Source organism: Nocardia amikacinitolerans NBRC 108937 (assembly GCF_001612615.1).
Classification (GTDB): Bacteria; Actinomycetota; Actinomycetes; order Mycobacteriales; family Mycobacteriaceae; genus Nocardia; species Nocardia amikacinitolerans.
Genome location: NZ_BDAU01000032.1, coordinates 57,672 through 115,342, shown reverse-complemented (window position 1 = coordinate 115,342; position 57,671 = coordinate 57,672). Strand labels below are relative to the sequence as shown.

The following is a 57,671-nucleotide window of genomic DNA, read 5'->3' as shown; positions in this document are numbered from 1 at the left end:
AACGGCTCGGACACGCTCAGCAGCGCCCACACCGCGTGCGGAATCACGGTGGCCGTCGCGGCGGGGACGGTGTTCTTGTCGAGCAGCAGCTGCGTGGCTCGGCGCAGATCGTCGACGGCCGCGCGCCGGTCCGCGGCCTGCTCGACGGCGAGCAGCTGCCCGATCACGTACCCGTGCCAGCCCGCGAGCGGGCTCTCGGATCCGTCCTGCACCGCGTGATGGGTCAGGGCCGCCGCGACATGGCTCGGATCGGGTTCCTCGCCGCGCAGGTAGGCGGCCAGTCCGGCGGCCGTCATCGCCTGCGCGGCGTCCGGTGTGTCGAGCAGGCCGTGCTCGGCGGCGAGGGCAAGCGCCCGCCCGGCTCGATCGCGCATCGCGGCGGTGGCCTCACGCCCGCAGGCGATGAAGGTCAGGCGGGTCAGCGCGCGCAGCGCGAGCCGCGGGTGGCCCGTGTGCAGCGCCAGGGCGAGCCCGCGGGACAGCGCCTCCTCACCTCGGCCGAGTCGTCCGCCGACCACCAGCGCGGTGGCCGACTGAATCGCCAGGTAGCAGTCGATGTCGGGGTTGCCGGTCGGCGGCACGGCGGTGACGGCGAGGTCACCCGAGACGGTTCCGGTCGCGGCCGCCGCGTCCACCGTCGTGGCCACGGTGAGCGCGTCGATCCAGTGCGCGGGTACGAGCGAAGGGCGGCCCGCGCGCGAATTGGCGACGTCGAGGTAGGCCTGTGCGTCGGCGGCGGTGCCGTGGAACAGCGCGTCCAGCACGCGGAGCAGCCAGACGAAGGGATCGTCCAGCAGGCTCGGCCGCGCGCGCTGAAGCTCGCCGAACAGCGCCGCGCCGTCTCCGTCGAGGACCATCGTCGTCCCGTGTTCGACGAGCAGGTCGCGCAGGTGCCGCGGGTCGCCGACGACGAGCAGGTGGGTCAGCGCCTGGCGCGGCAGCCCGGCGTGGCGCAGCGCGTTCGCGGTTCGTAGGTGCAGTTCGGCGCGGGCATGCGCGCCGAGCCGGTTCACCTCGGCGAGGAAGTACGCCCGCAGCATCGGGTGGTAGCTGAACCAGACGTCGCCGCCCCGCGCGATCGAGCTGACCGGGAAGTTCATCCGGTCCAGCTGGTAGAGCGTGTGCGTGGCGCCGCCGCCGATCAGCTCGTCGGCCATCCGCTCGGTGAACGAGGCGGGAACGCTTGTGTAGGTGAGGAACAGCCGCAGGGACGCGGGCAGGGCGCCGATCAGCTCGCCGACCAGGAAGTCGGAGACGGCGCGCGGCGGCCGGGCAAGGACACCGAGCGCCGCGGCGCGGTCGGCGTTGGCGGCCAGGTACATCGCGGTGATGCGGACCAGCGCCGCCCACCCGTGGGTCAGGTCGAGGACCGTGGCGAGTTCGGCGTCGTCCAGTTCGCAGTGGTGTTCGCGGCACAGCGCCGCGACTTCCGTGCTCGTCATCGCGAGGTCGGCGGCGCCCCACCTTGTCGATCGTTCGGTCAGCCCGAGCAGGTGCCAGTGCAGCGGCGGGTCGAAGCGGCCGGCGACCACCGTGGTGACCGTCGCGGGCGCGTGCAGCAGGAAGTGTTCCAGCCCGGCGAGTGCGATCGGTTCGGCGACCAGGTGGGCGTCATCGATGACGATCACCGTCGGCGTTCCACGCGTGGTCAGCGCCTCGACGAGGTGAGCGGCGTCGGAGCCGGGGGCGTCGACGGTTAGGCGCTGCGGCGGGTTCGGCAGACCGAGTTGATCGCGCAGTGCCTGCCACAGCGACAGCCCGGGCTCGGGATGCTCGGACACCGAGACCCAGCCGAGCGCGGGTCGTCGCGAGGTCCGCGCCCGCAGTCTGCCGGCCCAGTCGGCGAGCAAAACCGTCTTGCCGCTTCCGGCGGGCGAGCAAACCAACAGCACTCGGTGCTCGTCGCTGTCGACGATGGCGTCGAGTCGCTCGATCAGCATCGTCCTGGCAATCGGCGCCGACGAGAACGACGGAATTTCCGCGGGAATTCCGCCGCCGTCGGGAAAGGTCGAACGTAGATCGGGGCCCTGCGAGATGGTCACCGTGCCTCCTGGACCGACTGCCGACATAGTGCGCGCTTGGCTCAGGAATCTCTGATCGTTCGGGTGTCATCGTAAATGCGCGCAGGCCCGAAATACCGAGGATGCTTCGGATATTCGAGCGCGGCGATCGAGCGTGCGCTGGCGTGTCACCGCTGGAATGTGATCTTTGTCACCGATCGCGTGCGACGCTTGGCTGGGTTCCCAACGGAAGAGGAGACACGATGGAAATCCTCGATCTCGGTTCCGCTGTGCTCGACGCGCTCGACACGGTGACCGGAATCATCGCGGATCTCATCGCCATTGCCACCGGCTCGGCGTAGCACGAGTTCCCAGAACGTGGGGAGGGGCGCGCCCCTCCCCACGTCCACGTCACTCCTTCGCGCGGAAAGCGTTGGTGCGGTGGGAGTACATGCTCAACAGGCCGAGCACCTGCCCGTCGGAGACGAGCGGGTGACAGTACAGCGACCGTATACCGAGTTCGCGCAGGTGGGCGCAGTAGTCGCGCCAGCGCGATGTCGCGGCGAGGTCGGCGATCAAAATCCTGCTGCGCCGCCGGATCACATCCATGCCCGGCGAATCGGGAAATTCGAGGAGGGCCTGCTCCACTGTCGCGGCCTGCTGATCGGAGCAGCCGACGACTTCGAGGCCGTCGAGTCCCCAGGCCGTGATGCCGACCAAGGGGTGATTGGGCAGCAGGCGCGCTATGTTCGCGGCGGCCTGCGCGGGTATCGCCGAGGACTTGTTCGGGAAAAGGGTGACTGAACCGGGGAAATTCGTCGTGATGGGTCGGGTATCGAGCATTCGGACACCTCACTCCACGGCGCGCACCGGCGGCAGGGCCCGATGGGCCGACCTGCTGGTGTCTCCGGACGCGCCGACTTGCTGACCACCTGTGCCGCTGCCGCGTCGGCAGCGTCGCATCGCCCGTCCCCCGAACGGGCGCCTGCCACCGGTGTCGGACCGGTGGCGGCGTGAACGGTTGCGCGCCTGGGTTTCTCGGAACCGCCCAGGATTTCCGGAGAGAACCGTTCACCTTCACGCGGGTCACATGCCGCTGAGCAGCGATGTGACGGCCACCACATTAACACCGGGTGGTCGGTTCGGGTCCAGATTTTTCACGTTCGATTCTGGACGGCCGGTTCACGCGCGGACTGTGCGGCGAGGACCAACCGGGGAATCGCGTCTGTCTCAGTCGAATGGCGGCAAAGCGGCTTGTATGCCGTCTAGATGTGGCCGATCTGGCCGACTTGGGTGGCGCCGATGAGGAACTACCATTAGTGTCTGGGACACACTCCTACGGTGGTGTAGGAAACGAGTTCTACGCCAAGTAGGTCACGGGGAGTCGCGCCGCAGGCCTTGGGCTTTCCCGTGTGCTCCAACGAAGGGGACGCAGTCACATGAGTTTGCCGACAAGGATCGACTACGGCGATTTCGCCGGGGCGCGGATCGAAACGACCGACCGCAGGCGGGTGCTCGAGTACGGGCTCGGCTACTGGCGCGATCATCCGCAACGATCCGTCGAGACCGCGGGCAGGCAGCTGATCATGACGTGGCGGGCGACCGGCGAGCTGATCACGTCGATCGCCCGTCGCCGGTTTCCGCTGCAAGAGTTCGTCAAACAGTGCGCGTTCATGGCGAATGTCGCCGCGACGCCGACGCTGCTCGTCGCCGTTCCGATCGCGGTGGTCGTGTCGATCCAGGTCGGTTCCCTCGTCAGTCAGGTCGGCGCGACGACGTTCATCGGCGCGGTGAACGGGCTCGGCATCATCCGGCAGGGCGCCCCGCTGGTGACTTGCCTGATGATCGCGGGCGCGGTCGGCTCCTCGATCTGCGCCGATCTCGGCTCGCGCACGATCCGCGAGGAGATCGACGCGATGGTGGTGATGGGCGTCGATCCGGTGCGGCGCCTGGTCGCGCCCCGCCTGCTCGCCGCCGTCCTCGTCAGTGCTTTGCTGTGCGGATTGGTGGTGTTCGTCGGCTTCGCGACCGGGTACGCGTTCAATGTCTACATACAGTCTGGGACACCTGGCTCGTACATCAGCACCTTCGCGTCCTTCGCGGTCGCGGCCGACCTCGTGATCGCCATGGTGAAGGCGATGATCTTCGGCGCGCTCGCGGCGATCATCGCCTGCGACACCGGCCTCAACACCAAGGGCGGGCCCGCGGGGGTGGCCAACGCGGTGAACTCGGCGGTGGTGAACTCGGCCATCGTCCTGTTCGCGGCCAACATCGTCCTCACCCAGATCTACAACACCTTGTTCCCCACGAGGGTGATCTGAGATGGCGAACTATGTACCGCCCCTGGTCCGGCCGCTGTGGCGGATACGCGGCGCGCTCGGCGTCCCTGGCGGGCTCGTCGTGCGCCTCGGCCACCAAGGGCTCGTGTTCGGTCAGGCGTTGGCGGCCATCCCGTTCGTGCTCCGGCACTACCGCAAGGAGTTGCTGCGACTGATCACCGACGTCACGTGGGGCAACGGCGCGCTGGTCGTCGGCGGCGGCACGGTCGGCGTTGTGCTGATCCTGTGCGGATTCGGCGGCATCACGGTCGGCATGGAATCGCACACCGCCCTCGACCTGCTCACCATGAGCCCGCTGACCGGCGCGGTCTCCGGATTCGCCACAACGAGGGAGCTGGCGCCGCTGCTCGCCACCCTTGCCTTCGCCGCGCAGGCAGGCTGCCGGTTCACCGCGCAGCTCGGCTCGATGCGGATATCGGAGGAGATAGACGCGCTGGAGTCGATCGCGATCCGCCCGCTGCCCTACCTCGTCACCACCCGGATGCTCGCGGCGATCGTGGCCATCCTGCCGCTCTACAGCATCGGGCTCGCCACCGCCTACCTCACGACCAAGGTGGCCGTCTTCTTCCTCGGCGGCACCACGATCGGCACCTACGACCACTACTTCCACCAGTTCCTGAATCCCGTCGACATCGCCTACTCGGCGCTGAAAGTCGCTGTCTTCGTGCTGCTTTCGACGTTCGTGCAGTGCTACTACGGCTTCGTCGCCGCGGGCGGGCCGGAGGGCGTCGGCGTCGCGGCGGGCCGGGCCATCAAGGTGTCCATCATCGTGGTCGTCTTCGCGAATCTGCTGTTGACCATGGCGATCTGGGGCATCGACCCCGGCATTCGGATCTCCGGATAGGGGCGGGGCGATGATGATCGATCAGAGTGGGCGCGGGATGCGTCCGGCCTGGCTCGGCGTGCTCGGCGTGGCTTTCGCGGCCGCGATCAGCTCGGTGGTGTATCTGCTCGGCCTGCGCTACACGGGCGCGTTCGACGACGACGTCGCGGTCACCGCCGTGATGACCAGCACGGGTGACGGCCTGCCGGAACTCGCCGACGTGAAGTTCCGCGGCATGCTCGTCGGCAGCGTCGCCGACGTCGGCATCGCCGCGAAAGGCGAGCGTCAAAACGTCCGCATCGACCTGAAAAGCGATGTGGCCATGTCGATTCCGGAGACGGTAACCGCACGCGTGGTACCCGCCAACATCTTCGGCGTCACCGCGATCGAACTGGTCGACAACGGCGCCGCCCCGCGCGGCCTGCGGGAGGGCGCCACGATCCGCCAGGACACCAGCGCGGCGACCACCCAGTTGCAGACGACGCTGACCACCCTGCGCACAGTCTTGGACAGCATCCAACCGGAGAAGCTCGGGCGCGTGCTCGGCACCCTGGCCGACGCACTCGACCCCGCCGCGCGAGCGCCCGGCTCGACCATCGAACGCCTCGACGCGTGGACCACCCGCGTTCGCGCGACTCCCGGAATCGGCGAATTGCTCGGCGATCTCGGCGCGGCCGCCGCAGCGGTCGACGCGTCCGCGCCCGAACTCGTCGAGGTGCTCGAGGAGTCGATCACCGCGGCGCGCACCATCACCGAACGCCGTGCCGGTGTCATCGAACTGCTGACCTCCGCGGGCGGTGCGGTCGACGCGACCAACCGGCTGTTCGCCGCGAACCCGGACGCCGGAAAGGAATTGGTGATCGGCCTGGACGAGACGTTCGGCGCACTGGCTGCCGATCCGGACGCCATCGCGGTCACCGCGGCGAATCTCGATGACGCGCTCGGCCGTTTGGCCACGGTGTTCAACTGGGGGCCGAGCAAGCAGATGGCCTGGGTCATCGATGTGTCCTTCACGCCGTTCGAGCAGTACACCGCGCGGGATTGCCCGCACTACGGGACGCTGCCAGGGCCGCGCTGCGGCACCGGCTCCGTACCGGATGTACCGGTGCCGCAGGAGTTTCCGCCGAATCTGCTGCCGCGACGCGTCGAAGGGGCTGGACCGGCGCTGCCCGAGCTGCCGAATCCGCCTGAGCTTCCCGCGATTCCGCAGGCGCCGATGCCCGGGCTGCCCCAGATGCCCGCGCTGCCGCAGATGCCGTGGCTGCCGTCGATCCCCGGGTTCCCGCAGATGCCCGGGTTGCCGCAGATGCCCGGGGCGCCGCAAGTCCCGCCGATTCCCGGGTCCCGCATTGTGCCCGGCGGTTCGCAGGAGAACCACCCCGCGGTCTCCGTCGGCCCCCTCCGGGGTGTCGCGGCCATCGCCGCACTGACCGGCGGAACCCCGAGCGCCGCGCAATGGCTGCTGCTCGGTCCGGTGCTCGCCGACGGCGCGATCACCGTCAGCGCCGACCCGACAGCCGAAAGGGGACGGTGACATGCTCAGCACCCGAAACGCGGTCATCAGCCTCGCCCTGTTCGTCGCACTGGCCGTGGTGGCCAGTTACACGATCTGGTCGACGCTGCAACGGTCGGTGCCCGGCGACACGCACCGCTACACCGCGACCTTCGGCGACGTCCTCGGACTGCGCGTCGGCGACGACGTCCGGGTCGCTGGCGTCCGCGTCGGCCGCGTCGACGAGATCGAGCTGGACGCGAATCACGAAGCGCGCGTGACCATCCGGGTCCGTTCGCGCCAGCGGCTGACCACCACCACCGAGGCGCTGATCCGCTATCAGAACCTGATCGGGCAGCGCTATGTCGCGCTGGCGCCCGGCGACGGCGATGGAGTTCCGCTCGCACCGGGCGGTGCGATTCCGTTGGAGCGCACCGAGTCGTCCTTCGACGTCTCCACCTTGCTGGCGGGGTTCGAGCCGTTGTTCAGCGTGCTGCAACCGGAGGAGATCAACTCGCTGTCGGAGACGCTGGTGCAGGCGCTGCAGGGCGACGGCGTCTCGCTCAGCGCGCTGATCACCCAGGCCGCCGGTCTGGCGAATTCGTTCCAGCAGCGCGACGAGATCCTCGGGGCGGTGATCACGAACCTCAGCGGCGTGGTCGCCGGACTCGCCAACCGCAGCGGGGAGCTGGAGACCCTCATCACCCAGGCCAGGGCGCTGGTCGCCGGCCTGTACGAGCAGGGCGAGGTGCTGAAGGGCGCCTTCGACCAGATCGCCGCGTCGACCGACCGGCTCGCCGCCCTCGTCGCGGAGATCCAACCGGGCATGGCGCGGGCCCAGCAGTACGCCACAACGGGTGTGTCGCTGCTGCTGTCCAACGGCGCCCGGCTCGACCAAGCCGCCGTCGAATTGCCCTATGTGCTGGCCGGATTGGCACGCATCAGCGGCAACGGCGCCTACATCAGTTCCTACCTGTGCGGCCTGGACGTGTCGCTGTGGGGTGTGCTCTTTCCCCGCGGCGTGCTCACCCAGGTCGGCGGCAACGCGCACTCGGAGGTGTGCCGATGAGCAAGAGATTTCCGCGACTGTTCGGGCCGGTCGACCGGCTGCTCGTCCGATTCGGTCTACCGACGCTGCCGGAGATGTGGTCGGCGGTGCCGAGCTATCGGCAGAACCGGCAGTGGTGGCTCGGCGTCGCCGCCGGGGTGGCGGTGGTCGCATTGCTCGTCTGCTCCGGCCTGCTGACCAGGGTCGGGATCGGAGAGAAGACCGTACACGCGGAGTTCGCGCAGGCGGCCGGTCTGCGGACAGGCAACAGCGTCGACGTCTCGGGTGTCGCGGTCGGTACCGTGCGGTCGGCGCGGCTCGCCGGCGATCGAATTCTGGTGTCTCTCTCGATCGATGACGACATCGAGCTCGGCCCGGACGCGAGCGCGGCCATCGAGATGTCCACGATCCTCGGCAAGATGCACGTCGAGCTGAATCCCGGCACCGGTTCCGGACTGCCCGGCAATCGAATTCCGCTGGCGCGCACGTCGGTTCCGTACAACCTGGCGAAGGTTGTCGACGATCCGAAGTACAAGCACTCTTTCGAGCACATCGAACGCCTCGACCCAGCGAACCTGCGCGAATCGTTGGAGGCGGTGAACCGGCAGATGGGCGACTCGCCGCAGCTCACCGCGCAGGCACTGGACGCGGTGGGCGTGCTGGCCAAGGTGGTCAGCGACCGCCGCGCGGAGGTGGATTCGCTGCTGAAGAACATCGACGGCGTCTCCCGGCTGGTGGCGGACAACCAGAACAGTGTCCTGCTGCTGCTCACCCGCGGGCAGGCCATCGGTGACGCCGTCGCCCGCAGGCAGCAGCTCGTGCGGCAACTGCTGGACGATATCGCCGCCGCGTCGAAGGCATTGCAGGACATGGGAATCGAGAATGGCGGTCGGCTCGGACCGCTGATTCAGAGCTTGAACACGATGTCGGAGGGATTGGAGAAGAACCGGGAGAACCTCGATCGCCTCTACCAGGTGATGCCGGTCGCACTTCGCCAGTTCAACAACTCCTTCGGCAACGGCCCGTACGGGGAGGTGTACATGCCGTGGGTCTTTCCCGACAACTGGCTGTGTCTGGTGCACGTCGTCGAGGGGTGTCGGTGATGATGTCGCGCGGAATCCTGCGATTCGCGATCCTGCTGTCGACTCTCGCGCTGACCGGATGCGCCACGCTGCCAGGGGATCTCACCGCCCTGCCCGACCGCCTGTTCGGGCGTGAGTTGCGCATCACCGCCGATTTCGAGAACGTCGCGGGACTCTATGTCGGCAACGAGGTCTCGGTGCTCGGGCTCCCGGTCGGCACGGTGGACGCCATCGACCCCAAGGGCGAATACGTCCAGGTCGCCATGACCATCGACGGCGACGTCCCGGTGCCCGCCGACGCCATGGCCGCCCTCGTCTCGCCGCAGTTGATCACCAACCGCCATGTCGAGCTGACCCCCGCCTACCGAGGTGAAGGCCCCAGACTCGCCGACGGCGCGCATATTCCGCTGGCGCGCACCAGAACTCCCGTCGAGCTCGATCGGATACTGAAGAACTTCGAACAACTCGGCGAGGCGCTGAAAGGCAGCGACACCGAAGGGCCGATGGCAAGCCGGGTGCTGTTCCCGCTGCTCGACGGCAACGGCGACAGGATCAGGGAAACCCTCGACGCGCTCTCGACGGCCTTCGAGGTCACCCTGGCCACCAAGGACCAGATCTCCAGCACGATCACCGAGCTGACCGAGCTCACCACGGTGATCGCCGAGAACGACCAGACCGTCCGTGATTTCAGCGCCCGGCTGACGGAGCTGATCGCGCTGCTCGGCGACCAGGCGCCCGGTTTGCACGCGGTGCTCACCCAGGTCAACGACTTCGTGGCCAATACGAGCGCGGTCGTCGCGGAGAACCGGCTGCCGCTGACCTCGGCCCTCCAGCGGCTGACCGCCATCACCGCGCAGATGCGCGACAACGCACGCGGGCTCACCGAGGTGGTCGACATCGCGCCGCTGCTGTTCGAGAACTTCGCCAACACGATGAGCCACGAGAACCGAGCCATGCGACTGCACCTGCTGACGGACAAATCGTTGCTGGACAACGAGACGCTGTCGCTGTTCTGCGAACGCGTCCAGCTGCGCTCCGACGGCTGCCGCACCGGCAAGCTCGCCGACTTCGGACCCGATCTCGGACTCACACTCGCGCTGCTGGGGTTGACGCGATGACGAACAAGTTCACCCCGGCAATCGCGGGAGCCGTTGCGGCACTGTCGATCTCGGGCTGCGCGGTGACCGTGGACAACGTTCCCCTGCCCAAGCCGGGCGTCGCGGGACCGAGCTACCGGCTGCACGCGGTCTTCGACAACGCGCTCAACCTCCCCGAGCGGGCCAGGGTCAAGATCGGCGGCACCGACATCGGCGTGGTCAGCGGGATCGACACCGTCGGGTGGCGCGCCGACGTCGAGCTGGAGATCCGCGCTGATATCGCCCTGCCCGAAGGCAGCCGCGCCGAACTGCGGCAATCCACGCCGCTCGGCGACATCTTCGTCGCTGTCACGCTCCCGCAGGCCCGGTCGGAGGCCAGGATGCTCGGCGACGGCGACCGCATCGACCGGGAGCACACCTCCGCGGGCGCGTCGGTGGAAGAACTGATGACCTCGATGTCGATGCTGCTCAACGGCGGCGGCCTGAACCAAGCCGCCCGCATCACCAGCGAGATGAACTCGATGGTCGAGGGCCGAGGTCCGCAGCTCGCGCACTTGCTGACCGAATTGACCTCGGCCCTCTCCGCGCTGAACGCCCGCACCGATCAGATCGACAGCCTGCTCGGTGGTTTGGCCGCGCTGAGCGCCACGCTCGAACAGCGCAAGGCCGAACTCGGCGCGGCGGCAGAGACTTTCCCGGATCTCATCGGCGTGCTGGCCGAAAACAACCGCGGCATCACCGAACTCGCCACCAAGGTGTCGGTGACCATGGCCGCCCTCGGCGACTTCACCGCCACCACCGGCCCGCAGTTCGTTTCGCTGTTCGACAGCGTGCAGCGCCTGATGGACGGATTCACCAGAATGGGCGACCATCTCGCGGGCACGCTCGACGGGCTGCACACGCTGTATCCCGCGCTGATGGCCACCACCGAGGGAAGCACACTGGCCGTCGCGGCGACGATCTCCTATCTCAGCGTCGGCGCGCTCACCGATCCGCGGGGCAGCAAGCTGCCGGACGGCAGCGACCTGACCGCGTTCGTCGGCAGCCTGGCCGAGGTGATCGCGCGCGTCATCGGACGGCTGCAAGGAGGTCACCGATGAGCGCCCCGCGACCGCCGCGTTCCGAAACACTGCTCGATCTGGCCGGTCTCGGACTCGACCTCGGCGCATCGATCCTCGTCGGCGTCGCGGAATGGGCGCGCCGCCGAGCGCAGGCGCTCGCCACACTCGGGATGATCGGACTGCTGCTGGTGGGCGGCGGCTACCTCGCGCTCGACGTGGTCCGCTACCACCCGTTGCGCGAAACCTATCGCGTGCGAGTCCAATTGGCGGAGACCGGCGGACTTCTGCCGAACAGCGACGTCACCTTCCGCGGCGTGCGGGTCGGTACGGTCCGCGCGGTCGAGCTGTCACCGCACGGCGTCGAGGCGATCGCCGAGATCGACGCGGGCGTCCGGGTGCCCGCCGGTGGCGAGGTGGCCGTGCAGCGGCTGTCCGCGGCGGGGGAGCAGTACCTCGATTTCCGTCCCGACAGCAACGGCGAGCCCTACCTCGAGGACGGTGCGCTGATCGGGGCGGACCGGGTCAGCACGCCGGTCACCATCAATTCCTTCCTGACCAACACCAGCGCGCTGATCGCGGGACTCAATCCGCAGCGCCTCAACGTGATCATCGACGAGCTGGACAGGGCGCTCGCCGACGGACCGGATCGGCTGCGCACGGTGATCAGCGGGATCAGCCAGGCCATGGCGGGCCTGACCGCACAGCTGCCGCAGACCGAGCGGCTCATCGCGAACCTCTCCGTCATCGCCGAGACCACCTCGCACGCGCAGCCGGATCTGACCACGCTGGTCCGCGGCTCCGGCGTGCTGTTCGGGCAGCTCAGCGCCGCCGATCAGGAGGTGCGACGGCTGCTCGAGCTCGGTCCGGGCCAGCTGGCCACCCTCGGCGGCGTCATCGCCGAGACCGGCGACCCGATCACCGACCTGGTCACCAATTTCGTCGCCATCACCAGGGCCGCGCGGCTGCGCACGCCTGCCATGACCGCGCTGTTCCCCGCGCTGCGAGCCGGTTCGGCGGCCATGGGTGTTCCCGCGCACGACAACGCTTTTCATACGCTGATGGACATCTGGCCGCGGCCGACCTGCGAGTACGAAACCATCCCGGTCTCACCGGCGCAGGTCGGCGACGGAAGGGTGCGGCTCTACAACTACTGCGTCACCGGCAATCCCGCGCTCCAGGTTCGCGGGTCGGCGAACGCGCCGCGGCCGGATCTTGCCGACAACGGGTCTGGTCCGCCGCCGGGAGCAACCGGGGACGAACTGTCGGTTCCGTTGCCCGCCAAATGAGCTCGCCGAAACGAAAGGTATCGCCCATGCACGACGAAGAACCCGTCCCGACCGACCCGTCGCGTCCCGTTCGGCGCCGCTACGCGATAGCGGCGGCGATCGGCGCCGTACCCGCCACCCTCGCCGCCGTCTATTTCGCCGTACAGCACGAACGCGCGGAGAACAGCGAGGAAGCGAGGACCGCCGCGCAGCGCGCCGCATGCGCCTACGGCCCGACGATGGCCACCTACGACGCCGAGCATCTCGACACCTACTTCGCGGCGGTGCTCGACGGCGCGACCGGCGACTGGAAGCGGGAGTTCGACTCCACCAGCAAGGATTTGCGCGAGGTACTGGTGCAAGGCCGGGTCGTCTCCAAAGCCGACAGCGTGCAGTGCGCCATCGAGAAGTCCGACGAGGACACCGCCGAGGCCGTGCTCGTGATCGGCCAGACCATCACCAGCGCGGGCACCGGCAACCAGCCGAGGCCCGGCCAGCTCGCGATCACCCTGTCGCTGCGGAAGGTCGGCGACGACTGGCTCGTCGACAAGGTCAGCTCGCCCCTGCTGCCGCCGTCCTGACGCCCGACACACGAATCGACACACTCATGGAGAAGCGTTCCCTCATGGTCCGACTCATCATCACGGCGGCCGTCGGTCTCGCCGTACTCGCCGCGGTGGCCGCCGCCGTCACCGCGATCATCTTGCGACGTCGCTGCCGACGGTTGCTCGCCGACGAACTCGCGCCGTTGTCCGGGCGCGCGGTCGACGAAATGGCCGAGCGGAAGCCCACTTTCACCATGACCACCACGGCGCGTTTCGCCGCGTCGCCGGACCGGATCTGGGGTGGGCTGGAGGAGGGCGCGTTCTCCTGGATGCCGTTCATCCCCGGCGTGCGCTACCCGCACGCCGAGCGCGGGATCGGCACCGTGCGCAAACTGGACACCGTCTTCTTCGCCGCCGACGAGCAAGTGCTGCACCATGATCCGGGCCGCAGGCTGACCGTCGTCGGCATCCGCACCTCGATTCCGCTCTTCGTGCAGAGCTACGTCGCGGACTTCCGGCTCGAGCAGTCCGGCGGCGGCACCGAGGTGATCTGGACCGTTGGCGGTCGCCCCGCGCTCTTCGCTTTCGTCCCGCTCAGCTGGACGGCGCCGTTGATCCGGCCGTTCGCGCGGGTCGTTCTCCAGCGTCTGGCCACCCGGATCTGATTTCGAAACCGGCACCGCCACAGGGGAAGACATGGCTACCACGCACGAACGACACACCGCAGACCACTTCGCGCGGCCGCTGGCCCGACTCGGTGCGCCCGCGCGCCGCCGCTGGCGTCGCCTACGCGCCGACCTGCTCGACAAACTGAAGCTCGTACTGCTCGGCGGCGTGCTGCTCGGTTTCGCCGCGGTGGCCGTGCTCAGCGCGGGGTACCTGTTCCTCGGCTTCGGCGTCGAAGCCCTCGGCCAGTGGATGCCGAGGTGGCTCGCGATGCTTGTCTGCGCGCTGGTGCTGCTGCTGACCAGTGTCGTCGCAGGCGGGCTCGGGATGTTCGCCCTGTCCCGGTCGCGCAGGACACGTCGGTGACGACCGCGGAGCCGGGACCTGCGCCGCTGACCACGATGACGCCGGTATCACATCCGAAACCTGCTGTGCCGCAAGGAGTAACGAAGTATTCTGCTGGTCAGGTCCCGCGCGGCCGACCGCAACGGCGCGTTTTGTATCCGGTGACCAACTTTCGGTCGTTCTTTCTCTCGATTGCCCAGTGACAGCGCCCGCTCCGCCGCCCGATACTCGCAGCATCGGTTGATGGCTACTGCACGGCAACGTTGCTGGCGGAACGGAGTGGACATGTCGCTCGCACACCCCTGTCCGGACAACGACCTGCTCGGCCACGGCGGTGACGCCGGAGTCGTCGCCCGCTTCACCGACCGGGCCCTGCGCCGCTTCGCCCAGACCGTCGAGGGGCTGCCCGAGACAACGATGGAAGAGATCCTCGCGGTCGTCGACCTGTTCCGTATCGCCGAAGGTGTGCACGTCGGCGTGCGGGACGTCTGAGGTCCGGCTACGTCGTCGGGTGGCGCGCGCCATCGGCGGGCGCGTGCGGGCGTGCGCCATCCCGGGAAACGTCCACGGGCGGGCCGTCGCCGATCGCGGTCGCGACGAGCCGTTCTCCGTTGGCCGGGTCGAGTTCGGCGGGCACGCCGAGGACAGGGGAGAGGTCGATGCTCTGCCCCGGCCCGAGCACTCGGTAGCCGCGGTCTGTGCAGAAGCGGTCGACATCGGTATCGGCGGTGCAGGATCCGTACATCAACCGGACCCGACCGGCGGCCGCGCGATCCGCGGCATACCGCAGCAGGCTCGCGCCGACGCCGGTGCCGCGGAACTCCGGCTCCACCGCGAGCACGCCTACCTTCATCAGGCCGACGAGCGCGCGCGCCTGCGCGGCGGTGCCCCACGGCTGGAGGCGGTGCACCACAAAGGCTTCGGGCCCGGCGTAGAGGCCGCCGATGACGACGCGATCGCGCTGGGCCACCAGGACCAGGCTGCGCGCGGCGACCGCACCGGCCAGCCCGCCCTTGCCCGCGGCCGCCGAGATCGCGCGGGTGCCCGACGGTGTCACGGCGGAGGCGAGCAGACCGCGCCGCTGCGCCTGCGCGAGTTCCTGGCCGTAGTCGCTGAGCGGAGTGTCGCCGATGCCCGCCAGTGCGCACCACCGCGGGTAGTTGGTCTCGATCTCCGCTGCCGACGCGTAGGCGATCGTCACTCGCCCCGGTGAACCCATGTGCACAACCCCTTCCAGCTCAGTGGGACCGGCCGTCGGCGCCGCGAGCACCCAGTCGTCGCCGAGCGCGTCGCACTATGCGCGCTCGGCCGCGGTGCGTACCGCGTCGGGTCGTGGCGCCGACCTGGCGTCACTGAGTGTACAGTTGTGCACCCACTATCGCGTCGAGCGGGTCAGCTCACCAGCCCTCGGCGGGTCAGTAGCGGTTCGATCTCCGGTGCGCGGCCGCGGAAGGATTCGAAGGCCGCGAGCGGGTCCACCGAACCGCCTCGGGACAGCAGTTCGCGCCGGAAGATCTCGCCCTTCTCGCGGATGGGTGCGGCGCCGTCCTCGAACCACTGCACGGTGTCCGCGTCCAGCACTTCGCTCCAGATGTAGGAGTAGTAGCCCGCCGCGTAGCCGCCGGAGAAGATGTGGGCGAAGTAGCCGGTCCGGTATCGGGGCGGAATCGCCTCCATCGCGACCCCCGCTTTCTCGAGCGCCTGCCGCTCGAACGCCTCGGCGTCGACATCCGCGAGCGCGTCCGGACCGGGCACGCGGTGCCACGCCCAGTCCAGCAGCGCCGCGGCCAGGTACTCGACGGTGCGGAAACCTTCGCCGAAGCGGGCGGCCTCGGCCATCCGCTCGACCAGCTCGGCGGGCATCGGCTCGCCGGTCTCGACGTGCTTGGCGTAGTTGGCCAGCACCTCCGGCCGGTCCATCCACATCTCGTTGACCTGCGAGGGGAATTCGACGAAGTCGCGCGGCACCTCGGTCCCCGCGAAGAACGGGAACCGCACATCCGAGAACAAGCCGTGCAGCGCGTGCCCGAACTCGTGGAAGAGCGTGCGGACGTTGTCCCAGGTGAGCAGGGCGGGCTCGCCCGCGGGCGGCTTGGCGATATTGAGATTGTTGACCACCACCGGCCGCGTCCCCAGCAGCCGCGACTGGCTGACCAATTCGTTCATCCACGCGCCGCCGCGCTTGGACGGCCTGGCGAAGAAGTCGCCGAGGAACAGTCCCAGCGCGCTGCCGTCGGCGTCGAACACCTCGAAGACGCGGACCTCCGGGTGGTAGCCCACCAGATCCGCGCGCTCGGCGAAGCTGATCCCGTAGACCTGCTCCGCGGCGAAGAACACGCCGTCTTTCAGCACCCGTTCGAGCTCGAAGTAGGGGCGCAGCGCCTCGGTATCCAGCGAAAAGCGTTCCGCCTTCAGCTTTTCCGACCAGAACTGCCAATCCCACGCGCACAGTTCGGCGTCGCTGTCGTCGGCGCGCATGGCCGTCGCGAGCTCCGCGGCCTCCCGTTCGGCGTTGGCGACGGCGGGCGGGACCAGTCGACCCAGCATCTCTTCCACCGCCCCAGCGGTTTTCGCGGTCTGATCTTCCACCGCGTAGGCCGCGTGGTCCTGGTAGCCGAGCAGCGTCGCTCGCTCGGCCCGCAGCGCGGCGATCCGGACGGCGAGGTCGGCGTTGCGGCCGTCCGCCCCGAATCCGCGCCCGAGCGAGGCCGCCAGCATCTTGCGCCGCACCTCGCGGTCGGCCAGCTCGGCGAGAACGGGTTGATTCGAGACGTTCTGGAGGCGCAGCGCCCACGCCCCTTCCCGGCCGAGCGAACGGGCGTTCTCGGCCGCGGCCGTGACCGCGGCCGACCCGAGCCCGGCCAGCTCCTTCTCGCTCTCAACGACCAGCGCCGCGGCATTGGTCGCGGCGAGCAGGTTCTGCCCGAACTCGGTTGCCGCCGTGGCCAATTCCGCATTGAGCTCGCGTAACCTCGCCTGCCCCTCGGCATCCAGTCGAGCGCCCGCCCGGACGAACCGAATGTGGTACTGCTCCAACAGCCGCGCTTCCTCGGCGTCCAGCCCGAGCTGCTCCCGCTCCCGGAACAACGTGTCGATCCTGGCGAACAGCTTCGGATCCAGATACACCGCGTCCCGGTGCGCCGCGAGCAGCGGCGAGACCTCCGCCTCGATCGCCTCGATCCGCTCGTTCGAATCCGACCCGACGATATTGAAGAATACATTCGCCACCCGCGTCAGCAGCGCCCCCGAACGTTCCAGCGCCACAACGGTATCCTCGAACGTCGGCTTCCCCGCCCCACCCGTGATCACCCCGATCTCGGCCAACTGCTCCGCCATCCCCCGCTCGAACGCGGGCAGATAATGCTCGTCGCGAATCTCCGCGAACGGCGGCAGCTCGTAGGGCAGCGCACTGCGCTCGAAGAACGGGTTGCTCGTCATGCGAGAACTCTATGCCCGCCCCCACACCCCCGACACCGTTTGCGGTGTCGCTGGCGCAGGCGGCGAGTCGCGGGGCCGTCCAAAGCTATACGAGGTCGACTCGGAATGTGATGCGTGTAACAAACACTCGCTCGTGGCCGAATAGCACTGCGTCGCCGCCGGATTGCGGCGCCGATGCAATGGGGGTCGGTATCCGAATCGGCTGAACCCGATTGTCTGTGACCGATGTTTCGAATCGAGGAAGGGCTGTCACCTGTGACTTCTCCGATGCTGTCGAAGGGCCAGAACGTGCCACTGCCGGACGATGTCGATCGCATAGATGTCGTCATCGGATGGACCGAATCGGAGATCGAAGTCGATGCGTCCGCGCTATTGCTCGGGGCCGATCGAAGGGTTGGTTCCGATGCCGATTTCATCTTCTACAACCAGCCGGAGTCGACGGACGGCTCGGTCCGGTTCCTCGGTACCAGTGCGACCGAGGAGGGAGCGCAGGCTCGGATCGCGATAGACCTGTCGGCCGCGCCCGACAACGTCCACACGATCGCGCTCGCGGGCAGCGTTGGCACCGGGACGTTCGGGGATCTCGGCAAACTCGCTCTCCGGGTGGTCGACGCGGCGGGGTTGTCGCTGGCGGAATACGTCACCGCCGACGCCACGAGGGAGTCGGCCTTCGTCTTCGGTGAGATCTACCGCCGCGGCGGCGAGTGGAAGGTCCGTGCTGTCGGGCAGGGGTGGGAGTCGGGACTGGCGGGTCTGGCGAAGGACTTCGGCGTCGACGTCGACGACGCCGAACCCGAGACAGACGATGCGAAATCGGATGCCCCACAGGCGAGTGAGCCGGCGCCGGTCGAACCGGTTGCCGTCGACACGTCCAGTGGGCAGCCGCGGCAGGCGCCGGCCGCCACTGCGCGGGACGCCGGAAAGCGGCGAGGCGTCAGAACGACCAAGCGGGCGTTGAAGAAGGCGAAGCCTCTCGAATTCAAGCTCGCGGAGCTGGACACGTGGCAACCGGCTCGACTGTTCTCGGTGGTCGGCGTCGGTGCGGGAGAGGAACAGGAGCGCCGTGCCACATCAGCGCTGATCGGCACGATGCAGGCCGTCCGGCCGTTCGCACGTGCGGTGTGCGCCAGGATGGGCGCCCCGGTCGGCGCCTTCGAGGGTTACGTCGAAGTGCAATACGAGCGCGGTGATTCGAAGGTGATACCGGACGCCGTCCTGAAAGTGTCCCGGGGCAGCCGAGTCTGGACCGGGCTGCTCGAGGTCAAGACCGGAAACGGCAAGCTCAAGCGCGATCAGCTGGAGAGCTATCTCGATGTGGCGCGCAAGAAGAAGTACGACGCGGTGGTCAGTTTGTCGAACGATGTTCCCGCCAGCCCGGGAGAACTCCCCGTGGAAGTCGACCGCCGAAAGCTGGCCAAAGTCGCCTTGCGGCACCTGTCGTGGGCGGAAGTGGCACATGAAGCACGAATGTTGCTCTCGCACGGCGGCATCGACGACGAACTGCAGGCGTGGCTGCTCAGCGAGTTCCTGCGTTATCTCGACCATCCGCGCTCCGGGGCGACCGAGTTCGTCGATATGGGTCGGCATTGGGTGGCGGTTCGAGACTCGGTGACAGCCGGTACTTTGCGCGCTGGCGATCAGAAGGCATTGACTGTCGCGGACACCTGGGTGTCGTTGTCGCGGCACCTCGCCCTGCGATTGACCGCCGAACTCGGCGTTACGGTCAAGCACGTCTTGCCTCGGCGTCACCGCACCGATCCAACTGCGCGCAATGCCGCGGTCGCGGAACGGCTCGCAGCGGACGGCACGTTCGAAGCCGTCTTGCGTATCCCCGATACCGCAGGGGATCTGGTCGTGATCGCCGACGTGCGCACGAACAGGGTTCGGTGCCGCACGGTCCTCGACGCACCGAACGAGGGATCGTCCGGTCGTCGAATGACGTGGTTGCTCAGGCAACTCGCGGAGGCGCCAGGGGACGTCCAAGTCGAGGCCGTCTTCTCCGAGCGTGGTAACGAAGCGTGCGAGCACCTCGCGACGGTGCGCGCGAATCCGAAAGTGCTGACCGATGGTCGTTCGGGTGCCATCGTCTCGTTCTCGTTGGAGCAGAGTTTCCCGATGGGCAACCGGCGAGCCGGCACCGCGGCCAGTTTCATCACCAGCGTCACCTCGGCGACCGATGCGTTCTACGGATCGGTGGTGCAGCCATTGCGCGGATGGGTGCCCGCCGCACCCAAACAGCCGGAGCAGGTGCAGTCGGAGGCCGCAGAGTGACGGCTTTCCGCGGAACGCCACCGCCGGGGTGCGCGGCCGCGGCGGCTATCGTGGAGGAGTGGGCATCATCGGCGAGCTGTTCGGCAACAAGCTGACCGACGAGGGCAGCGAGGACAGCGACGGACAGGTGCACCAGCCGCGCGTCGACGTGGATCTGGACGCGGGAGTCATCCGCCTGTCCGCCCCGGCCAGGGCGGGGGAGATCGACGCCGCGGAGTGAACCGCAGGGGCACATCGCCGAGCCCTGCCCGATGGGCTCGTGCCGCGGTAGTGCGCCGCGCGGTCCGCGGCTCGCTTCATGTGGTGCTCAGGCCTCAATCGAATGCGGTGGTCCACAGGGCACTGATGGGTACACAGGACAAGCCGTCGCCGAACGGAAGTTGTTGGTCGCCGCAGTAGAGAACGAAGCCGGCGTGGAAACGTTCGCCCAAGCGGCGCTGCAAGATTCGCAAGTTTCGGAAATCGTCGGTCCGAATCGTCTCGGCCGCCTTCACTTCGATGGCGACGATCCGCCCGGCATTGTCCTCGAGAATGGCGTCGACCTCGTGACCGTCTCGGTCGCGGTAGTGATGTAGCCGCGCCATGGTCTGGCTCCAGGTGAGCTGACGAGTGAGCTCACCGAGCACGAAGGTTTCGATGAGGCCGCCGGTCGTCGCGTCGTTGGTGACGCCGGCAAGCAAATGAGCGGCCAGTCCGGAGTCGTTGAAGACGAGTTTCGGCGTGGCGATCGCTCGTGCGGTCGCGTTGGCCGACCACGCGGGGATCATGCGAACCAGGTATACGACCTCCAGCAGGCCGACGTATTCGCGCACTGTCGTGATCGGAATGCCGAGATCCGAGGCCAGGCGACTGTAGTTCAGCAATCCGCCACTCTGAGCGGCCAGAGTGGCGATCAGGCGCCGCATGTCCGAGCGCCGCTGGATGTCGGCCACCTGATGGATGTCTCGACTCATGATGTCGTCGAGGTAGGACTTGAAGAACTGTGCGCGTCGGCGCGGTGCTGCGCGGCGCAATGCCTCGGGGTAGCCACCGCGGCACGCGAGTTCTATGTAGTCCTTCCGGCGTATGTCGGAAGACTTGGTTCGTAGGCGGCTGCCTTCGGCGAACGCCGCGTCGACGAAGCCGTCCGCAGCGCCGGATATCTCGCCCTGTGACAGCGGGAAGAGCTCGACTGTTTCGGAGCGTCCGGGTAGGGCGTCCGGAAGTTCGCTGAGGCCGAGGAGCCGAGCCGAGCCGGTCAACAGGAACCGGCCGGGACGAGGGTCTCGATCGACCGCGTTCTTGATTGCCAACCACAGTTCCGGCACCCGCTGAACTTCATCGATCAGCATCGTGCCCGGAGCATCGAGAAAGGCGACCGGATCGGCCGCGGCCGAGGCGCGAGTCCTTGGGTCGTCCAGGTACCGCTTGACGGCGTCCGGCCGGTCGACCAAGCAGCGCTCGGCGAGCGTGCTCTTGCCGGTTTGACGTGCACCGTTGATGATCACCACCCGGGTGTCCGCGAGCGCTTCCGCGACCAGGTCCCCGGCTCGTCTCGGCAGGTAATCGACTGCTTGGCGCATTCTGCAATCATACCTGTGGCCGTCGATCTGCCGACGCTTCCGCCGTCGATCTGCCGAGGGCTCAGCCGTCGATCTGCCGACAGTACCGCCGTCGATCTGCCGAGGGGTTGGCCGTCGATCTGCCGAGGGGTTGGCCGTCGATCTGCCGACAGTTCTGCTGTCGACCTGCCGCAGAATTAGCCGTCAGTCTGCCGACGGGTGCGCCGTCGATCTGCCGACGAACTTGCCGTCAGTCTGCCGATACTCGTGCCGTCGATCTGCCGACGTTGCGCTGGATCGACGGCGGCCGCCGTGCGCGATCGCGATCTGCCGCCGGTCGGCGGCGGGCCGCCACGTGCGGGCGAGCGGCGATCGCGCGGCCGTGCCGGTCGGGGAGATGTCCTCCGCCAACGGACCTCAGCTGGTTTCGGCGAGGGCGGGGCGGGGTTGGCTGCGGGTCAGGAGCCAGCCGACGGCGGTGGCGAGGGGGAACATGAGGACGCCGTAAACCGCTGCGGGAACGGCCATTTCGGTGCTGTCCAGGACGCTGATGGCGATGGTGATCGCGATGGTGCTGTTGTGGATGCCCACCTCCATCGAACAGGCGATGGCTTGGCGGTCGGAGACGCCGAGCCAGCGGGGGAGGAAGTAGCCCGCGGTCAGGCTGACGAGGCAGAACAGTGTGGTGACCGCGCCGACGTCGAGGGCGTAGTCGACCAGGTTGTCGCGCTCGGCGACCATGGTGCCGATGACGACCAGCGTCAGCGTCAGCGCCGAGCCGATGCGCACCGGCCGGTCCATCCGGTCGGCGAACGCGCTGGACAGCCGCCGCACCACCATCCCGATCGCGACCGGAACCAGCACGATCGCGAACACCTGCACGACCTTGCCGAACTGCAGGCCGACCGTGCCCGCGCCCTCGTCGGGATCGAAGTAGTCGATGGCGAAGTTGGTCACCAGCGGCACCGTGACCACCGCGATGATCGAATTGACCGCGGTGAGAGACACGTTCAGCGCGACATCGCCGCGGAACAGGTGGCTGAACAGGTTCGCGGTCGTCCCGCCCGGCGAGGACGCGAGCAGCATCATGCCGACCGCGAGGATCGGCGGCAGATCGAACAGCAGCACAAGTCCGAAGGCGACGATCGGCAACACCACCAGCTGGCAGGCGAGCGCGATCGCCACGGTCTTCGGGTTCCGGGCGATGCGGGTGAAGTCCGCGATCGTCAGCGACAACCCGAGGCCGAACATGATCACGGCCAAAGCCACTGGCAGACCGACGGATACGAGCGGAGAGTCCATATTCTTCCTCAGCATTCGCGGGCCGAAGCCCATATCTGAGACCAATTCGTCTCAGAATGAATGGAGGGTAGCGGTGTGTGACCTACGTCGCAACCAATTCGGCCGCGTCGACCTGCGCCACGCCGGTCGACAGACCTGGAAAGGTTGGCCACCGAAACTCGGGGCCGTGCGGACTTCCCTCCCCAGTGGTCACCGATCTTGCACAATCGGTATATGGCCAAGCCCTGCCTGCTCTTGCAGTTGCGGCCCGAGCGTGCCGCGGCGGACGACGAGTATCGCGCGATCCTGCGCGCCGGCGAGCTCCAAGCCGACGATGTGGTGCGGGTGAAGATGGACGAGGAGTTCCCGCACATCGACCTCGACGACTATTCGGCGGTGATCGTCGGTGGGGGCCCGAGCAACGTCAGTAGTCCGGAGGACCAGAAGTATCCCTATCAGCGGCGCTTCGAGCCCCGCCTGAAGAAGCTGATGATCGAGATCGTCGGCCGCGATTTCCCGTACCTGGGCGCCTGCTACGGCCTGGGCATTCTCGCGGACGTGCTCGGTGGGAAGGTCGGCGGCGACCGGTACGGCGAGACCGCGGGCGCGCAGACCGTCGAACTGGCCGATCACGCGGACGAAGACCCGCTCCTGCACGACCTGCCGCGGTCGTTCCGCGCCTTCGTCGGCCACAAGGAGGCCTGTCAGGAGGTGCCGCCCGGCGCGACCCTGCTCGCGGGGTCGGCCGGCTGCCCGGTGCAGATGATCCGCACCGGCAGGCACGTGTACGCGACCCAGTTCCACCCCGAACTGGACGGCAACGGCCTCGCGATCCGCATCGAGGCCTATCGCCACGCGGGGTACTTCGCGCCCGAGGAGGCGGACTATCTCACCGAGTTGGGCCACCGCGAATCGATCACGGTCCCGCCGGAGATTCTGCGCCGATTCGTCACCCGATACCGCGTCGACGAGTAAGTGATCCGGCCCTCGCCCGGCGGATGATCCGGCCCGAGACCGTCCCGGTACGCGCCGAAGCAATCGCCAGGCGATCTTGGTACAACGCACGCAAGGTGTCTCGAACGAGTCCAATCGCCATCGCGTCGCGCCGCGATGTGGTATCGGCGGGCCCGCCGGTGCGGAACCGGCTAAGGCCAGCTGTCTGGGTCACAGGGTGGCCTGGCTAAGATCTGGCAATCGCTCGGGTGCGCCCCTGCCTGGGCGAATGTGGCTGACATCTCATCACGGCCCGACCTGTGGTCTGATAGGGGCCGAAATTGCCGAAATTGCCCCCTGTAAATCGATTCCTTCTCGCTTGCTTTGTTAGACACTGGCCCGCCGCAGCGGGTCGTCCGACCGGGTTCGTGGGTCTCGACGAAATCTGCGGGCTGGACGCGAGAGGGATGTAGTACTCGGATGGATGGAGTTCGTCGTGCTGTTCGGGGTCGAATTCGTCGCAGGTCGGGTAGCCCGCTCTTCGTTCAGCTGCTGACCGCCGCGGTCGAGTCCGCGGCCGACTCGATCGCCATCAGCTATGACCCGACCGGCCAGCCCGGCGATCGGCGCGAACTCACCTACACCGAGCTGGACGAAGCCTCCTCGCGACTGGCTCGCGAACTGATCGAGCGCGGCGTCGGCCCCGGCGACGTCGTCGCCATCGGCTTCACCCGTTCGATCGAATCCGTGCTGGCCGTTTGGGCCGTCGCCAAGACCGGAGCGGCCTACGTGCCGGTCGACCCAACCCTGCCCGCGGACCGCATCGCCTACCTCGTCGCCGACTCAGGAGCGGCGCTCGGCCTCACCGACTCGACGCGCCGCGGGCGCCTCGGCACCGGCGTCGAATGGCTCGAGCTCGACGACCCCGCGCACCGGGAGCGGATCGCGGCCCGGCCCGCGCACCCGATCTCGTATGTCGACCGGGTCCGCGCGCTGACCGAACAGCATCCCGCCTACGTCATCTACACCTCCGGCTCGACCGGTCGGCCGAAGGGCGTCGCCGTGACGCACGCGGGTCTGGCGAGCCTGGTCACCGCCGCGCGGGAACGCTACGAGGTCGACGGCGGCGCGCGGGTGCTGCACGTGTGTTCCCCGAACTTCGACGTGTCGGTGCTCGAGCTGCTGCTCGCCTTCGGCTCCGGCGCGACGCTGGTGGTGTCGCCGCCGACCGTGTTCGGCGGCCCGGAGCTGGCCGACCTGCTTCGCCGGGAACGCGTCACGCACCTGCTGATCACGCCTGCCGCGTTGGAGTCGGTGGATCCGGCCGGGCTGGACGACCTGCGGGTCGTCGTCGTCGCGGGTGACGCGTTCGGTCCCGCGTTGGTCGAGCGGTGGGCCGACGCGCGACGCTCCTTCTACAACGGTTACGGCCCCACCGAGGCGACCATCCTCGCGACCGGCAGCACCGCGCTGGCACCGGGACAACCGATCACCATCGGCGCCGCACTGCCCGGCATCGGCGCGGTGGTGCTGGACGCGAGGATGCGTCCGGTGCCCGCCGAAGTGACCGGCGAGCTCTACCTGTCCGGTCCGGCGCTGGCCCAGGGCTACCTCGGGCGGCCCGGGCTCACGGCGGAACGGTTCGTGGCCAATCCCTTCGGCGCCACGCCGGGGTCGCGGATGTATCGCACCGGTGACCTGGTGCGCCGCACCGCCGACGGAGACATCGAGTACTTGGGCCGCACCGACTTCCAGGTGAAGATCCGCGGCTTCCGCATCGAACTCGGCGAGATCGACGCCGCGCTCACCGCACATCCCGATATCGAATACGCCGCGACCCTCGGCAAGGTCGCACCCTCCGGCGCGACCGTCCTGGTCTCCTATGTCCTTCCGCGCGAGGGTATTTCGCTCGATTTCGGTGAGCTGTCGCGCTTCGCCGGAACCTCGCTGCCGGGCCACATGGTGCCGTCCGTGTTCGTCGCGCTCGACGCGATTCCGTTGACCCCCAACGGAAAACTCGACCGCCAAGCCTTGCCCGAGCCGGTGTTCGAGGCGGCCGTCTCGCGCGCGCCGGAGGGTCCGGTGGAATCCCGGATCGCCGAGTTGTTCGCGCAGGTGCTCGGTGTGCGGCGGGTCGGCGCGGAGGATTCGTTCTTCGCCATTGGCGGAGACAGCATCCTGTCGATCCAGCTGGTGTCGCGGGCCAGGGCGGTTGGTATCTCGTTCACGCCCCAGGATGTGTTCGAGCACCGCACCGTCGCGGGGTTGGCGCGGGTCGCGGTGATCGGCGGGGAGTCCGCGCCCGTACTCGCGGAGCTACCGGGCGGCGGCGTCGGTGAGATGCCGCTGACGCCGGTGCTCGCCGCCTACTTGTCCGGCGGCAAGCCCTTCGGCCGACTCACTCAGCACATGGTGCTCGAGCTGCCCGAACAGATCGATCGGTCGGCCCTGGTGACCACGCTCGCGGCGGTGCTGGATCACCACGACATGCTGCGCGCCCGAATCCGATCCGTCGACGGGCAGTGGCGACTGCACACCCTGCCGCCCGGCTCGCTGGATGTGGACGCACTGCTGACTCGCGTCGACGTCGCCGCGGGCCTGGACATCGACGCAATGCGTGAAACAGCAAGCGCCGCGTTCGATTCCGCGCTGGACACGCTGGACCCGACGGCGGGACGGATGATCGCCTTCGTCTGGCTGACCCGCCCGGACGGCCGCGACGCCCTGATCGTCGCCGCGCATCACTACGTCATCGATGGCGTGTCCTGGCGAATCCTGATCCCGGACTTGGTGACCGCTTGGGCGCAGCACGCCGCAGGGCAGCGGATCGCCCTGCCCGGCGTCGGCACGTCGTTCCGGCGGTGGGCGCACGGTCTGGTCGACGCCGCCGCGGACCGCATGGGCGAATTGCCTTACTGGCGGCGAACTCTCGCCATCGCCGATCCGCCGTTGGGCGCGCGACCGCTCGATCCGGTCATCGACACGGCCGACAAGGTCCGGCGCTTCACCGTCGCGGCGCCCGCCGAGGTCACCCGTGCGGTGCTGACCGAGTTGCCGAAGTTGTACCGGGCCGGAACCAACGACGGACTGCTCGCGGCGTTGGCAGTGGCGACTCGTGCATGGCGGGCGAACAGGGGTGTCGATGCCGCGGCGACCAGGGTGCGGCTCGAAGGGCACGGCCGCGAGGAAACCACCGTCGCAGGCGCCGATCTGACTCGCACCGTCGGCTGGTTCACCACCATGTACCCGGTCGCGCTCGATCTGTCCGGCATCGACGCCGAGGCGGCTTGGCGCGGTGGCGAGGCGACCGCGGCGCTGCTCAAAGCGGTGAAGGAGCAACTGCTCGCGGTGCCGGACAAGGGCATCGGCTTCGGCATGCTGCGGCACCTGAACCCGGACACCGCTGCGGAATTGGGCGGCGCGCTCGGCCAGATCGGCTTCAACTACCTCGGACGGATCTCCGCGGGCGATATGCCGGAGGGGCTGACCGACCGGAGCTGGCTGCCGACCGCCGACTGGGGCGATCCGGAGGCCGCGCCCGATCCGGACATGCCGGCGCCCGCCGTGGTTGACATCAACGCGCTCGTCACCGACACCGACTCCGGCGCTCAACTGTCCGCGTCCTTCGCGTACGCGTCGGAGATCCTCGACGAGGCGGCCGTCCGGGAGCTGGCCGAATACTGGGTCGCCGCCCTGACCGTGCTCGCAAGGCACGTGCAGGACCCGTCCGCCGGTGGCCTGACTCCGGCGGACGTCCCGCTGGTGCGGGTCACCCAAGCGGAACTCGACACCTGGCGGCGGGAGCGGCCGGGTCTGGTCGACGTGCTGCCGCTCTCGCCGCTTCAGCTCGGATTGCTGTTCCTGACCCAACTTTCGCCCGGCGCGGACCCCTACCTGTTGCAGCTGGCGGTGGAACTGTCCGGCGACATCGATCTCGATCGGCTCCGCGGGGCGGCGCAGGCGATGTTGGATCGGCACGCGATCCTGCGCTCGGCGTTCGGCTCATCGGCCGAGGGCACACCGGTTCAGTTCGTGAGCGAGGGCCTCGCCGTGCCGAGGCGGGTCGTGGACACACCCGACGCCGACGTGGCGACGCTGTTCGCCGCCGAACAGCGTCTCGGATTCGATCCGGCCACACCGCCGCTGTTGCGATTCACGGTGTACCGCACGGATTCCGGGCGCACGCACCTGGTGCTGACCGCGCACCACATCCTGTTGGACGGCTGGTCGATGCCGTTGCTGATGAAGGATCTGCTGATCTTCTATGCGACAGACGGCGATTCGACGCCGCTGCCGCGGATTCGGCCGTATCGCGACTATCTCGCGTGGCTGGCGCGTTACGACCGGGACACCACGCTCAGCACATGGCGCGACGCGCTGGCCGGTACGACACCGACCATGCTCGCCGCGTCCCTCGCGCCGCCGGTGCACCCCGTCGACAGCTACGGCGACTGCGCCGCGGACCTGTCGCAGGACGAGACGGTGGCATTGGCGGCGTTCGCCGCGGCGGCGGAGGTCACCGTGAATACGGTGGTGCAGGCGGCGTGGGGACTGGTGCTCGCGGCCTGCGTCGGGCGTACGGACGTGGTCTTCGGCGCGGTGGTGTCCGGTCGGCCGCCGCAGCTCGACGGAGTCGACGAGATGGTGGGCCTTTTCGCGAACACGGTCCCGGTTCGGGTCCGGTTCGACGCCGATATCTCGGTGCGGCAGCTGCTGAAACAGCTTCAGTCCGAACAGGCTTCGCTGCTCGAAGGCCATCACGTCGGACTTGCCGACATTCAGCGCGCCGCCGGAGCGGGCGAGTTGTTCGACTCGATCCTGGCTTACGAGTCGTATCCCGTCGACGCCGACGGCTTGCGCGCGGCCTACGGGACGATCGACGGACTGGAAATCGTCGACCTGCAAGGGGTCAACTTCACCCACTACCCCGTGGCGATCCAGGTCGAGTTGGGCGCCGAACTGCGACTACAGGTGCAGCACCGCAACGACGCCGTCACCCCCGCCGCCGCGCGGGCGCTCGCTGACCGGTTGCGTTCGCTGCTCGGCGAATTCGTCGCGGCGCCGGAGCGCACGCTGGCGGAGACGATGGAGTCGCTGGACGAGCGCGACGATCTGATCGCGCAGACGCGGTACTGGCGCACCGCGCTCGCCGGGCTGCCCGACGAGCTGAATCTGCCTACTGATCGCCCGCGGCTCGCGGCGCAGGCGGCCGCGCAGGACCGGATCGACTTCGAGATCGATGCCGAGCTGCACCACCGGTTGCGGCAGGTCGCGGATGCGGAGGAGACGACGGTATTCACCGTCGTCCACGCGGCTTTCGCGGTATTGCTGGCCCGACTATCGGGGACCGACGACATCGCGATCGGTACGCCCTGCGTCGACGGATCGGCGAACACGCTGGTATTGCGCACCCGCGTCCCGGGCGGCATGTCCTTCGCGGAGCTGCTAGCGCAAACGAAAGACGTCGACCTACAGGCGTTCCGGCACGCGGACCTACCATTCGACGGCTTGGTGGCACTGCTCGGCCCGGAGCGGTCGGACGCGCGCCATCCGCTGGTGCAAACGATGTTGTCGGCGGGAGACCGTCCTCTCGATCCCGAAAAAGGCCCGGCGGGAACACTTCTCGAATCTACTGCCGATGTTTCCGCGGCGAAACCAGACCTTTCCCTGCATATCAGCGAGCGCGCCGCTGGCATCGCCGCAGACTTCACCTTCTCCCGCGCACTCTTCGATCCGCAGACCATCCGCGTCTTCGCCGAACGCTTCCTCCGGCTACTGGCCGCCGCAATGCACCGGCCGGAGACGTCCGTCGGTGACCTCCCGCTGCTCGATGCCGACGAACACGCCCTGCTGACCCACGTCGCCACCGAGGACGCCATCGGCACCGCCCTGCTGCCGGATCTGCTGACCCGCGGAGTCGCCCTCGGCCGCGACCGCGTCGCGGTCCGCTACCGTGGCCGGTCGATCACCTACGGCGAATTCGATGAGCGCACTTCGCGATTGGCGCGTGCGCTGATCCGGCGCGGCGTCGGCCCGGAGTGTCTCGTCGCCGTCGCCCTCCCGCGCTCCGCCGACATGGTGCTCGCGGCCCTCGCGATCGCCAAAGCCGGTGGTGCGCACGTGCCGATCGATCCCGGCTACCCCGTGGAGCGGGTGCGGCACATGGTGTCCGACTCGGGCGCGATGCTCGGCGTCACCGTCGCGGAATACGCCGATCGGTTGCCCGGCGGCGTGGACTGGCTGATTCTCGACGATCCCGCGACGGAAGAAATCTGCCGCGCGCAGTCGGCGGACCCGGTGACGGACGCGGATCGCCTTGCGCCACTGCGTATGCGGCATCCCGCGTACGTCATCTACACGTCGGGTTCGACGGGTGTGCCGAAGGGCGTCACCGTGACCCACAGCGGCCTCGGCGCTTTGCTCGGCGATTCGGTGCGCCGCTACCGGCTGGCGCCACACCACCGGTTCCTGCACCTCTGCTCGCCCTGCTTCGACCCCTCGGTGCTGGAGTGGGGGAGCGCGTTCTCCGTCGGCGCGACGCTGGTCATCGTGCCGTCGACCGTGGTCGGCGGATCGGAACTCGCCGATCTGCTGCGCACCGAGGCGGTCACGCACGCGATCTTCACCCCGGCGCTGCTCGGCACCGTCGACCCGGCAGGGCTGGACGCGCTGGAGATGCTGTGTGTCGGCGGCGATGTGACGACCACGGAACTGCTGGCGAAGTGGCAACCGGGCCGCCGCTACCTCAACGCCTACGGTCCGACCGAGGCGACCATCGCCGCGTCGTACGCGGAACTGGTTGCGGGGCAGCGCATCACGGTCGGTACGCCGGTGGACGGTGTGTCCGCGCTGGTCTTGGACGCGCGGCTGAACCCGGTGCCGCCCGGTGTCGCGGGTGAGCTGTATCTGGCGGGCGGCGGCCTGGCTCGCGGCTATCGGAACCGCGCCGGGCTCACCGCCGAGCGTTTCGTCACCAATCCGTGGGGCGCTCCCGGCGCGCGGATGTACCGCACCGGTGACGTAGTGCGCTGGCACGTCGCGTCGCCCTCGGCGCGCTGGGAGCTCGAGTACGTGGGGCGCGCCGACACCCAGGTCAAGGTGCGCGGTTTCCGCATCGAACTCGGCGAGGTCGACGCGGTCCTCGGCGGGCACGACGACGTCGAGTTCGCGGTCACCGTCGGACGGAAGCTGGCATCGGGATCGACGGCGCTCGTGTCGTATGTGCTCGCGGCGCCGGGCCGCACGGTGGACACGGTACGGCTCACCGAGCACGCGGCGACGATTCTTCCGGCGCACATGGTGCCGTCGGCGATCGTCGTGCTGGACGAATTCCCGTTGACCACCAACGGCAAGCTGGATCGAAAGGCGCTGCCGGAACCCGTTTTCGAGACGACGCCGACCCGTGCGCCGTCGAGTCCCGTCGAAGCGCGGCTTGCCGAACTGTTCGCCCAGGTGCTCGGTGTGGCGACGGTCGGGGTGAACGATTCCTTCTTCGCGATCGGCGGCGACAGCATCATGTCGATCCAGCTGGTGTCGCGGGCCAAGGCGGCCGGGATCGTGTTCACCGCGCGCGATGTCTTCGAACACCGGACCGTCGCGGGGCTGGCGCGCGTCGCGTCCGTCTGCGGCGACGCGGCCCCAATGGTGTTGGCGGAGTTGCCCGGTGGCGGCGTCGGCGAGATTCCGCCGACGCCGGTGCTCGCCGAATTCCTTGCCAACGGCTCCTGCGACCGGTTCGCCCAGACCGCGGTGCTCGCGCTGCCCGAGGGCATCGATCGCGCCGGACTCGTCGCGACCATCGCGGCGGTGCTCGACCACCACGATGTGCTGCGTTCCCGGGTATGGCAGGACGGTGGCCGGTGGCGGTTCGAAGCGCTGCCGAGCGATGCGGTCGATGCCGACGCACTGCTGACCGAGGTCGACGTGCCCGTTGTCGACGATGCCCAGTTGACCCGAATCGGCAGCGCCGCAATGTCTTCGGCGATGGGTGCGCTGGATCCGGCGGCCGCCAGGATGATCGCCTTCACCTGGTTGCGCAGGACCGACGGGCGCGACGTGCTCGCCGTCGCCGCGCACCACTACGTCATCGACGGGGTGTCGTGGCGCATCTTGATTCCCGACCTGGCGGTGGCCTGGGCGCAGCGCGCGGCGGGTCAGGAGATCGCGCTGCCCGCGGTCGGCACCTCGTTCCGGCGTTGGGCGCACGGACTTTCCGAGGCCGCCACCCGCGCGGAGCGAGCCGCCGAGGTCGGTCACTGGCAGCGGGTGCTGGCCACGCCGGATCCGTTGCTCGGCGCGCGCGCCGTCGATTGCGCACTCGACACCGAGCCGACCATGCGGTCGATCACGGTTCGGGTGCCGGTCGAGGTCACCGAGGCGCTGCTGACCACGCTGCCCGCGCTGTATCGCGGCGGCGTCAACGACGGCCTGCTCGCCTCGCTGGCGCTGGCCGTGCGCGCGTGGCGTGCTCGGCGCGGTGTCGAATCCCCGACGACCCGCATCCGCCTCGAGGGCCACGGACGCGAGGAAACCGTCGTTCCCGGAGCGGATCTCACCCGTACCCTCGGCTGGTTCACCAGCGTGTACCCCGTCGCGATCGACCTGTCGGACATCGACACCGCGCACGCGCTCACCGACGGCGCGGTCCTCGCCGACGTGCTGAAGTCGGTCAAGGAGCAACTGCTCGCGGTGCCGGACAAGGGCATCGGCTTCGGCATGCTCCGCCATCTCAACCCGGACACCGCCGGACTGCTCACCGGCGACATGGGCCAGATCGGCTTCAACTATCTCGGCCGCGCTTCGGCGGGCGGCCAGATCGACCAGACCGACGGAAGCTGGTTGCCGACAGCCGATCTCGGTGAGATCGACATCGAGCACGATCCGGCCCTGCCGGTCGGCGCGGTGATCGACATCAACGCGATCGTGGCCGACACCGCGACCGGCCCGCGCATGGAGGCGAGCTTCCGCTACGCGAGCGGCATCCTCGACGAGGCGGCGGTGCGGGAACTGGCCGACGAGTGGACGGCCGCGCTCGCCGCCGTCGCCGACCACGTCCGGCACCCGGCGGCGGGTGGCCTGACGCCCTCGGATGTGCCGCTGGTGCGGGTCTCGCAAGCTGAGCTGGACCGCTGGCGGCGGGACTACCCTGGGCTGTCGGACGTCCTGCCGCTCTCGCCGCTACAGTCCTCGCTCCTGGTGCTCATCGAACTGCTGGCCGGGTCGGTCGACGCCTACATCATCCAGTTGGCCGCCGAGCTGACCGGCGAACTGGACACGAACCGCTTGCGCGGGGCAGCGCAGACCATCCTGGATCGGCACGCGAACCTGCGCTCCGCCTTCGTCACCGCGGCCGACGGGACGCCGGTGCAGCTGGTGGTGGACGACCTCGACATGCCGTGGCGCATCGTCGAGGGCATCGCCGACGCCGACCTGCCCGGCCTGCTGGCCGCCGAGCAGCGCACCGAATTCGATCCGGCGGTGGCTCCGCTGCTGCGATTCACGTTGTACCGCACCGATTCCGGCCGCAACCACCTCGTGCTCACCGGTCATCACATCCTGCTCGACGGCTGGTCGATGCCGCTGTTGATGAAGGAGTTGCTCGTCCTGTACGCGACCGGTGGCGACGCGTCGCCGCTGCCGCCGGTCCGGCCCTATCGCGACTACCTGCGGTGGCTTTCGCAGCAGGACCGGGGCGTCGCGGAGCACGCCTGGTCGGAGGTGCTGGCGGACGTCACCCCGACCATGCTCGCGCCGGAGCTCACCTGGCCCGCGCCGACCGGCGACGGATTCGGCCTCCGCGAATTCGAGCTGTCGACCGAGGAGACCGCCGCGCTGACCGCGTTCGCGGCCGCGGCCGAGGTCACCGCCAACACGGTGCTCCAGGCGGCGTGGGGTCTGGTGATCGCGGCGGGCACCGGACGCGACGACGTCGTCTTCGGCGCGACCATCTCCGGGCGGCCGCCGCAGCTCGACGGCATCGGCGAGATGATCGGCCTGTTCGTTGACGCGATCCCGGTGCGCATCCGTTTCGATCGCGGCACGACGATGCGGGCGTTGGTCGAAGGCGTACAGGCCGAGCAGGTCTCGCTGTTGGACTACCACCACTTCGGGCTCGGCGCCATTCAGCGCGTCGCCGGGCAGGGCGAGCTGTTCGACACGATGCTGGTCTTCGAGTCGTACCCGGTCGACGTCGACGGCCTGCGGCAGGCGAGCGGCGCGCTCGACGGATTGCGCGTCGACGGCCTGAGCGGGGGCGATTACACGCACTACCCGATCACCGTGCTGGTCTTCCTCGGCAGCCGAACGCTGGTGCAGGTGAAGTACCGGCGTGACTTGGTCGCCGACGCGACGGCAGGGGCAGTCGCCGATCGGCTTCAGCGCGCGCTCGGCGAGCTCGTCGCGACGCCGGACCGGACCGCGGCCGAGACCGTGTTGCTGCTCGACGTCGAATCGGACGACTCGATCACCCGATCCCGCTACTGGCGTACGGCTTTGGCGGGGCTTCCCGAGCTGGAGCTGCCGGGTGAGCAGCCCGCTGCGGCGTCGAACGACCGTGGGGGAGTCGAGTTCTCGGTTTCCGAAGAAGCGCAGCGTGGACTGCGTCGTCTCGCGCACGCGGCCGGCGTGACCTGGTCGTCCGTGGTGCGCACGGCCTTGGCGGTTGTGCTCGCGCGTCTTTCGGGCGCCGACGACATCGCGATCGGATCACCCGTGCCGGGTGGTTCGCGCACCGAGGTGGTGTTGCGTACCCGGGTGGATCGGTGTGCGCGGTTCGCCGACATCCTTCCGGACGCCCACCGCGTCGAGCTGGAAGGATTCGCGCACGCCGGTATTCCGCTCGACGAGCTGGTCGACCTGCTGGGGCCTTCGGCTGGGCATCCGCTGTTCCAGGTCGCGTTGTCCTTCGAAGGACAGCCGGAAGCGGTCGGCGACCTTGCCATCTCGCTCACCGAGGACGGACGCGGCGAACTGTCTTTCGCCCGTGCTCGTTTCGGTGACCGTGACGCGGAAATGTTCGCCGAGCGGTTCGTTCGCGTCCTGACCTCCGTCGCAGCACGGCCCGACACGGTCGTCGGTGACCTGCCGCTGCTGGCCACGGACGAGTACCAGCAACTGATCCGGATGGGCGGCGGCGACCCCGTCGCCGTCGGCACACTCCCCGACTTGCTGGTTCGCGGTGTGCGTTTCGGCCGGGACCGGATCGCCGTGCGCGACGCGGGGCGCGCCTACACCTACGGTGAACTCGACGACCAGTCCTCGCGACTGGCGCGCGTCCTGATCGAGCGCGGTGTCGCGCCCGAAACCGTGGTGGCGCTGGCGATGCGACGCTCCTACCAGCTGGTCGTCGCGGTGTGGGCGGTCGCCAAGGCCGGTGGCGCTTACCTGCCGGTCGATCCGACCTATCCGGTGGACCGGGTGCGGTACATGATCGCCGATTCCGGTGCTGCGCTGGGTATTACCGTCGCAGCGCAGACGGCGTGCCTGTCCGATGCGGTGGATTGGCTCGTCCTCGACGACCCCGCCGTACTCACCCGATGCGAAGCTCAGGACGCGGCGCCCCTGTCCGATGCGGACCGGATTGCGCCCCTGCGGCTTTCGCATCCCGCGTATGTGATCTACACGTCGGGGTCGACGGGTCTGCCCAAGGGCGTCGCGGTGACCCACGCCGGTCTCGGCGGACTGGTCGGCCACACGGTCGACATGCTGCGGCTCGCGCCGGAACATCGGATGCTGCACGTGTGTTCGCCCAGCTTCGACCAATCGGTGGAGGAGCTGTCCAGCGCTTTCCACAGCGGGGCGACACTGGTGATCGCGCCGCCGGACATCGTCGGCGGCGTGGAGTTGCACGAACTGCTGCGCGCGGAGCGGGTGACGCACACGATCATCACGCCCGCGCTGCTCGGCACGGTCGATCCGTCCGGCCTGGACGACCTGGCGGTGGTCTCCGCCGGTGGCGAGGCCACCACGCCCGACCTGCTTGCCAAGTGGCAGCCGGGACGCCGATTCATCAACGGCTACGGCCCGACCGAGGCCACGATCGGCGCCACCTATACGACTCTCCTTGCGGGACAGCGGGTGACGATCGGTCGTCCGGTGCCCGGCGTGTGGGCGGCGGTGCTCGACGAGCGGCTGCATCCGGTGCCGGTGGGCGTCACCGGTGAGCTGTACCTCGCGGGCCCGGCGCTGGCGCGCGGCTATCACGGCCGCGCCGGTGTCACGGCGGAACGTTTCGTCGCGAACCCCTGGATGCCCGGGGACCGGATGTACCGGACCGGCGACCTCGTCCGGTGGGTGCCGGACGCCGAATCCAACGGCTGGGAGCTGGAATGCCTGGGCCGCACGGACTTCCAGGTGAAGATCCGCGGCTTCCGCATCGAGCTCGGGGAGATCGACGCGGTGCTCGCCGGGCACCCCGAGGTCGACTACGCGGTGACCGTCGGCCGCGAGAACTCCCACGGTGTCGTCGCTTTGGTGTCGTACGTGACCGGTCGCATCGATCCCGACCGACTGACGTCGTGGGCCGCACGGGCACTGCCGGCGCACATGATGCCCGCGGCGATCGTCGTGCTCGACGCGATCCCGCTGACCGCGGGCGGCAAGCTCGATCGAAACGCCCTTCCGGAACTGGAGTTCGCGGCGCGCACCTACCGGGAGCCGTCTACGGTCTCGGAACGGATCGTCGCCGAGGTCTTCGCCGAGGTGCTCGGCAGCGAGCGGATCGGCGCCGACGACCACTTCTTCGAACTCGGCGGTAACTCGCTGCTGGCCACCCGAGTGACGGCGCGCCTCGGCGCGGCGGTAAATGCCAGGGTTCCGGTGCGACTGCTGTTCGCCGCGCCCACCGTCGCGGGTTGCGCGCGCGAGCTCGCGAAGCTCACCGAGGGCGGCCGTCCAGCCTTGGTGGCCGGGCCACGGCCGGAACGCATTCCGCTCTCGCCCGCACAGCAGCGGATGTGGTTCCTCAACCGGTTCGACACCGGGTCCGCCGCCTACAACATCCCGGTCGCGATCCGCCTGACCGGCGAGCTCGACGTCGACGCGATGCGGTGGGCGTTCACCGACCTCGTCGGGCGGCACGAGATCCTGCGCACGGTGTATCCGCAGCTCGAGGACGGTCCGGTGCAGGTCGTCCTGCCCATCGGTCATCCGGACGCGCCTGAGCTGCGCGTACGGGACGTGGTCGACCTCGAAGCCGCTGTGGCGGAGGTTCTTTCGACGGGGTTCGACGTCACCGCGGAGGTGCCGGTCCGTGCCGCTTTGCTCCGTTCCGGCCGAGAATTCGTGCTCGCCATGGTCGTCCACCACATCGCAGGCGACGGATTCTCGGGTGGTCCGCTGACCCGCGACCTCGCGGCGGCGTACGTGGCCCGCGCGATCGGCCGAGCTCCGGCGTGGACGCCGCTGCCCGTGCAGTACGCGGACTACGCGCTGTGGCAGCGAGCGCTGCTCGGTAGCGAGGACCAGCCCGGGTCGATGGCGGCCGAGCAGATCGCCTACTGGCGGGAGGCGCTCGCCGGTCTCCCGGATCAGCTGGAATTGCCAAGGGACCGGCCGCGGCCCGCGGTGCAGTCGTTCGCGGGCGGGACGGTGCCGCTGCGCATCGAGCCGGCCACCCACGCGGCGCTGGCCGAGCTGGCCCGTGCGAACAACGCGACCCTGTTCATGGTCGTGCACACCGCGCTGGCGGTGCTGCTCGCCCGGCTGTCGGGCTCCGACGACATCGCGATCGGCACGCCCGTGGCCGGTCGCGGCGAGGCGGCGCTCGACGATCTGATCGGCATGTTCGTCAACACCTTGGTGTTCCGCACGAGGGTCGATCCGGACTCGTCCTTCACGGAACTGCTCGCGCGACAGCGCGATACCGATCTCCAGGCGTTCGCCCACGCCGACGTCCCGTTCGAGCGACTGGTCGAGGTGCTGAATCCGGCGCGGTCGACGGCGCGGCACCCGCTGTTCCAGGTGGGTCTGTCGTTCCAGAATCTGGCCGACGCACGCATCGAACTGCCGCGCTTGACGGTCGCCGCGTGGGAAACGGATCGGCAACTCTCGCAGTTCGATCTGCACGTCATCGTGGCCGACAGCTACGACGCGGACGGCGCGCCCGCCGGTATCGGCGGCGTCTTCACCTACGCCGCAGACCTTTTCGACGAGTCGACGGTGCGCGGTTTCGTGGACCGGTTCGTCCGGGTGCTCGACGCGGTGGCCGCCGACGCGGCGGTGCCGGTGGGTGCGATCGATCTGCTCGCGCCGGAAGAGAACGCTCGGATTCTGACGACGTGGAACGACACCGCGCACCGGGTGGATACGAGAGCCACGCTGGTGTCGCTGCTCGAATCGACCGTCGCCGCCAGGCCGGAGTCCGTGGCGCTGGTCGCCGCCGACGGCGGGCGTGCGAGCTATGCGGAGTTGGATGCGCGAGTCAATCGCCTTGCGCGCTACCTGATTTCGCTGGGCGTCGGGCCGGAGTCGCGGGTGGCGTTGGCCCTTCGGCGGTCGGTGGATCTGGTCGTCGCGATGTACGCGGTGAGCAAGGCGGGCGGTGCGTACGTGCCGGTGGATCCGGATCAGCCCGCGCAGCGGTCCGAGTACATTCTCGAGACGGCGGCGCCGGTCTGCGTGCTTACCGACGCCGATGCGGGTTTCACGACCTCCGCCGCGCCGGTGGTGCGCCTTGATCGGCTGGACCTCTCGGCGGTGGACTCTTCGGCGCTCACCGACCTGGATCGCCGCGCGCCGTTGCGCGCCGAGCACACGGCGTACGTGATCTTCACGTCGGGTTCCACGGGTCGCCCGAAGGGCGTCGCGGTGACGCACGGCGCGATCGTGAACCAGTTGCTCTGGATGACAGCGGAATTCGACCTGCGCGCCGATGACGTCGTGCTGTTGAAGACGGCGGCCACGTTCGACGTGTCGGTGTGGGAGTTCTGGTGGCCCGCGCTGTGCGGCGGCCGATTGGTGATCGCCGCACCGGGCGGTCATCGCGACCCCGCGTACCTGACCGAACTCATGGCGCGCGAGGGCGTGACGACCCTGTACATGGTGCCGTCCATGTTGGACGCCCTGCTCACGGGTCGTCGCCTGCCGGATTCGCTGCGCCGGGTGCTCGCCATCGGCGAGACGCTGTCCGGCGCGTTGGCGCGGCGGTTCGCCGAGGCCGCGCCGCATACGGCGCTGTTCAATGTGTACGGCCCGACCGAGGCTGCCGTGTCGATCACCAGTCATCCGGTGCGAGCGGCCGACGAGGTGGCGGTGCCGATCGGCGTTCCGGTCTGGAACAGCCAGGTGTACGTCCTGGATTCGCGCCTGCGTCCGGTGCCTGTCGGTGTCCCCGGCGAGCTGTATCTGGCAGGTGTGCAGCTGGCGCGAGGCTACTTCGGCAGGCTGGATCTCACCGCGGAACGATTCGTGGCGAACCCCTTCGGAGATGGCACGCGGATGTATCGCACGGGCGACCTCGTAGCGTGGAACAAGGCGGGGGAGTTGGAGTGCCTGGGCCGCACCGACTTCCAGGTGAAGATCCGCGGGTTCCGCATCGAGCTCGGCGAGATCGACGCCGTGCTCACCGCGCACCCGGAGGTGGATTTCGCCGTCACGATCGGCAGGGAAAACGCGGCCGGGGCAACTCATCTGGTGTCGTACGTGATGGGCAGGCCCGGCTTGAACTCCGGTTCCTTGATCGAGTGGGCAGCGCGAACGTTGCCCTCGCACATGGTGCCCGCGGCGATCGTGGTGCTCGACGACGTCCCGCTCACCTCGGCAGGAAAACTCGACCGCGCGGCGCTGCCCGAACCGGAACTTGCCGCCTGCGCCTACCGCGCTCCGTCGACGGCGCTGGAGACGACCGTCTGCGAGGTGTTCGCGGAAGTCCTGTGCCTCGATCGAACCGGCATGGACGACAACTTCTTCGAGCTCGGCGGCAACTCGCTGATCGCGACCAAGTTGTCGGCGCGGCTGAGCGAGGCGGTGGCCGAGGTCATTCCGGTGGTGTGGGTGTTCACCGCGCCCACCCCGGCGGGCATCGTCGCCCAGCTCCGCGCGGGCGGCTCCGAAAGCGCGGGCACGGAAGCCGCTTTCGACGTGCTGCTGCCGCTGCGCACCTCCGGCGCCGCCGAGCCGCTGTTCTGCGTCCACCCGATCGGTGGTATCGCGTGGTCGTTCGCCGGGCTCACCGCGCACCTCGACACGGACCGGCCTCTCTACGGCCTCCAGTCGCCCGCCTTGAGTTCGGTTGAACCGCTTTCGGATTCGATCGAGGACTGGGCGCGGCTCTACGTCAAGCACGTTCGCTCCGTGCAACCGGAGGGGCCGTACCGCCTGCTCGGCTGGTCGCTCGGCGGTGTGCTCGCGCACGCCATGGCGGTTCAGCTCCAGGACGAGGGCGAAGAGGTGGCGTTGCTGGGCATGATGGATAGCCATCTGCGTTCCGGCGTCGATTCCCACGCCGCCGTCTCGGTGCCGGAACTGCTCGGTGGACTGCTGGGCGATCGAGTCGCGGATTTCGGCTTGGACGAGACCGTGGAGTTGCCGGAGCTGGCCCGGAAATTGAGCACGCTGCCGGAACCGTTCGCATCCTTCGGCGCCGAGCGAATCGAACGAGTAGTGGACGCGGCGGTCGCTTCGGCCGACCTCGACGCGGCCTATCGCCCACGCGCGTTCGACGGCCCGTTGGTGTATTTCACGGCCGCCCAGGATGATCCGACGGGTTCCGCCGGTGCGTCTACCTGGTCGGCCGCGGTCACCGGCCCCGTACACAACCACCCGGTGGACACCACGCACTGGCGAATGACCACCGACTCGGCTCTCCGCCACATCGCGGAGGTCCTCCGCACCTGGTTGTAAGGCCTCGGCGGGATCGGCGTGGGTGACCACCCGACCCCGCCGCCCCCGGCTATCGCCCGGCCTTCAGCGCGGCCCCGCGCGCCTTCAGCTCCTCGGCCATCTGCTTGCCGAGCGCCCGCGCCTCCGCCCGCACCTGCCGGAGCTCCTCCTTGGTCGGCCGAACGAACCCGTTCGCCTCCTCGATCCGCACCCCGGCCCGCGCCTGCGCCGCCTCGGCCGCCTCCATCCGCCGATCTGCCTTCACCCGCGCGGCCTCCATGTGATCCGCGACCAGACCCGAGATCGTGTTCTGCGACATTGTCCTTCTCCTTCTGTTGGCCCCGGACCTCGTGTCCGGCTGACAAGAAAGACAATGACCCCCTCCGCTGACAGCCCACCGACAACCGGCTGACAGCGTCACAGCCGGGCAGTTCTACCCACCGGTCGTCGCGGGGAACTCTCTGCGGTAGCAGGCAATCGCCCGGCTCAGTGCTTGCTCGCGGCGCGGGCGATGGTGCGGAAGACGCGTTGCCGCAGACCTCGCCGTGCTCGGGCGAGCAAGGGGGTTTCCGGGGGCGGGGTCGCGCCGCCGAAGCGGGGGAAGAGTGCTGCCGCGTTGGTGCGTTCGATGCCGCGGCGGGCGGTTTCGTCGAGGTGGGGGTATTCGGCGAGGCCTGCGTTGAAGTAGTGCACGGCGGGTTCCGGGGCGAAGGGCCAGTCGCTGCCGTAGAGCACATGGCCGGGTTCGGCGAAGGCGAGCAGGCTCGGGAGGGCGGAGGCGCTGGCGGAGAGGGCGGTGTCGAAGTAGAAGCCGGCGAAGTCGTCGAGGACGTCCACCGGGCTGGCGCCGGTCTGGTCGAAGATGCTCAGCGACATGCGGTGGGCGGCGTAGGGCACGAAGCCGCCGGCATGGCTGAGGATGAAGCGGATGTTGGGGTAGCGGCGGCGGATTCCGTTGCGCACCAGGAGATATGCCGCGCGTGTCGTGTCGAGCAGGAAGTCCGTGGCGAAGGGTGGTACGCCGGGGGCGGGGTCGGCGGGCAGGTCCGCCGGATGCACGAGGACAACCGCCGAGCGGTCGTCGAGGACGCGGAACAGGTCGTCTTGGCCTTCGTCGCCGAGGTAGGCGCCGCGGGAATTGCCGAGCAGAACGCAACCATCGGCCCGGAGGTCGTCCAGGGCTCGCCTCGCTTCGGCGGCGGCCGCCGCCACATCGGGCATCGGCACCGTGGCGAAGAACCCGAAGCGATCGGGGTGATCGGCGCTGAGCTTCGCGGCGTAGTCGTTGACCGCGCGAGCCAGGTTCGCGGCTTCGGCGGGATCCGTCAGGAACGCCGTACCGGGAGTCGACACCGAAAGGATTGCGGACCCGATGCCCGCCGACGACATCAACCGCAACGCCGCGTCGGGTGTCCATTCGGGCAGCTCGCGGCCACCCGGTGCGTCGATTCCGTGTGCCCGCAGCGCCTCGCGGTAGACGGGCGGGATCAGGTGCTGATGCACGTCGATGCGGTCGCTCGCCATGGTTCCTCCTGCGGTTGGCCGCGGTTGTGCAGGTCACACGCCTACTTTTGTTGACGATATCATCAATAACCGCGATTTCTCTAGGGTAGTGACGAAATATTCAGATATCTCCGAGGTGGGCCTCGTCCGTCCCTGCTGGCAAACCCCCAGCTGGGGCGGCTGAATTCCCGAAACCCGACACAACCGCGCCGTCCGGGTCTTCAATGAAGAGGTGTGCAGGTGGATGGCATACTCCGGCGATCCGATCCTCATCGAGGACCTGCTGTTCCGACCTGTCCACTCCCTGATCGACCAGAGCCTGCACTCGCGCATGGGCGCGACCACCACGAACGGCGACGGTTTCGGCATCGGGTGGTACGGCGAGGGCCCCACGCCCGCGGTCTTCAAATGCATCGAACCCGCGTGGAACGAGCGCAATCTCCAGGAACTCTCCCGGCAGATTCGTACGCCGCTGCTGTTCGCGCATGTGCGCGCGTCGACGGGCACCCCGGTGCAGCGCAGCAACTGCCACCCGTTCCGGTACGGCAACTGGCTGTGGATGCACAACGGCGCACTGCGAGGATTCTCCGAGGTCAAGCGCGACCTCGCGATGGCTGTCGACCCCGGCCTCTACCGCGACATCGAAGGCTCCACGGACTCCGAGACCCTCTTCTTCCTTGCGCTGACCTTCGGTCTCACCGAGGACCCGTTCGCCGCGGTCGCGCGTGCGGTCGGATTCGTCGAGGACGTCGGCGCCCGCCACGGCGTCGAGAACCCGGTGCAGATGACGGTCGCGACGACGGACGGCACCTCCCTGTGGGTCTTCCGCTACTCGAGCGAGGGCCGGACGCGGTCGCTGTTCTTCTCGACCGCCATGGAGAAGGTTCGCGCCCTCCATCCGGAGGTGGAAGTACTGCACCGGTTGGGCGACGAGACGCGGTTCGTGGTCTCCGAACCGCTGCGCGACCTCGAAGGCGCGTGGAACGAGGTCCCCGAGTCGTACGCCGGTGTCATCCGGCCCGGCGAAGACGAGATCCGACCGTTCCAACCGGTGCGCTGATCGCGCCGTCGAACCGCGAGACCACGTCGCTCACCGGACCGTCTCCTCGGCATGGGTGGCTCCGATCCAATGCAGCAGCTCGTGGATCGTGTCGTCGGCCAGGCGGTAGCGGACGATGCGCCCGTCCTTGGTGCTGGTCACCCAGCCCTGCTGGCGAAGCAGCCGAAGAGCTTGGGAGACAGCGGTTCCGGACTTACCGACCGCTGCGGCGAGATCGCTGACGCTGATATCGGGCGCGTGGTGCAGGCATACCAGGAGCCGAAGTCGATGGGCATCGGAAAGCAGATCGAAACGACCGGCCCACTGATCGATGCCGACGATATCCAGTCCCGATGCCGCGCGGCTCGCGTGATCGGGATCCAGCGGAAGACTGACTGCCACGTCTCCACTCTGCCGGTCGCGCGTGCGTAGGGCCAGTCTCCGCGCCCATGACTTCACATGTGTTCACATGCGCAGATATCCAGCGTATCGTCTTGGGGGGTGAGCGATTACACAGTGGCCATGCATATGAGCGACGGCATCATCGACGCTCCGACGTCCTTGGTCTTCGTCCTGATCGCCGTCGCCGGAACAGGTTTCGCCGCGTGGCGGGCGCGTGCCGAGCTGGATGAACGTGCCGTTCCCATGGCGGGTCTGGTGGCCGCGTTCATCTTCGCGGTGCAGATGGTGAACTTTCCGATCCTGCCCGGCGTGAGCGGACATCTGCTCGGCGGGGCGCTCGCCGCGATCCTGGTCGGACCATATGTCGGCGCACTGTGTGTCGCGATCGTGCTCGTCGTCCAGGCGCTGCTTTTCGCCGATGGCGGACTGAGCGCGTTGGGCGCCAACGTCACCAATATGGCGCTGATCGGCGTCGCGGCGGGGTACTCGGTCGCACGCCTGATACCGCCGGTGCTGGCCAAGCGAGCGGGCTCCGGAATCGCTGTCACCGCCTTCGTCGCGGCATTTGTCGGAACATTCGCCGCCGCAATGGGTTTCGTCGTCGAGTATGCGATCGGTGGTGCGGCGGGGTCGACCGTCGGCGCCGTCGCGGGATACATGTCGATCACCCACGCGATGATCGGTGTCGGAGAGGGAATCATCACCGCGATCACCGTTGTCGCCGTGGTGAAGGCGCGACCCGATCTCGTCTACCTGTTGCGCGTCACCGGTCGACGCCGAACCGACACGGCTCCGCCGCGCGCGAGACTCTCGACGACCGGTTTCCTGTGGGCGTTCGCGGCGGTCGCGGTGCTCGTCGCGGGCGCGCTGTCCTACCTGGCCAGTTCGCAACCGGACGGGCTCGATGCCACAACCCAACGCGGATGCACGGTGGTCGAAGTGGACGGCGCCGAAGAACTGCACGGCGAATGCATCGCTCAGAGCGCCGAAGAACATCGGCTCGCGAACTCCCCGCTGGCCGACTACGCGATCGACGGTAACGACGAATTGAGCGGTATCGCAGGCATTCTCGGCGTCGCCGCCGCGTTCGCCGCGCTGTTCGCTCTGCTTCGAACGGTCCGGGCGGGACGGAAGGATCGGACGCCTTCCGGGGAGGACAAAGCCGCCGTCGCCGGGCCGGAGTCGGCCAGAGGTGAGTGATCACTGGCTGTACCTTCCGGGAAATTCGCCCGCCCATCGCGCGCCGGTCGAAGTGAAGATCGTCTGCGCGGTGATCGCGATCTTCGCTGTCGTCGCGACGCCGCGAGAACTGTTCTGGCCGTTCGGTTGCTACGCACTCGGTCTGGTCGCGCTGTGGTGGTGGATCGGTATCCCGCTGGGGTGGATCGCGCCGCGCCTGCTGATCGAAGCGCCCTTCGTGGTGTTGGCGATACTGTTGCCGTTTGCCGCGGGCGAACCGAGGACGGTCTTCGCCGGGCTGTCGCTGTCGACGACCGGTCTGTACGCCGCGTGGGGAATCGTCGCCAAAGGCACCCTTGGCGTGGGTATCTCGCTGACCTTGGCCGCGACGACGAGCGTCGGCCAGTTGCCCGCCGGGCTGGCCAGGCTGCGTGTGCCCGGTGTGATCGTCATGATCGTGGTGCTCATGCTTCGGTATGTGGATGTGCTCGTGGACGAGGCGGCGCGAATGCGCACGGCCCGAATCTCGCGCGGCGACGACCCGCGCACACTGCGCCAGGCCGGTGCGACGGCCCGAGGCGCCGGCCAGTTGTTCCTGCGGTCCTACGAACGGGGCGAACGCGTACATCTGGCGATGTTGTCGCGCGGATTCGACGGAACGACAACCTATTTCGGTCTCCAGTCGGCAACCCGAGCGCAGTGGCTCTTCGGCTTGCTGCCTGCGGCCACCGCGATCTGCGTCTGCCTGAGCGCGTGGGCGGTCCGGTGACCGAGCCGACGACACCCGCGGTGCGCCTGGTCGACCTGACCTTCGCCTATCCCGACGGAACCGGCGCCCTGCACGGCGTGAATCTCGACATCGCCACCGGGGAACGGGTGGCCGTCCTCGGCCCCAACGGCGCGGGAAAATCCACGCTGATGCTGCACCTGAACGGTGTCCTCACCGCCGCGTCGGGGGAGGTCCACATCGGCGGAACCCGTCTGGACCGCGACACTGTTCGCAGCATCCGCCAACGCGTCGGCGTCGTCTTCCAGGACCCCAACGACCAGCTGTTCATGCCGACCGTCGAACAGGACGTCGCCTTCGGTCCGGCGAATTTCGGCGTCCGGGGCGAACGTCTCGCCGCGGACGTGCGCGACGCGCTCGCGGCGGTCGGCATGACGGACCGGGCCGATCGCTCCCCGACGCACCTCTCGGTCGGCGAACGCCGCCGCGCCGCCTTGGCCACCGTCCTCGCGTGCAGGCCGGAGGTGCTCGTGCTCGACGAGCCCGCCGCCAACCTCGACCCGGTCGCCCGCCGCGAACTCGCCGACATCCTCCTGACCTTGCCCACAACGATCCTCATGGTGACCCACGACCTGCCCTACGCAGAGCGCGTCTGCGAACGCGCGGTGATCCTCGACGCGGGCCACATCGTCGCGAACGGTCCGATCGACGAAATCCTCGAAGATTCAGCGCTTCTCGCCAAGCACCGCCTGAGCTGAGGTAGGTTACGCGACGCCGAAGCCTCCTCGACCCGAGCGCTTCCCTGGGCTGACGTGCTCTTCCCTTCTTCCGGGGAGACGGCATTGCCGCGTCGCGGGCGTTGCGGTCAGCCCACCTCGGGTTCGTCCGCGAGGTAAGGGGGCGCCGGATCGTAGTGGATCTCCCGGCGCACGGCTCGCGCGTGCGCTCGACCGTGCAGTCGGCCGACCAGCCAGAGCGCGCTGTCGATGCCGGCCGAAACGCCCTGACTGGTGAGGACATTGCCGTCCACGACATATCGTGCGTCCCGGACGACGGTGACGTCGCCGCGCGCTTCGAGCGCGTCCTCGTACTTCCAGTGCGTGGCGACGCGGCGGCCACGCGCCGGGCCCGCGGCGTGCAGCAGAAATGCTCCGGTGCAGACGCTTACCACCCAGGCGGCTTCGGCCGCCGTTCTGGCGATCCACTGGGTGACCACCGCGTTGTGCGGCTGCGTCTTCCGTGCGCCGCGTCCGCCCGGCACCAGCAGTACATCCAGCGGCGGGTGGTCGTCCAGCGTGTGGTCCGGCAGCACACGAAGCCCTTTGCTGAATCGGACCGGTTCGGGCCGTTCTGCGATCAGGACGGCGCGATCGGCGTCGTCGCGCAGGATCGCCGAGGTGGTGAAAACCTCCCAGGGTCCGGCGAAGTCGAGTTCCTCGGCATGGTCGAAGACGAGGATTCCGTATGTGGTCATGAGTCGCCTCTCAGGGATCACAGCGAGAAGTACGGGTCGTCGAGCACGTACCGCCAGGACCCGTCACGGCCGCGCCGGGCGATCTCGGTGGAACTGGAAATCACCGGCTCGCCGTCGGGTCGCACGCCCGACACGATGGCATCGTTCGAGATCAGCGCCAGCTCGCCCACTACGTGCACCCGGCGCGTCCGCAGCTCGATCCGCGCACCGGAGCCGATCATGCCGCCGAGCGCGTTCCGGATCGCCGCGGTACCGGATCGCCGGTCGCCCGGGCTCGGGAAGAGCAGGGCCGCGGGTTCGTACAGCGACATCAAGCCGTCGAGGTCACCGGCGTTGAAGTAGCGCTCGAACCGCGGCGCTAGTTCGGCGGGCGCGGCGGCCCCGACACTGCCGGAATCGACCTGCACCGGCCGGTCGTTCCAGCCCGCGCCATCCACGATGTCGAACCAGGTGATCGGTCCGTGCGTCGGGTAGTACAACTGGCAGACCTGGCCCGGGAACGTGAACGGGCTGCCCTTGGCCGTGTTGTCGCGCACCTGCCGCGCCAGTATCTCGCCGAACGAGTACCCGAGGTCGTAACGGGGCCACACGGCATGCACTCGATCGGCGAACCCTTCGGGCAGAAGTTCTCGGTCCCGGCCGACGATGTCGACTCCAGTGCCGCGCTGCACCAGGGCTTCCACGGGCCCGAAACGATGGGCGATGCCGTCGACGGTGTGCAGCGCGACAGCGTTCCACACGGTTCGAACCCGCGCGTCGTCGACACCTTTGCTTCTGAGGAAGTCCGCGGCGGCGTCGGCGCCGTCGACCTCGAAACGCTGGTCGCCGTTGGCGTGCTCGGTCGCGCCGAGATCGTGCAGAAGGCAGCCGAGGTAGAGCAGTTCGCCGTCGTAGTCCACACCTTCGCGCAATCCCTCAGCGGTCGCCACCTCCCGGGCGTACAGATAGCTGCGCACACAGTGGTTGTAGACGAGCTGCGGTGAGACCGCGGCGACCAACGCGTCCGCGGCGACGGCGAGTTCCGAAGTGGGAAAATTGAATTGGGCTTTGTCGGCTTGCTGAACGGTCATCGTGTTTCCCTTCCGATTGTGCCCACTCAGTGTGTGCTCAGAAGTAACCGTCGCCCAGTGGCCAGATAGCCATGTAGTGCTCAAATCTGGCCACGGTTCTCATGGGTCAGCGGCTAGGCCGTTCGTTCGACGGGCCGCGTGGAACGGCCGACATGGTGAAAGCTGTTGCGGTAGGCCTGCGGAGATGTTCGTGTCAGCCGGGCGAAGTGATACCGGAAGGTCGCGGCGGCGCCGAAGCCCGCCTCTTCGGCGATGCGGTCGATGGACAGGTCGGTGGTCTCGAGCAGCTGTTGCGCGCGGTGCACACGGGCGCGCAACAGCCACTGAAGGGGAGTGGTCCCGATCTCGGCGCGGAACCGGCGGTTGAGGCTGCGCACACTGATGGTTCCGTGCGCGGCGATGTCGTCGAGGGTGAGTGGACGGTGCAGGTTGACCTGCATCCAATCCAGGACCGGCTGCAGGGAGCTGTCCGGGCTGTCCGGGTCGCTGTGCGCGATGAATTGCGCTTGCCCGCCGTCCCTTTGCGGCGGCATCACGATCTGCCGCGCGGTGTCGGCCGCCACCTTGGCGCCGAGATCCCGGCGAACCATGTGCAGGCACAGATCGAGCCCCGCCGCCGCCCCGGCCGAGGTGAGCACCGCGCCATTGTCGATGAACAGCACCGAGGCGTCGACGTCGACGAGCGGATGACGGCGCGCCAGCTCGGCGGCGTGTTCCCAATGGGTGGTCGCGCGCTGCCCGTCGAGCAGCCCGGTCGCGGCGAGGGCGAACGCGCCGACGCAGACGGAAGCCAACCGCGCTCCGCGCGCGGCCGCGTCCAGCAGTGCGTCACGAACGACAGCGGTCGGCTCACAACGGAATTCGGCCTGACCCGGCACGACGACGGTATCGGCGTCGGCCAGACTGTCGAGACCCCACTCCGTCACAAGCCGCACCGCACCGTGTTCGGGAGCGGCGGCCGCGGTTCCGCCGATCGTCACGATCCGGATGTCGTAGTGCTGTTCCCCGCTCACCGTATTCGCGGCGCCGAACACCATGCCAGGAAGCATCACTTCGAAACCGAGCACGCTGTCCGGAGCCAGAACCGCCACGATCGCCATGGCCAGAATTTAATCGATGATCAGATTCGGCCTGGCGGCACTGTCGGCACGCGATCGGCCGAATCAGACCGCGAGCACGAGCTTTCCGTTGTTCGCGCCGGTGAACAGCATGTTCAACGTCTCGCCGAAGCGCGCGACCCCGCCCTCGACGACGTGCTCGCGGCTCTTCAGCTTGCCCTCGGCCAGCCATTGCGCGATCTGCTGGACGGCCTCGCCGTAGCGGTCGGCGTAGTCGAACACGACGAAGCCGGTCATGGACGCGCGGTAGACCAGCAGAGACATGTAGCGCGACGGGCCGGGCGCGAGTGTCTCGTCGTTGTACGCCGAGATCGCGCCGCACAGCACCACGCGCGCTCCGCGGCAGAGGTTGGCGAGTGCGGCATCGAGGATCTCGCCACCGACATTGTCGAAGTAGATGTCGATGCCCTTGGGCGCCACTTCCCGCAACCGGTTCAACACCGATTCGTTGCGGTAGTCGATGGCCGCGTCGAACCCGAGCTCCTCGGTGAGCATCCTGCACTTCTCCGGCCCACCGGCGATGCCGATGACGTGCGCGCCTTTGGCTTTCGCGATCTGGCCCACGACACTGCCGACGGCGCCCGCCGCCGCGGAAACCACCACCGTCTCCCCGGCCTGCAACTTCCCGACCTCCAACAGGCCGAAATACGCCGTCATCCCGGGCATTCCGAGTGCGCCGAGCCAGGTGGGTCCTGGCGCTACGGACAGGTCGACGCGCTGGACACCCCTGCCGTCGCTGACCGCGTACTCGGTCACCCCGAATATGCCGCTCACGGTGTCTCCGACCGCGAAGTCCGGGTGGGTGGATTCCACGACGGTCGCGATATCGAGCGAGCGCATGATCTCACCGATGCCGACCGGCGGAACATACGAGCGCACGTCGTTGAGCCACCCGCGCATGGCCGGGTCGAGGGAGATGAAGTCGACCTTGACCAGCAGCTGCCCGTCGGCGAGGGCCGGGGTCTCCTCGGTCGTCACGTTCCAGGTGTCGTCGGTGGTCAGCCCGGTCGGGCGCTGCGCGAGACGGACCTGCTGTGTCTTCGGCATGCGTGTTCTCTTTCTGTTCCGTGATGACGTCGAAACCGGCGGTTCGGCACTCGACCGATGTCGGCGCGCCCCGGCGTGCTCGATCCAGGCGGCGATTCTTCCGGAGGGTAATTGAAATCGGCGTCAGGTTCAATCAGTGGCGACCCGATCCGGCTCGTCGACCGTCGACAGGGTCTGGAATCCCCGCCCGAGACCACCCGCGACATCGACCGGACGTATAAATGCGACATGACTATTCCTGGCACCGACGTCGACGACCATGACGCGCCACCGTCCATGGCGCGCTCGTCGCTGCTGCGGGAGTTGCCGACGACCCAGCGCGGTCTGCGGACCCGCGGGGCGCTGGTCGCGGCGGCGCGGAAGGTGTTCGAGCGAAACGGGTACCTGGACACGCGGCTGGTAGACATCACCAAGGCGGCCAAGTGCTCGTCGGGAACCTTCTACACCTACTTCGCGAGCAAGGAAGAGATCTTCGCGGCCGTGCTGGAAGTGGCCCAGGAGGACATGATGCATCCGGGTATGCCCCGGGTGGCCGAGGACGCCGATCCGGCGCGGATCATCGCGGCGAGCAACCGCGCCTACTTCCTGGCCTACGAGCGCAACGCGAAGCTGATGGGCCTGCTCGAACAGGTCGCCAATATCGACCCCGAGTTCGCCCGGCTGCGGCGCAACCGCGCGGAGGCGTTCGTCGTACGCAACGCGCGCAGCATCGAGAACCTCCAGGAGCGGGGGCTCGCCGATGCGGACCTCGATCCGATGCTGGCCTCGCGCGCGTTGTCCAGCATGGTCAGCCGACTGGCCTTCCACCATTTCGTCGCCGGTGCGGACGAGGTCGATCGGGCGCCGCTCGACGAGGTGATCGACACCGCGACGCGGCTGTGGGTCAACGCTCTGCGCATTCCTTCGGGGGAGTAACCGCCTTCCTGGCGTGACGCGGGGTTCGTAGCGCGCGAAACGCGACTGCCATTCGCCCGGTTCGGGGAGCTTTCGGCCGCACTATTTGAACTTGACGCCGACTTCAGATATACACTTTCGTGGGGAATGGATCGCAGCTCGTCACCCCGCAGTCGGCTCGGCCGTGCCGAGGTATCGCCCGGACATCGCACCGCCGACACCCGTCCTACCGTCAGGAGCCAGGATGTCCCTGTTCGACATGTCCGAACGTGCCTCGAAATATCAGGCGGACCTGCTCGAGTTCATGGATTCGCACGTCTACCCCGCCGAAGCCGTCTACGAGCGGCAGATGCGCGAATCCGGTGATCCGCATTTCCATCCGCCGATCATGGAGGAGCTCAAGGCCGAGGCCCGGCGCCGTGGACTGTGGAATCTCTTCCATCCCCATCCGGAATGGGGGCCGGGACTGACCAACCTGGAATACGCGCCGTTGGCCGAGATCATGGGTCGCAGCCACATCGCGTCGGAGGCGTGCAACTGCAACGCGCCCGACACCGGCAACATGGAGGTCCTGACCCTCTTCGGCACGGACGAGCACAAGCAGAAGTACTTGAAGCCGCTGCTCGACGGCACGATGGCGTCCGCGTTCGCGATGACCGAACCGCGCGTGGCCAGCTCGGACGCGACCAATGTCGAGCTGTCGATGGTCCGCGACGGCGGCGACTACATCCTGAACGGCCGCAAGTGGTTCGCCTCCAACGCGTTGCACAAGAACTGCAAGGTGCTGATCGTGATGGGCAAGACCGATCCGGCCGCGGCGCCGCATCGCCAGCAGTCGATGATGGTCGTGCCGATCGACGCGCCAGGCGTCACGGTCATGCGCAACCTGCCCGTCTTCGGCTATCAGGACCGCGAGGGCCACGCCGAGATCGATTTCGCCGACGTCAGGGTGCCCGCCAAGGATGTGCTCAAAGGCGAGGGCGAGGGTTTCGCCATCAGCCAGGCGCGCCTCGGACCCGGCCGTATCCACCACTGCATGCGTTCGATCGGCATGGCCGAGCGCGCGCTGGAACTGCTGTGCAAGCGCGCCCGCTCGCGCAGCACTTTCGGCAAGCCGATCAGCGAGAACGCCAACATCCAGGACTGGATCGCCGAATCGCGGATCGAGATCGAGATGATCCGGCTGCTCACCTTGAAGGCCGCCTATTTGATGGACACGGTCGGCAACAAGGAGGCGCGCACCGAGATCGCCGCGATCAAGGTCGCGGCCCCGCAGATCGCGCTGAAGGTGGTGGACCGCGCGATCCAGGTGCACGGTGCCGCGGGCGTCACCGACGACTTCCCGCTCGCCATGGCCTGGGCGCATCTGCGCACCCTGCGGCTGGCCGACGGCCCGGACGAGGTGCACAAGCGGGCGATCGCCCGGCAGGAGCTTGGCAAGTACCGCACCGTCGAGACCGCCACGAGCAATGGAGTGAAGGCCTGATGACCACCATCGATCTGAGCGGACGTACCGCCATCGTCACCGGCGCCTCGCGCGGTATCGGACTCGCCGCCGCGCAGGCCATCGCCGCGGCGGGCGGCAATGTCGTGCTCACCTCCCGCTCGCAGGACTCCGCGGACGCCGCTGCCGCGCAGGTGGACGGCAACGCGCTCGGTGTCGCCGCGCACGCCGTCGACGAGGACGCGGCGCGCCGCTGCATCGACCTGACGCTGGAGAAGTTCGGCAGCGTCGACATTCTCGTCAACAACGCGGGCACCAATCCCGCCTACGGCCCGGTGATCGGCCAGGATCACGCCCGGTTCAGCAAGACCTTCGACGTGAACCTGTGGGCCCCGATCCTGTGGACCTCGCTGGCCACCGGCGCGTGGATGGGCGAGCACGGCGGCAGCGTGATCAATACCGCCTCCATCGGCGGACTCGGTTTCGAGGCGAACCTCGGCCTCTACAACGCGAGCAAGGCCGCGCTGATCCACCTGACCAAGCAGATGGCGCTGGAACTTTCGCCGAAGATCCGGGTCAACTCGGTCGCGCCCGGCGTGGTGCGCACCCGCCTGGCCGCGGCGCTGTGGCAGGAGCACGAGAACCTGCTGAACGAGCAGACGCCGCTGAACCGGATCGGCGAGCCGGAGGACATCGCCTCTGCGATCGTCTTCCTCGCCTCCGACGCCGCTAGCTGGATGACCGGCGAGACGATGGTCATCGACGGCGGCCAGCGACTCGGCGACGCCACGATGTTCCGCGGGGGCTCGGCCGATGCCTGAGGTTTCCGACACCGTGGCGATCGATCCGGCGGCGGTGGCCGGTTGGCTCGATTCCCTGGGCATCGAGGTCGACGGGCCGCTGCGCTTCAGCAGGATCGGTCTCGGCCAATCCAATCTGACCTACCTGGTCACCGACGCCGTCGACCGGCGCTGGGTGCTGCGCCGACCGCCGTTGGGTCACCTGCTCGCGTCGGCGCACGATGTGATGCGGGAGGCGCGGATCATCGCGGCGTTGGAAGACACCGCGGTGCCGGCGCCGCGCATCCTCGGGGTCGCCAACGATCCGGCCATCTCTGACGTGCCGCTGGTCTTGATGGAGTACGTCGACGGTCAGGTCGTCGACACGATGGAGATCGCGCGGTCGCTGACGCCGCAGCGGCGCCGCGAAATCGCGCTGTCGTTGGTTCGCACTTTGGCGAAGATCCACGCCGTCGACATCGACGCGGTCGGTCTCGCGGACCTGGCCAGCCACAAGCCGTATGCCCAGCGCCAGCTCAAACGCTGGGCCGGGCAGTGGGAGCGGTCCAAGACCAGGGAGCTGCCCGAACTCGACGACCTGACCCGCAGGCTGGTCGCGGCGATGCCGGAACAGCGCGAGATCACGCTGGTGCACGGCGACTTCCATCTGCGCAACGTCATCGCCGATCGCGAATCCGGTGAGCTCGTCGCTGCTTTGGACTGGGAGCTGTCCACGCTGGGCGAACCGCTGGCCGATATGGGCAGCCTGCTCGCCTACTGGGCCGAACCGGGGGAGGACACCGGCGGTGATTTCCCCGCCTCGGCACTGCCCGGCTTCCCGACCCGCGCCGAACTCGCCGAGGTGTACCTGTCCGAAACCGGGCGCGACCCGGCGGCCTTGCGGTACTGGCACGTGCTCGGACTGTGGAAGCTGGCCGTGATCGCCGAGGGCGTCATGCGCCGGGCGATCGACGAACCGCAGAACAAGGCGGCCGCGGGCACGCCGACCGTCGAGCTCATCGACGCGATCGTGCACAAAGCGATCGAGATCGCGGACGCCGCGGGTATTTGACCGATCCGGCGCAGCGCGCCGCGAGCTCGGACCGCGCCGAGCTCAGCGATCCGCCGATGGCGGCGGATCAGGTACCACCACGAGGAGTTGACGTGAAAGCTTGGCGAGTACACGAACTCGGCCAGCCGCGCGATGTGCTGCGGTTCGAAGAGATCGCGGACCCGGAGCCCGGATCGGGGCAGTTGCTGGTGCGGGTGCTCGCCGCACCGGCGAACTTCCCGGACGTGCTGCTGTGCCGCGGCGAGTATCAGATCAAGCCGCCGCTGCCGTTCACGCCCGGCGTCGAACTGTGCGGTGAGGTCGTCGCGATTGGTGCGGGGGTCACGCGGTTCGCGGTCGGGGACCGGGTGATCGGCACCCCGAACCTGCCAGGAGGGGCGTTCGCCGAACTGGCGATCGTCGACGAGGGCAACGCGTTTCCCGCGCCGGGCGCGCTCGTCGACGCCGAGGCGTCGGCATTGAGCATCGGCTACCAGACCGGCTGGTTCGCGCTGCACCGGCGGACCAGCCTGCGGCCGGGGGAGACCCTGCTGGTGCACGCCGCCGCGGGCGGTGTCGGCAGTTGCGCCGTCCAGCTCGGCAAGGCGGCGGGAGCGACGGTGATCGGCGTCGTCGGCGGCGCGGAGAAGGCCGAGTACTGCCGGTCTCTCGGCGCGGATCTGGTGATCGACCGGCACACCGAGGACTTCCTTCCGGTCGTCCAAGAGTTCACCGGCGGTCGCGGCGTCGACGTCGTCTACGATCCGGTCGGTGGTGACGCCTACGCCAAATCCACCAAATGCATTGCCTTCGAAGGTCGCATCCTGGTGATCGGCTTCGCGGGCGGCACGATTCCCCAGCCCGCGCTCAATCACGCGCTGATCAAGAATTATTCGATCATCGGGCTGCACTGGGGCCTGTACAAGCGGTACGACACCCAGGCCATCGCGGACTGCCACGACGAGCTCACCCGGCTCGCGGCAACCCGGGCGATCAAGCCGCTGATCAGCGAACGGCTCGCCCTCACCGAGGTAGCCGAGGGCCTCGGCCGCCTCGGCGACGGCAGCACCGTCGGACGAATCGTGTTCCAGCCATGACCGCGTCGTCGATCGACCCGCGCGACGCGGTGCTCGTGGATTTCGGCGGCGTCATGACCACGAGCGTGCTCGACGCGTTCCGCGAATTCGGGGCTTCGCTGGGATTTCCCGACCTGCCGATCACCTTGCTGAGCACGGACGAGATCGCGCGAAAGCTGCTGGCGGACCACGAATCCGGTCGCATCGATGCCGAGGCCTTCGACAGCGGTTTCTGCGAACGATTGCGTGCGCACGGCGCCGACGTCGACCCGGCGGGGCTGAGCGCCAGGATGCAGAGCGGGCTGGCCAGGGACGACGCGACAATCGAGCTGATCCAACGGGTGCGGGCCGCCGGGGTTCCGGTCGCGCTGGTGTCGAACGCTTTCGGGCGTGACTGCTACGCCGGATTCGATCTGACCGCGCTCGCCGATGTCGTCGTCATCTCCTCGGAGGTGGGCGTACGCAAACCGTCGCGGCGGATCTACCAGATCGCCTGCGACGGTCTCGGCGTCCAGCCGGATCGGGCGGTCATGATCGACGATCTGCGCCAAAACCTGGACGGCGCGGCGCGACTCGGCATCGCCGGGGTACTGCACACCTCGGCCGAGGACACCGGTCGTCAACTGGCCGAGCGATTCCGCATCGGGTGAACCGCCGCCCGGCTTGCGGCTGAACCCATCGCGCGGTGCGCGGCGTTCGCCGATCCAGACGGCGACGCCGCGCACTGTCAGTAGCCGTGCCGGTCTGCTGTGCGCCGCGGCACAGGCCGGTAGCTCCACATCCCCGCCCGAAGGTCGCCAATGAGCCGGTACGAAAACGACATGCTGGAATTCGCCGCCGAATGGGCGCCCTTCGGCGGCAACGACGACGAAGCTTTCCTGCGGTTCGGCCTCTGCCCGAGGGAATTCCACATTCGCCTGATGCGCCTGCTCGGTTCGCCCGCCGCCCGCGCGCTCGACAATTCGACCGTCGCGAGACTTCGCGACCAGTGCGTCGATCGATTGACCCGCACGTCGCCGGGGCGACTGATTCGAATCGCGGGCCGAGAGCCCCGCACTTCGTAGTGGCGTAGCCGGAGACTCGCTGGGCTACAACCGGATACAGGGTGGCGCCGCTCGTCATCCGCCGGACGCGGTCGGCGTGGCGCTATATCGTGCCGTGCATGGGTGATCTCGTCGGGCGGGCGCGTGAGTCGGAGTTGCTCGCCACCCTTCTCGACCAGGCGGTCTCAGCTGGCCGCCGAGGCGCTGGCCCGGCTACCCACCGAGGACAGTCCGCTACGGGTGCGGCTACTTGCCCTGCGGGCGGGCGAGGCGGGGATCACCGGCGGCGGCGACTGCGATCGGATCTCGGCCGAGGCGCTCGCGATGGCGCGCAGGATCGGCGATGGCGCGGTGCTGCGTTCGGCGCTGCGGGCCAGGCAGATGGCCAGGTCCGGTCCGGACGGGGTGCGCGAACGGCTCGATCTGGCCGACCAGATGCTCGTCCTCGGCGCGGCCGAACACGATGACGACACCCTGCTCTGGGGCCGACTGTGGCGCTTCGACGCGCTGACGATGCTCGGCAGACTGGACGAGGCCGAAGCGGAACTCGCGCCGATGCGGCAGCTGACGCAACGGCTGCGCAGACCCCTCGCCCGCTGGCACTACCTGCGCCGCACGGCGGCAACGGCGCTGTCTCGGGGCCGGTTCGACGAGGCGATCGCCGACACCCGTGAAGGGTTGCGCCTGATCGGGGGACGTTCGCACGAATCGCTCGTCGGCCCTTCGGTTTTCGTGTTGATAGTCATCGACGGGCTCACCGACCGAGGCCTCGTCGACGCCGAGCAATTCGAGGAGAACGACCGCAGCGCACCGGGATTCCTCGTGCCGTCGCACGGCGTCCACTGGGCGCAGCGCGGTGACCTCGAGCGTGCTCGCCTGCTGTTTCGCACCGCCCCCGACATCGAGACGGTGCCGCCGCCGACGCTGCTGACCGCAATGGCGACCAGGATCGAACTCGCGGCGATGTTCGATGCCGCCGACGTCGCCGCGGACCTGGCCGCCCGGCTGCGCCCGTACGCCGACCTGTTCGTCACCGCCGGAGCCTCGACCCTCGTGAACTTCGGCTCGGCTCGCACGTATCTCGGCATCGCGCTGGGTGCCTGTGGGCGCCTCGACGACGCCGTCGACGAGCTGCGAAAAGGCGTCGCCGCCAACGACCTTGCCGGTACCGCCCCGTATACGGAGCTGGCCAGATACGAGCTGGCCCGCATCCTGGCCCGCCGCCGTCGGCCCGGCGATACCGACGAGGCCGCGGCGCTGTGCGCGAGTGTCGGCGCGGCCGCCGCGCGATTGGGTATGGCGCCGCTGGCCCGCCGCGCCGACCAGCTGGCAGGCACCCTGCGCGGTGATCGCCCGAGCGGACTGACGCGTCGCGAGGCCGAGGTCGCGGCGCATGTGGCCGAAGGTCTCACCAATCGGCAGATCGCTTCGCTCCTTGGCATTTCCGAGCGCACGGCCGAAAGTCACGTGCAGCACATCCTCGCCAAGCTCGGCTCGACCAACCGCACCCAGATCGCCGCCTGGGTCGCGGAGCAGCGCTGAAATTCCGTACCGCTGCTCCGTGGCAGTACGGATTTCCCGTTCGGGTGATTCGGACACGATTGATCGCGGCGAAGCTATCCCGCCTCGCCGGGACCGAATCACGAGGGGACAACGATGAATTCAGCATCCATACCGCGCCGCATGGCGGCCGCCGCGTTGGCCGCGCTGGCCTGCACCGCGATCGGCACCACGGTCTCGGCCGCTCCGGCATCCGCTGGCTACGGCTATGCCTGTCCTG

At 68.6% G+C, this 57,671-nt stretch carries 42 protein-coding genes and 1 pseudogene (2 of these 43 cut by a window edge); 30 read left to right on the top strand and 13 right to left on the bottom strand.

Going from position 1 to position 57,671, the window contains the following annotated elements:
- Positions 1 to 2,042 carry the 5' portion of a LuxR C-terminal-related transcriptional regulator gene (locus NAM01S_RS23790; protein ID WP_067788769.1) on the bottom strand. It extends 601 nt beyond the left edge of the window, so 2,042 of the gene's 2,643 nt are visible here — the first part of the coding sequence; the start codon lies at positions 2,040 to 2,042; its stop codon lies off the left edge, out of view.
- A 369-nt stretch (positions 2,043 to 2,411) separates the two neighbouring features.
- Positions 2,412 to 2,843: a GAF domain-containing protein gene (locus tag NAM01S_RS23785; RefSeq protein ID WP_067788768.1), complete on the bottom strand. Its 432-nt coding sequence runs from the start codon at positions 2,841 to 2,843 to the stop codon at positions 2,412 to 2,414.
- Between the two features lie 596 nt (positions 2,844 to 3,439).
- Here NAM01S_RS23785 and NAM01S_RS23780 point away from each other — a divergent pair.
- The 12 genes from NAM01S_RS23780 to NAM01S_RS23725 all read left to right on the top strand — a co-directional run bounded on the left by NAM01S_RS23780 (position 3,440) and on the right by NAM01S_RS23725 (position 14,255).
- A complete protein-coding gene (locus NAM01S_RS23780) occupies positions 3,440 to 4,321 on the top strand; it encodes an MlaE family ABC transporter permease (RefSeq protein ID WP_067788766.1) in 882 nt (293 codons plus the stop codon).
- A gap of 1 nt (position 4,322) precedes the next feature.
- Positions 4,323 to 5,183 carry an ABC transporter permease gene (locus NAM01S_RS23775; RefSeq protein WP_067788765.1) on the top strand — a complete coding sequence of 287 codons (861 nt, stop codon included), beginning with the start codon at positions 4,323 to 4,325 and terminating at the stop codon, positions 5,181 to 5,183.
- 10 nt (positions 5,184 to 5,193) lie between these two features.
- Entirely contained in the window at positions 5,194 to 6,696 is a 1,503-nt protein-coding gene (locus NAM01S_RS23770) for an MCE family protein (protein ID WP_067788763.1), read from the top strand.
- A gap of 1 nt (position 6,697) precedes the next feature.
- Positions 6,698 to 7,723, top strand: coding sequence for an MCE family protein (locus tag NAM01S_RS23765; RefSeq protein WP_067788761.1), 1,026 nt, complete (start codon positions 6,698 to 6,700; stop codon positions 7,721 to 7,723).
- Positions 7,720 to 8,805: an MCE family protein gene (locus NAM01S_RS23760; RefSeq protein ID WP_084483225.1), complete on the top strand. Its 1,086-nt coding sequence runs from the start codon at positions 7,720 to 7,722 to the stop codon at positions 8,803 to 8,805. Before NAM01S_RS23765 ends, NAM01S_RS23760 begins: the two co-directional genes overlap by 4 nt.
- Positions 8,805 to 9,902, top strand: a complete 1,098-nt coding sequence (locus tag NAM01S_RS23755; protein WP_067788885.1) for an MCE family protein — start codon at positions 8,805 to 8,807, stop codon at positions 9,900 to 9,902. The genes NAM01S_RS23760 and NAM01S_RS23755 overlap by 1 nt, the downstream gene beginning before the upstream one ends.
- Positions 9,899 to 10,981, top strand: a complete 1,083-nt coding sequence (locus NAM01S_RS23750; protein WP_067788759.1) for an MCE family protein — start codon at positions 9,899 to 9,901, stop codon at positions 10,979 to 10,981. Before NAM01S_RS23755 ends, NAM01S_RS23750 begins: the two co-directional genes overlap by 4 nt.
- Positions 10,978 to 12,228 carry an MCE family protein gene (locus NAM01S_RS23745; RefSeq protein WP_084483224.1) on the top strand — a complete coding sequence of 417 codons (1,251 nt, stop codon included), beginning with the start codon at positions 10,978 to 10,980 and terminating at the stop codon, positions 12,226 to 12,228. Before NAM01S_RS23750 ends, NAM01S_RS23745 begins: the two co-directional genes overlap by 4 nt.
- Before the next feature lie 26 nt (positions 12,229 to 12,254).
- Positions 12,255 to 12,788, top strand: coding sequence for an Rv1363c family protein (locus NAM01S_RS23740; RefSeq protein WP_067788757.1), 534 nt, complete (start codon positions 12,255 to 12,257; stop codon positions 12,786 to 12,788).
- A 44-nt stretch (positions 12,789 to 12,832) separates the two neighbouring features.
- Entirely contained in the window at positions 12,833 to 13,417 is a 585-nt protein-coding gene (locus NAM01S_RS23735) for an SRPBCC family protein (protein WP_169810888.1), read from the top strand.
- Between the two features lie 31 nt (positions 13,418 to 13,448).
- Positions 13,449 to 13,784: a phage holin family protein gene (locus NAM01S_RS23730; RefSeq protein WP_067788753.1), complete on the top strand. Its 336-nt coding sequence runs from the start codon at positions 13,449 to 13,451 to the stop codon at positions 13,782 to 13,784.
- A gap of 264 nt (positions 13,785 to 14,048) precedes the next feature.
- Entirely contained in the window at positions 14,049 to 14,255 is a 207-nt protein-coding gene (locus tag NAM01S_RS23725; protein WP_143861438.1) for a hypothetical protein, read from the top strand.
- Between the two features lie 7 nt (positions 14,256 to 14,262).
- On the opposite strand, the gene NAM01S_RS23720 is transcribed toward NAM01S_RS23725, so the two are convergent.
- A complete protein-coding gene (locus tag NAM01S_RS23720; RefSeq protein WP_157107871.1) occupies positions 14,263 to 14,982 on the bottom strand; it encodes a GNAT family N-acetyltransferase in 720 nt (239 codons plus the stop codon).
- A gap of 173 nt (positions 14,983 to 15,155) precedes the next feature.
- The gene (locus NAM01S_RS23715; RefSeq protein ID WP_067788748.1) at positions 15,156 to 17,201 is read right to left on the bottom strand and encodes a M3 family metallopeptidase; all 2,046 of its coding nucleotides are present in this window, start codon (positions 17,199 to 17,201) and stop codon (positions 15,156 to 15,158) included.
- 255 nt (positions 17,202 to 17,456) lie between these two features.
- Here NAM01S_RS23715 and NAM01S_RS23710 point away from each other — a divergent pair, with 255 nt between their 5' ends.
- Both NAM01S_RS23710 and NAM01S_RS35245 read left to right on the top strand, forming a co-directional pair.
- Entirely contained in the window at positions 17,457 to 19,472 is a 2,016-nt protein-coding gene (locus tag NAM01S_RS23710; protein WP_157107870.1) for a TerD family protein, read from the top strand.
- A gap of 58 nt (positions 19,473 to 19,530) precedes the next feature.
- Complete coding sequence (locus tag NAM01S_RS35245; protein ID WP_157107869.1) at positions 19,531 to 19,692, top strand: hypothetical protein; 162 nt, start codon at positions 19,531 to 19,533, stop codon at positions 19,690 to 19,692.
- Between the two features lie 94 nt (positions 19,693 to 19,786).
- Here the strand turns inward: NAM01S_RS35245 and NAM01S_RS23705 are convergent, their stop codons facing one another.
- A complete protein-coding gene (locus tag NAM01S_RS23705; protein ID WP_067788745.1) occupies positions 19,787 to 21,034 on the bottom strand; it encodes an ATP-binding protein in 1,248 nt (415 codons plus the stop codon).
- Positions 21,035 to 21,430: 396 nt separating this feature from the next.
- Positions 21,431 to 22,315 (bottom strand): bile acid:sodium symporter family protein, encoded by an 885-nt coding sequence (locus tag NAM01S_RS23695; protein WP_067788741.1) that lies wholly within the window; start codon positions 22,313 to 22,315, stop codon positions 21,431 to 21,433.
- Between the two features lie 213 nt (positions 22,316 to 22,528).
- Here NAM01S_RS23695 and NAM01S_RS23690 point away from each other — a divergent pair, with 213 nt between their 5' ends.
- Positions 22,529 to 23,269 (top strand): glutamine amidotransferase, encoded by a 741-nt coding sequence (locus tag NAM01S_RS23690; protein ID WP_067788740.1) that lies wholly within the window; start codon positions 22,529 to 22,531, stop codon positions 23,267 to 23,269.
- Positions 23,270 to 23,707: 438 nt separating this feature from the next.
- Positions 23,708 to 40,066: a non-ribosomal peptide synthetase gene (locus NAM01S_RS23685; RefSeq protein ID WP_067788738.1), complete on the top strand. Its 16,359-nt coding sequence runs from the start codon at positions 23,708 to 23,710 to the stop codon at positions 40,064 to 40,066.
- 49 nt (positions 40,067 to 40,115) lie between these two features.
- Here the strand turns inward: NAM01S_RS23685 and NAM01S_RS23680 are convergent, their stop codons facing one another.
- Both NAM01S_RS23680 and NAM01S_RS23675 read right to left on the bottom strand, forming a co-directional pair.
- Positions 40,116 to 40,364, bottom strand: a complete 249-nt coding sequence (locus tag NAM01S_RS23680) for a hypothetical protein (protein WP_067788737.1) — start codon at positions 40,362 to 40,364, stop codon at positions 40,116 to 40,118.
- Positions 40,365 to 40,531: 167 nt separating this feature from the next.
- Entirely contained in the window at positions 40,532 to 41,569 is a 1,038-nt protein-coding gene (locus NAM01S_RS23675; RefSeq protein ID WP_067788735.1) for an amidohydrolase family protein, read from the bottom strand.
- Between the two features lie 223 nt (positions 41,570 to 41,792).
- On the opposite strand from NAM01S_RS23675, the gene NAM01S_RS23670 reads away from it, so the two are divergent.
- Positions 41,793 to 42,608 (top strand): class II glutamine amidotransferase, encoded by an 816-nt coding sequence (locus NAM01S_RS23670; RefSeq protein ID WP_067788733.1) that lies wholly within the window; start codon positions 41,793 to 41,795, stop codon positions 42,606 to 42,608.
- Positions 42,609 to 42,638: 30 nt separating this feature from the next.
- On the opposite strand, the gene NAM01S_RS23665 is transcribed toward NAM01S_RS23670, so the two are convergent.
- Positions 42,639 to 42,971 (bottom strand): ArsR/SmtB family transcription factor, encoded by a 333-nt coding sequence (locus NAM01S_RS23665; protein WP_301316260.1) that lies wholly within the window; start codon positions 42,969 to 42,971, stop codon positions 42,639 to 42,641.
- A gap of 75 nt (positions 42,972 to 43,046) precedes the next feature.
- Between NAM01S_RS23665 and NAM01S_RS36210 the strand changes: the two are divergent.
- From NAM01S_RS36210 to NAM01S_RS23650, 4 genes and pseudogenes are all read left to right on the top strand, one after another.
- Positions 43,047 to 43,769: pseudogene (locus NAM01S_RS36210) on the top strand (energy-coupling factor ABC transporter permease); the annotation flags it as partial.
- Positions 43,746 to 44,189 (top strand): PDGLE domain-containing protein, encoded by a 444-nt coding sequence (locus NAM01S_RS36205; protein ID WP_218018446.1) that lies wholly within the window; start codon positions 43,746 to 43,748, stop codon positions 44,187 to 44,189. The pseudogene NAM01S_RS36210 and the gene NAM01S_RS36205, both read left to right, overlap by 24 nt.
- Positions 44,182 to 44,937 carry a cobalt ECF transporter T component CbiQ gene (cbiQ, locus tag NAM01S_RS23655; protein ID WP_067788729.1) on the top strand — a complete coding sequence of 252 codons (756 nt, stop codon included), beginning with the start codon at positions 44,182 to 44,184 and terminating at the stop codon, positions 44,935 to 44,937. The genes NAM01S_RS36205 and cbiQ overlap by 8 nt, the downstream gene beginning before the upstream one ends.
- Positions 44,934 to 45,653 (top strand): energy-coupling factor ABC transporter ATP-binding protein, encoded by a 720-nt coding sequence (locus tag NAM01S_RS23650; protein ID WP_067788879.1) that lies wholly within the window; start codon positions 44,934 to 44,936, stop codon positions 45,651 to 45,653. Before cbiQ ends, NAM01S_RS23650 begins: the two co-directional genes overlap by 4 nt.
- Before the next feature lie 107 nt (positions 45,654 to 45,760).
- Here NAM01S_RS23650 and NAM01S_RS23645 read toward each other — a convergent pair whose 3' ends face one another.
- From NAM01S_RS23645 to NAM01S_RS23630, 4 genes are all read right to left on the bottom strand, one after another.
- Positions 45,761 to 46,369 carry a DJ-1/PfpI family protein gene (locus NAM01S_RS23645; RefSeq protein WP_067788727.1) on the bottom strand — a complete coding sequence of 203 codons (609 nt, stop codon included), beginning with the start codon at positions 46,367 to 46,369 and terminating at the stop codon, positions 45,761 to 45,763.
- Between the two features lie 17 nt (positions 46,370 to 46,386).
- Positions 46,387 to 47,439, bottom strand: coding sequence for an HD domain-containing protein (locus tag NAM01S_RS23640; protein WP_067788726.1), 1,053 nt, complete (start codon positions 47,437 to 47,439; stop codon positions 46,387 to 46,389).
- A 113-nt stretch (positions 47,440 to 47,552) separates the two neighbouring features.
- Positions 47,553 to 48,539 carry a GlxA family transcriptional regulator gene (locus NAM01S_RS23635; protein ID WP_067788724.1) on the bottom strand — a complete coding sequence of 329 codons (987 nt, stop codon included), beginning with the start codon at positions 48,537 to 48,539 and terminating at the stop codon, positions 47,553 to 47,555.
- Between the two features lie 63 nt (positions 48,540 to 48,602).
- On the bottom strand, positions 48,603 to 49,604 hold the full coding sequence (locus tag NAM01S_RS23630) for an NADP-dependent oxidoreductase (protein ID WP_067788723.1): 1,002 nt from the start codon (positions 49,602 to 49,604) through the stop codon (positions 48,603 to 48,605).
- A gap of 228 nt (positions 49,605 to 49,832) precedes the next feature.
- Between NAM01S_RS23630 and NAM01S_RS23625 the strand changes: the two genes are divergently transcribed.
- The 9 genes from NAM01S_RS23625 to NAM01S_RS23585 all read left to right on the top strand — a co-directional run.
- Entirely contained in the window at positions 49,833 to 50,519 is a 687-nt protein-coding gene (locus NAM01S_RS23625) for a TetR/AcrR family transcriptional regulator (protein WP_067788722.1), read from the top strand.
- A gap of 223 nt (positions 50,520 to 50,742) precedes the next feature.
- Positions 50,743 to 51,984 (top strand): acyl-CoA dehydrogenase family protein, encoded by a 1,242-nt coding sequence (locus NAM01S_RS23620; RefSeq protein WP_067788720.1) that lies wholly within the window; start codon positions 50,743 to 50,745, stop codon positions 51,982 to 51,984.
- Entirely contained in the window at positions 51,984 to 52,763 is a 780-nt protein-coding gene (locus NAM01S_RS23615; RefSeq protein WP_067788718.1) for an SDR family oxidoreductase, read from the top strand. Before NAM01S_RS23620 ends, NAM01S_RS23615 begins: the two co-directional genes overlap by 1 nt.
- Positions 52,756 to 53,793 (top strand): phosphotransferase family protein, encoded by a 1,038-nt coding sequence (locus NAM01S_RS23610; RefSeq protein WP_067788717.1) that lies wholly within the window; start codon positions 52,756 to 52,758, stop codon positions 53,791 to 53,793. The genes NAM01S_RS23615 and NAM01S_RS23610 overlap by 8 nt, the downstream gene beginning before the upstream one ends.
- A gap of 92 nt (positions 53,794 to 53,885) precedes the next feature.
- On the top strand, positions 53,886 to 54,869 hold the full coding sequence (locus tag NAM01S_RS23605; RefSeq protein ID WP_067788876.1) for an NADPH:quinone oxidoreductase family protein: 984 nt from the start codon (positions 53,886 to 53,888) through the stop codon (positions 54,867 to 54,869).
- A complete protein-coding gene (locus NAM01S_RS23600) occupies positions 54,866 to 55,498 on the top strand; it encodes an HAD family hydrolase (RefSeq protein ID WP_067788715.1) in 633 nt (210 codons plus the stop codon). The genes NAM01S_RS23605 and NAM01S_RS23600 overlap by 4 nt, the downstream gene beginning before the upstream one ends.
- A 150-nt stretch (positions 55,499 to 55,648) precedes the next feature.
- Positions 55,649 to 55,912 (top strand): DUF3263 domain-containing protein, encoded by a 264-nt coding sequence (locus NAM01S_RS23595; RefSeq protein WP_084483222.1) that lies wholly within the window; start codon positions 55,649 to 55,651, stop codon positions 55,910 to 55,912.
- A 123-nt stretch (positions 55,913 to 56,035) separates the two neighbouring features.
- Positions 56,036 to 57,433 carry a helix-turn-helix transcriptional regulator gene (locus NAM01S_RS37390; protein WP_372511722.1) on the top strand — a complete coding sequence of 466 codons (1,398 nt, stop codon included), beginning with the start codon at positions 56,036 to 56,038 and terminating at the stop codon, positions 57,431 to 57,433.
- Positions 57,434 to 57,547: 114 nt separating this feature from the next.
- Positions 57,548 to 57,671, top strand: the 5' end (the start) of a protein-coding gene (locus NAM01S_RS23585; RefSeq protein ID WP_084483221.1) for a peptidase inhibitor family I36 protein. The gene runs 266 nt beyond the window's last position; the window shows 124 of its 390 coding nt (coding positions 1–124); its start codon is at positions 57,548 to 57,550; its stop codon lies beyond the right edge, outside the window.

Bases quoted from the DNA above. Each gene is read 5' to 3' on its own strand.
- NAM01S_RS23785 (WP_067788768.1), bottom strand. From the start codon at position 2,843: ATGCTCGATACCCGACCCATCACGACGAATTTCCCCGGTTCAGTCACC.
- NAM01S_RS23780 (WP_067788766.1), top strand. From the start codon at position 3,440: ATGAGTTTGCCGACAAGGATCGACTACGGCGATTTCGCCGGGGCGCGG.
- NAM01S_RS23775 (WP_067788765.1), top strand. From the start codon at position 4,323: ATGGCGAACTATGTACCGCCCCTGGTCCGGCCGCTGTGGCGGATACGC.
- NAM01S_RS23770 (WP_067788763.1), top strand. From the start codon at position 5,194: ATGATGATCGATCAGAGTGGGCGCGGGATGCGTCCGGCCTGGCTCGGC.
- NAM01S_RS23765 (WP_067788761.1), top strand. From the start codon at position 6,698: ATGCTCAGCACCCGAAACGCGGTCATCAGCCTCGCCCTGTTCGTCGCA.
- NAM01S_RS23760 (WP_084483225.1), top strand. From the start codon at position 7,720: ATGAGCAAGAGATTTCCGCGACTGTTCGGGCCGGTCGACCGGCTGCTC.
- NAM01S_RS23755 (WP_067788885.1), top strand. From the start codon at position 8,805: ATGATGTCGCGCGGAATCCTGCGATTCGCGATCCTGCTGTCGACTCTC.
- NAM01S_RS23750 (WP_067788759.1), top strand. From the start codon at position 9,899: ATGACGAACAAGTTCACCCCGGCAATCGCGGGAGCCGTTGCGGCACTG.
- NAM01S_RS23745 (WP_084483224.1), top strand. From the start codon at position 10,978: ATGAGCGCCCCGCGACCGCCGCGTTCCGAAACACTGCTCGATCTGGCC.
- NAM01S_RS23740 (WP_067788757.1), top strand. From the start codon at position 12,255: ATGCACGACGAAGAACCCGTCCCGACCGACCCGTCGCGTCCCGTTCGG.
- NAM01S_RS23735 (WP_169810888.1), top strand. From the start codon at position 12,833: ATGGTCCGACTCATCATCACGGCGGCCGTCGGTCTCGCCGTACTCGCC.
- NAM01S_RS23730 (WP_067788753.1), top strand. From the start codon at position 13,449: ATGGCTACCACGCACGAACGACACACCGCAGACCACTTCGCGCGGCCG.
- NAM01S_RS23725 (WP_143861438.1), top strand. From the start codon at position 14,049: ATGTCGCTCGCACACCCCTGTCCGGACAACGACCTGCTCGGCCACGGC.
- NAM01S_RS23720 (WP_157107871.1), bottom strand. From the start codon at position 14,982: ATGGGTTCACCGGGGCGAGTGACGATCGCCTACGCGTCGGCAGCGGAG.
- NAM01S_RS23715 (WP_067788748.1), bottom strand. From the start codon at position 17,201: ATGACGAGCAACCCGTTCTTCGAGCGCAGTGCGCTGCCCTACGAGCTG.
- NAM01S_RS23705 (WP_067788745.1), bottom strand. From the start codon at position 21,034: ATGCGCCAAGCAGTCGATTACCTGCCGAGACGAGCCGGGGACCTGGTC.
- NAM01S_RS23695 (WP_067788741.1), bottom strand. From the start codon at position 22,315: ATGGACTCTCCGCTCGTATCCGTCGGTCTGCCAGTGGCTTTGGCCGTG.
- NAM01S_RS23690 (WP_067788740.1), top strand. From the start codon at position 22,529: ATGGCCAAGCCCTGCCTGCTCTTGCAGTTGCGGCCCGAGCGTGCCGCG.
- NAM01S_RS23685 (WP_067788738.1), top strand. From the start codon at position 23,708: ATGGATGGAGTTCGTCGTGCTGTTCGGGGTCGAATTCGTCGCAGGTCG.
- NAM01S_RS23680 (WP_067788737.1), bottom strand. From the start codon at position 40,364: ATGTCGCAGAACACGATCTCGGGTCTGGTCGCGGATCACATGGAGGCC.
- NAM01S_RS23675 (WP_067788735.1), bottom strand. From the start codon at position 41,569: ATGGCGAGCGACCGCATCGACGTGCATCAGCACCTGATCCCGCCCGTC.
- NAM01S_RS23670 (WP_067788733.1), top strand. From the start codon at position 41,793: ATGGCATACTCCGGCGATCCGATCCTCATCGAGGACCTGCTGTTCCGA.
- NAM01S_RS23645 (WP_067788727.1), bottom strand. From the start codon at position 46,369: ATGACCACATACGGAATCCTCGTCTTCGACCATGCCGAGGAACTCGAC.
- NAM01S_RS23640 (WP_067788726.1), bottom strand. From the start codon at position 47,439: ATGACCGTTCAGCAAGCCGACAAAGCCCAATTCAATTTTCCCACTTCG.
- NAM01S_RS23635 (WP_067788724.1), bottom strand. From the start codon at position 48,539: ATGGCGATCGTGGCGGTTCTGGCTCCGGACAGCGTGCTCGGTTTCGAA.
- NAM01S_RS23630 (WP_067788723.1), bottom strand. From the start codon at position 49,604: ATGCCGAAGACACAGCAGGTCCGTCTCGCGCAGCGCCCGACCGGGCTG.
- NAM01S_RS23625 (WP_067788722.1), top strand. From the start codon at position 49,833: ATGACTATTCCTGGCACCGACGTCGACGACCATGACGCGCCACCGTCC.
- NAM01S_RS23620 (WP_067788720.1), top strand. From the start codon at position 50,743: ATGTCCCTGTTCGACATGTCCGAACGTGCCTCGAAATATCAGGCGGAC.
- NAM01S_RS23615 (WP_067788718.1), top strand. From the start codon at position 51,984: ATGACCACCATCGATCTGAGCGGACGTACCGCCATCGTCACCGGCGCC.
- NAM01S_RS23610 (WP_067788717.1), top strand. From the start codon at position 52,756: ATGCCTGAGGTTTCCGACACCGTGGCGATCGATCCGGCGGCGGTGGCC.
- NAM01S_RS23600 (WP_067788715.1), top strand. From the start codon at position 54,866: ATGACCGCGTCGTCGATCGACCCGCGCGACGCGGTGCTCGTGGATTTC.
- NAM01S_RS23595 (WP_084483222.1), top strand. From the start codon at position 55,649: ATGAGCCGGTACGAAAACGACATGCTGGAATTCGCCGCCGAATGGGCG.